Source organism: Mycobacterium sp. IS-1264 (assembly GCF_001954195.1).
Taxonomy (GTDB): Bacteria; Actinomycetota; Actinomycetes; order Mycobacteriales; family Mycobacteriaceae; genus Mycobacterium.
In genome coordinates this window covers 1-55,460 of sequence record NZ_MBES01000067.1, presented here as the reverse complement: position 1 = coordinate 55,460, position 55,460 = coordinate 1, and the positions used below count along the sequence as shown (strand labels likewise).

61 protein-coding genes and 1 pseudogene (1 of these 62 running past the window's edge) are annotated in these 55,460 nt (G+C 68.2%); 43 read left to right on the top strand and 19 right to left on the bottom strand.

The window, feature by feature from the left end; genetic code table 11:
* From mshA to regX, 5 genes are all read left to right on the top strand, one after another.
* Positions 1–44 carry the final stretch of a D-inositol-3-phosphate glycosyltransferase gene (mshA, locus tag A5744_RS15790; protein ID WP_076062542.1) on the top strand. 1,291 nt of this gene lie to the left of the window's left edge, so the window shows 44 of its 1,335 coding nt (coding positions 1,292–1,335); the start codon falls outside the window, past its left edge; it ends in the stop codon at positions 42–44.
* On the top strand, positions 41–550 hold the full coding sequence (locus A5744_RS15785) for a YbjN domain-containing protein (protein ID WP_076062540.1): 510 nt from the start codon (positions 41–43) through the stop codon (positions 548–550). Before mshA ends, A5744_RS15785 begins: the two co-directional genes overlap by 4 nt.
* A gap of 23 nt (positions 551–573) precedes the next feature.
* Entirely contained in the window at positions 574–1,323 is a 750-nt protein-coding gene (locus A5744_RS15780) for a phosphoglyceromutase (RefSeq protein ID WP_076062539.1), read from the top strand.
* A 175-nt stretch (positions 1,324–1,498) separates the two neighbouring features.
* On the top strand, positions 1,499–2,719 hold the full coding sequence (locus A5744_RS15775) for an ATP-binding protein (RefSeq protein ID WP_139331377.1): 1,221 nt from the start codon (positions 1,499–1,501) through the stop codon (positions 2,717–2,719).
* Positions 2,716–3,399 carry a two-component sensory transduction protein RegX gene (gene regX, locus A5744_RS15770; RefSeq protein ID WP_076062535.1) on the top strand — a complete coding sequence of 228 codons (684 nt, stop codon included), beginning with the start codon at positions 2,716–2,718 and terminating at the stop codon, positions 3,397–3,399. Before A5744_RS15775 ends, regX begins: the two co-directional genes overlap by 4 nt.
* Before the next feature lie 52 nt (positions 3,400–3,451).
* Here regX and A5744_RS15765 read toward each other — a convergent pair whose 3' ends face one another.
* Genes A5744_RS15765 through A5744_RS15755 form a run of 3 tightly spaced genes read right to left on the bottom strand, consistent with a single transcriptional unit; the run spans position 3,452 to position 6,593 of the window.
* Positions 3,452–5,314 carry a GMC family oxidoreductase N-terminal domain-containing protein gene (locus A5744_RS15765; RefSeq protein WP_076062534.1) on the bottom strand — a complete coding sequence of 621 codons (1,863 nt, stop codon included), beginning with the start codon at positions 5,312–5,314 and terminating at the stop codon, positions 3,452–3,454.
* Positions 5,311–5,640 carry a hypothetical protein gene (locus A5744_RS15760; protein WP_076062532.1) on the bottom strand — a complete coding sequence of 110 codons (330 nt, stop codon included), beginning with the start codon at positions 5,638–5,640 and terminating at the stop codon, positions 5,311–5,313. The genes A5744_RS15765 and A5744_RS15760 overlap by 4 nt, the downstream gene beginning before the upstream one ends.
* The gene (locus A5744_RS15755; RefSeq protein ID WP_076062530.1) at positions 5,637–6,593 is read right to left on the bottom strand and encodes a hypothetical protein; all 957 of its coding nucleotides are present in this window, start codon (positions 6,591–6,593) and stop codon (positions 5,637–5,639) included. Before A5744_RS15755 ends, A5744_RS15760 begins: the two co-directional genes overlap by 4 nt.
* A 38-nt stretch (positions 6,594–6,631) precedes the next feature.
* Between A5744_RS15755 and A5744_RS15750 the strand changes: the two genes are divergently transcribed.
* Entirely contained in the window at positions 6,632–7,354 is a 723-nt protein-coding gene (locus tag A5744_RS15750) for a GntR family transcriptional regulator (RefSeq protein WP_076062528.1), read from the top strand.
* Between the two features lie 3 nt (positions 7,355–7,357).
* On the opposite strand, the gene A5744_RS15745 is transcribed toward A5744_RS15750, so the two are convergent.
* Positions 7,358–8,143, bottom strand: coding sequence for a hypothetical protein (locus A5744_RS15745; RefSeq protein ID WP_076062527.1), 786 nt, complete (start codon positions 8,141–8,143; stop codon positions 7,358–7,360).
* A 119-nt stretch (positions 8,144–8,262) separates the two neighbouring features.
* Here A5744_RS15745 and A5744_RS15740 point away from each other — a divergent pair, with 119 nt between their 5' ends.
* The 9 genes from A5744_RS15740 to A5744_RS15700 all read left to right on the top strand — a co-directional run bounded on the left by A5744_RS15740 (position 8,263) and on the right by A5744_RS15700 (position 15,821).
* Complete coding sequence (locus A5744_RS15740; protein WP_076062525.1) at positions 8,263–9,279, top strand: Ppx/GppA phosphatase family protein; 1,017 nt, start codon at positions 8,263–8,265, stop codon at positions 9,277–9,279.
* Positions 9,276–10,250 carry a hypothetical protein gene (locus A5744_RS15735; RefSeq protein WP_076062523.1) on the top strand — a complete coding sequence of 325 codons (975 nt, stop codon included), beginning with the start codon at positions 9,276–9,278 and terminating at the stop codon, positions 10,248–10,250. The genes A5744_RS15740 and A5744_RS15735 overlap by 4 nt, the downstream gene beginning before the upstream one ends.
* Before the next feature lie 16 nt (positions 10,251–10,266).
* Positions 10,267–11,109: a sugar phosphate isomerase/epimerase gene (locus A5744_RS15730; RefSeq protein ID WP_076062522.1), complete on the top strand. Its 843-nt coding sequence runs from the start codon at positions 10,267–10,269 to the stop codon at positions 11,107–11,109.
* 23 nt (positions 11,110–11,132) lie between these two features.
* Positions 11,133–11,969, top strand: coding sequence for a thioesterase family protein (locus tag A5744_RS15725; RefSeq protein ID WP_076062788.1), 837 nt, complete (start codon positions 11,133–11,135; stop codon positions 11,967–11,969).
* Positions 11,970–11,993: 24 nt separating this feature from the next.
* Positions 11,994–12,869 (top strand): pyrroline-5-carboxylate reductase, encoded by an 876-nt coding sequence (gene proC, locus A5744_RS15720; protein WP_175879824.1) that lies wholly within the window; start codon positions 11,994–11,996, stop codon positions 12,867–12,869.
* 140 nt (positions 12,870–13,009) lie between these two features.
* Complete coding sequence (locus A5744_RS15715) at positions 13,010–13,264, top strand: cell division/environmental response transcriptional regulator (protein WP_076062519.1); 255 nt, start codon at positions 13,010–13,012, stop codon at positions 13,262–13,264.
* Between the two features lie 172 nt (positions 13,265–13,436).
* The gene (locus A5744_RS15710; protein WP_003402602.1) at positions 13,437–13,538 is read left to right on the top strand and encodes an AURKAIP1/COX24 domain-containing protein; all 102 of its coding nucleotides are present in this window, start codon (positions 13,437–13,439) and stop codon (positions 13,536–13,538) included.
* Positions 13,539–13,620: 82 nt separating this feature from the next.
* Entirely contained in the window at positions 13,621–14,748 is a 1,128-nt protein-coding gene (locus tag A5744_RS15705) for an SDR family oxidoreductase (protein ID WP_139331374.1), read from the top strand.
* The gene (locus A5744_RS15700; RefSeq protein ID WP_139329611.1) at positions 14,730–15,821 is read left to right on the top strand and encodes a lysophospholipid acyltransferase family protein; all 1,092 of its coding nucleotides are present in this window, start codon (positions 14,730–14,732) and stop codon (positions 15,819–15,821) included. The genes A5744_RS15705 and A5744_RS15700 overlap by 19 nt, the downstream gene beginning before the upstream one ends.
* Before the next feature lie 64 nt (positions 15,822–15,885).
* Here A5744_RS15700 and cmaA2 read toward each other — a convergent pair whose 3' ends face one another.
* Genes cmaA2 through A5744_RS15685 form a run of 3 tightly spaced genes read right to left on the bottom strand, consistent with a single transcriptional unit; the run spans position 15,886 to position 18,267 of the window.
* A complete protein-coding gene (gene cmaA2, locus A5744_RS15695; protein ID WP_076062517.1) occupies positions 15,886–16,794 on the bottom strand; it encodes a cyclopropane mycolic acid synthase CmaA2 in 909 nt (302 codons plus the stop codon).
* Between the two features lie 10 nt (positions 16,795–16,804).
* The gene (locus A5744_RS15690) at positions 16,805–17,317 is read right to left on the bottom strand and encodes a MaoC family dehydratase N-terminal domain-containing protein (protein ID WP_076062515.1); all 513 of its coding nucleotides are present in this window, start codon (positions 17,315–17,317) and stop codon (positions 16,805–16,807) included.
* Positions 17,318–17,361: 44 nt separating this feature from the next.
* On the bottom strand, positions 17,362–18,267 hold the full coding sequence (locus A5744_RS15685; RefSeq protein WP_076062513.1) for an HAD-IB family hydrolase: 906 nt from the start codon (positions 18,265–18,267) through the stop codon (positions 17,362–17,364).
* 306 nt (positions 18,268–18,573) lie between these two features.
* On the opposite strand from A5744_RS15685, the gene A5744_RS15680 reads away from it, so the two are divergent.
* Positions 18,574–19,284, top strand: a complete 711-nt coding sequence (locus A5744_RS15680) for a DUF4190 domain-containing protein (protein ID WP_076062512.1) — start codon at positions 18,574–18,576, stop codon at positions 19,282–19,284.
* Between the two features lie 217 nt (positions 19,285–19,501).
* Here the strand turns inward: A5744_RS15680 and A5744_RS15675 are convergent, their stop codons facing one another.
* The 4 genes from A5744_RS15675 to A5744_RS15660 all read right to left on the bottom strand — a co-directional run bounded on the left by A5744_RS15675 (position 19,502) and on the right by A5744_RS15660 (position 23,015).
* Positions 19,502–19,924 (bottom strand): hypothetical protein, encoded by a 423-nt coding sequence (locus A5744_RS15675; RefSeq protein WP_076062510.1) that lies wholly within the window; start codon positions 19,922–19,924, stop codon positions 19,502–19,504.
* Positions 19,921–22,293, bottom strand: a complete 2,373-nt coding sequence (locus A5744_RS25085) for an NAD(+)--arginine ADP-ribosyltransferase (RefSeq protein WP_240563061.1) — start codon at positions 22,291–22,293, stop codon at positions 19,921–19,923. Before A5744_RS25085 ends, A5744_RS15675 begins: the two co-directional genes overlap by 4 nt.
* A gap of 127 nt (positions 22,294–22,420) precedes the next feature.
* A complete protein-coding gene (locus A5744_RS15665; protein WP_076062506.1) occupies positions 22,421–22,711 on the bottom strand; it encodes a WXG100 family type VII secretion target in 291 nt (96 codons plus the stop codon).
* Positions 22,704–23,015 carry a WXG100 family type VII secretion target gene (locus A5744_RS15660; RefSeq protein ID WP_076062505.1) on the bottom strand — a complete coding sequence of 104 codons (312 nt, stop codon included), beginning with the start codon at positions 23,013–23,015 and terminating at the stop codon, positions 22,704–22,706. Before A5744_RS15660 ends, A5744_RS15665 begins: the two co-directional genes overlap by 8 nt.
* A gap of 68 nt (positions 23,016–23,083) precedes the next feature.
* On the opposite strand from A5744_RS15660, the gene A5744_RS15655 reads away from it, so the two are divergent.
* From A5744_RS15655 to A5744_RS15625, 7 genes are all read left to right on the top strand, one after another.
* On the top strand, positions 23,084–23,353 hold the full coding sequence (locus tag A5744_RS15655; protein WP_076062503.1) for a glutaredoxin family protein: 270 nt from the start codon (positions 23,084–23,086) through the stop codon (positions 23,351–23,353).
* Positions 23,354–23,475: 122 nt separating this feature from the next.
* On the top strand, positions 23,476–24,846 hold the full coding sequence (locus A5744_RS15650) for a glutamyl-tRNA reductase (RefSeq protein ID WP_076062501.1): 1,371 nt from the start codon (positions 23,476–23,478) through the stop codon (positions 24,844–24,846).
* Between the two features lie 13 nt (positions 24,847–24,859).
* Positions 24,860–25,798 (top strand): hydroxymethylbilane synthase, encoded by a 939-nt coding sequence (gene hemC / locus A5744_RS15645; protein ID WP_076062500.1) that lies wholly within the window; start codon positions 24,860–24,862, stop codon positions 25,796–25,798.
* Positions 25,799–25,813: 15 nt separating this feature from the next.
* A complete protein-coding gene (locus A5744_RS15640; RefSeq protein ID WP_076062498.1) occupies positions 25,814–27,478 on the top strand; it encodes a uroporphyrinogen-III synthase in 1,665 nt (554 codons plus the stop codon).
* A 3-nt stretch (positions 27,479–27,481) separates the two neighbouring features.
* The gene (gene hemB, locus A5744_RS15635) at positions 27,482–28,462 is read left to right on the top strand and encodes a porphobilinogen synthase (RefSeq protein WP_076062497.1); all 981 of its coding nucleotides are present in this window, start codon (positions 27,482–27,484) and stop codon (positions 28,460–28,462) included.
* Between the two features lie 65 nt (positions 28,463–28,527).
* A complete protein-coding gene (locus tag A5744_RS15630) occupies positions 28,528–29,046 on the top strand; it encodes a DUF3093 domain-containing protein (protein WP_076062495.1) in 519 nt (172 codons plus the stop codon).
* Entirely contained in the window at positions 29,043–29,300 is a 258-nt protein-coding gene (locus A5744_RS15625) for a hypothetical protein (protein ID WP_076062494.1), read from the top strand. Before A5744_RS15630 ends, A5744_RS15625 begins: the two co-directional genes overlap by 4 nt.
* Here A5744_RS15625 and A5744_RS15620 read toward each other — a convergent pair.
* Complete coding sequence (locus tag A5744_RS15620) at positions 29,284–29,703, bottom strand: STAS domain-containing protein (protein ID WP_076062492.1); 420 nt, start codon at positions 29,701–29,703, stop codon at positions 29,284–29,286. The genes A5744_RS15625 and A5744_RS15620 overlap by 17 nt on opposite strands.
* A gap of 362 nt (positions 29,704–30,065) precedes the next feature.
* Between A5744_RS15620 and A5744_RS15615 the strand changes: the two genes are divergently transcribed.
* Positions 30,066–31,304 carry an acyltransferase gene (locus A5744_RS15615; protein ID WP_076062490.1) on the top strand — a complete coding sequence of 413 codons (1,239 nt, stop codon included), beginning with the start codon at positions 30,066–30,068 and terminating at the stop codon, positions 31,302–31,304.
* Positions 31,305–31,503: 199 nt separating this feature from the next.
* On the top strand, positions 31,504–32,199 hold the full coding sequence (locus A5744_RS15610; RefSeq protein ID WP_076062489.1) for a GDSL lipase: 696 nt from the start codon (positions 31,504–31,506) through the stop codon (positions 32,197–32,199).
* 247 nt (positions 32,200–32,446) lie between these two features.
* On the opposite strand, the gene A5744_RS15605 is transcribed toward A5744_RS15610, so the two are convergent.
* Positions 32,447–34,573, bottom strand: coding sequence for an acyltransferase family protein (locus tag A5744_RS15605; RefSeq protein WP_076062487.1), 2,127 nt, complete (start codon positions 34,571–34,573; stop codon positions 32,447–32,449).
* A 45-nt stretch (positions 34,574–34,618) separates the two neighbouring features.
* Entirely contained in the window at positions 34,619–35,494 is an 876-nt protein-coding gene (locus A5744_RS15600; protein ID WP_083679309.1) for an alpha/beta hydrolase-fold protein, read from the bottom strand.
* 237 nt (positions 35,495–35,731) lie between these two features.
* On the opposite strand from A5744_RS15600, the gene A5744_RS15595 reads away from it, so the two are divergent.
* The 6 genes and pseudogenes from A5744_RS15595 to A5744_RS15565 all read left to right on the top strand — a co-directional run bounded on the left by A5744_RS15595 (position 35,732) and on the right by A5744_RS15565 (position 42,323).
* Positions 35,732–36,877 (top strand): LLM class flavin-dependent oxidoreductase, encoded by a 1,146-nt coding sequence (locus A5744_RS15595; protein WP_076062484.1) that lies wholly within the window; start codon positions 35,732–35,734, stop codon positions 36,875–36,877.
* 2 nt (positions 36,878–36,879) lie between these two features.
* Complete coding sequence (locus A5744_RS15590) at positions 36,880–38,220, top strand: MFS transporter (RefSeq protein WP_076062482.1); 1,341 nt, start codon at positions 36,880–36,882, stop codon at positions 38,218–38,220.
* A gap of 615 nt (positions 38,221–38,835) precedes the next feature.
* On the top strand, positions 38,836–39,744 hold the full coding sequence (locus A5744_RS15580; protein ID WP_076062481.1) for a hypothetical protein: 909 nt from the start codon (positions 38,836–38,838) through the stop codon (positions 39,742–39,744).
* A 121-nt stretch (positions 39,745–39,865) separates the two neighbouring features.
* Positions 39,866–40,375 carry a hypothetical protein gene (locus A5744_RS15575; RefSeq protein ID WP_139331373.1) on the top strand — a complete coding sequence of 170 codons (510 nt, stop codon included), beginning with the start codon at positions 39,866–39,868 and terminating at the stop codon, positions 40,373–40,375.
* Positions 40,376–40,414: 39 nt separating this feature from the next.
* Positions 40,415–40,909: pseudogene (locus A5744_RS15570) on the top strand (DUF222 domain-containing protein); the annotation flags it as partial.
* 55 nt (positions 40,910–40,964) lie between these two features.
* Positions 40,965–42,323 carry an amino acid permease gene (locus tag A5744_RS15565; protein WP_076062477.1) on the top strand — a complete coding sequence of 453 codons (1,359 nt, stop codon included), beginning with the start codon at positions 40,965–40,967 and terminating at the stop codon, positions 42,321–42,323.
* A 27-nt stretch (positions 42,324–42,350) separates the two neighbouring features.
* Here the strand turns inward: A5744_RS15565 and A5744_RS15560 are convergent, their stop codons facing one another.
* Both A5744_RS15560 and A5744_RS15555 read right to left on the bottom strand, forming a co-directional pair.
* Positions 42,351–42,746, bottom strand: coding sequence for a nitroreductase family deazaflavin-dependent oxidoreductase (locus tag A5744_RS15560; RefSeq protein ID WP_076062783.1), 396 nt, complete (start codon positions 42,744–42,746; stop codon positions 42,351–42,353).
* Between the two features lie 32 nt (positions 42,747–42,778).
* Entirely contained in the window at positions 42,779–43,654 is an 876-nt protein-coding gene (locus A5744_RS15555) for a hypothetical protein (RefSeq protein ID WP_240563059.1), read from the bottom strand.
* Between the two features lie 73 nt (positions 43,655–43,727).
* Between A5744_RS15555 and hemL the strand changes: the two genes are divergently transcribed.
* From hemL to A5744_RS15520, 7 genes are all read left to right on the top strand, one after another.
* On the top strand, positions 43,728–45,062 hold the full coding sequence (gene hemL / locus A5744_RS15550) for a glutamate-1-semialdehyde 2,1-aminomutase (RefSeq protein WP_076062475.1): 1,335 nt from the start codon (positions 43,728–43,730) through the stop codon (positions 45,060–45,062).
* Entirely contained in the window at positions 45,062–45,670 is a 609-nt protein-coding gene (locus tag A5744_RS15545) for a histidine phosphatase family protein (RefSeq protein WP_076062473.1), read from the top strand. Before hemL ends, A5744_RS15545 begins: the two co-directional genes overlap by 1 nt.
* A gap of 17 nt (positions 45,671–45,687) precedes the next feature.
* Positions 45,688–46,272: a TlpA disulfide reductase family protein gene (locus tag A5744_RS15540; protein ID WP_076062780.1), complete on the top strand. Its 585-nt coding sequence runs from the start codon at positions 45,688–45,690 to the stop codon at positions 46,270–46,272.
* Complete coding sequence (locus A5744_RS15535; RefSeq protein ID WP_076062472.1) at positions 46,269–47,057, top strand: cytochrome c biogenesis CcdA family protein; 789 nt, start codon at positions 46,269–46,271, stop codon at positions 47,055–47,057. The genes A5744_RS15540 and A5744_RS15535 overlap by 4 nt, the downstream gene beginning before the upstream one ends.
* Positions 47,058–47,104: 47 nt before the next feature.
* On the top strand, positions 47,105–48,667 hold the full coding sequence (locus A5744_RS15530) for a cytochrome c biogenesis protein ResB (protein WP_076062470.1): 1,563 nt from the start codon (positions 47,105–47,107) through the stop codon (positions 48,665–48,667).
* Positions 48,664–49,641 carry a c-type cytochrome biogenesis protein CcsB gene (gene ccsB, locus A5744_RS15525; RefSeq protein ID WP_076062468.1) on the top strand — a complete coding sequence of 326 codons (978 nt, stop codon included), beginning with the start codon at positions 48,664–48,666 and terminating at the stop codon, positions 49,639–49,641. Before A5744_RS15530 ends, ccsB begins: the two co-directional genes overlap by 4 nt.
* A 94-nt stretch (positions 49,642–49,735) precedes the next feature.
* Positions 49,736–50,974 carry a MinD/ParA family protein gene (locus A5744_RS15520; protein ID WP_240563064.1) on the top strand — a complete coding sequence of 413 codons (1,239 nt, stop codon included), beginning with the start codon at positions 49,736–49,738 and terminating at the stop codon, positions 50,972–50,974.
* Between the two features lie 8 nt (positions 50,975–50,982).
* Here A5744_RS15520 and A5744_RS24425 read toward each other — a convergent pair whose 3' ends face one another.
* The gene (locus A5744_RS24425; protein ID WP_139329607.1) at positions 50,983–51,144 is read right to left on the bottom strand and encodes a hypothetical protein; all 162 of its coding nucleotides are present in this window, start codon (positions 51,142–51,144) and stop codon (positions 50,983–50,985) included.
* A 46-nt stretch (positions 51,145–51,190) separates the two neighbouring features.
* On the opposite strand from A5744_RS24425, the gene A5744_RS15515 reads away from it, so the two are divergent.
* Positions 51,191–51,520 carry a DUF4229 domain-containing protein gene (locus A5744_RS15515; protein WP_076062465.1) on the top strand — a complete coding sequence of 110 codons (330 nt, stop codon included), beginning with the start codon at positions 51,191–51,193 and terminating at the stop codon, positions 51,518–51,520.
* A 9-nt stretch (positions 51,521–51,529) separates the two neighbouring features.
* On the opposite strand, the gene A5744_RS15510 is transcribed toward A5744_RS15515, so the two are convergent.
* Positions 51,530–52,537, bottom strand: a complete 1,008-nt coding sequence (locus A5744_RS15510; protein WP_076062463.1) for a beta-ketoacyl-ACP synthase III — start codon at positions 52,535–52,537, stop codon at positions 51,530–51,532.
* 121 nt (positions 52,538–52,658) lie between these two features.
* Here A5744_RS15510 and A5744_RS15505 point away from each other — a divergent pair, with 121 nt between their 5' ends.
* Complete coding sequence (locus tag A5744_RS15505) at positions 52,659–52,889, top strand: helix-turn-helix domain-containing protein (RefSeq protein WP_076062462.1); 231 nt, start codon at positions 52,659–52,661, stop codon at positions 52,887–52,889.
* 3 nt (positions 52,890–52,892) lie between these two features.
* Positions 52,893–53,459, top strand: coding sequence for a Clp protease N-terminal domain-containing protein (locus tag A5744_RS15500; RefSeq protein WP_076062460.1), 567 nt, complete (start codon positions 52,893–52,895; stop codon positions 53,457–53,459).
* A gap of 56 nt (positions 53,460–53,515) precedes the next feature.
* On the opposite strand, the gene A5744_RS15495 is transcribed toward A5744_RS15500, so the two are convergent.
* Positions 53,516–54,394, bottom strand: coding sequence for a 1,4-dihydroxy-2-naphthoate polyprenyltransferase (locus tag A5744_RS15495; protein ID WP_076062459.1), 879 nt, complete (start codon positions 54,392–54,394; stop codon positions 53,516–53,518).
* 34 nt (positions 54,395–54,428) lie between these two features.
* Here A5744_RS15495 and A5744_RS15490 point away from each other — a divergent pair, with 34 nt between their 5' ends.
* Positions 54,429–55,205: an S-methyl-5'-thioadenosine phosphorylase gene (locus A5744_RS15490; RefSeq protein ID WP_240563058.1), complete on the top strand. Its 777-nt coding sequence runs from the start codon at positions 54,429–54,431 to the stop codon at positions 55,203–55,205.
* Positions 55,202–55,460: NAD-dependent epimerase/dehydratase family protein (locus tag A5744_RS15485; RefSeq protein WP_139331371.1), on the top strand; the 259-nt coding region annotated here is incomplete at its 3' end. The genes A5744_RS15490 and A5744_RS15485, both read left to right, overlap by 4 nt.

Below are 55,460 nucleotides of genomic sequence, written 5' to 3'. Positions count from 1 at the left end.
GCAAGCCACGCCGCTGGAGCTCGCGGCGCGGGGTGGGCGCGTGAATTCCACTGTGCAGGCGGTGATTGAGCATGCCCTGCAGGCTAGCGGATTGACCTACTCGGAATTCCCTGGGGCGCATGGCGGATTGCCGGGGCTGGTGGTCGAGCTCCCCGGCGAGCGCAAGCTCAAGACCAACACCATCCTGAGCATCGGCGAGCACTCGGTGCGCGTCGAGGCGTTCGTGTGCCGCAAGCCCGACGAGAACCACGAGGGCGTCTACCGGTTCTTGCTCAAGCGCAACCGGCGGCTCTATGGGGTGGCCTACACGCTGGACAACGTCGGCGACATCTACCTGGTGGGCCGGATGTCGTTGGCGTCGGTGGACGCCGACGAGATCGACCGGGTGCTCGGTCAGGTGCTCGAGGCGGTGGATTCGGACTTTAATACGTTGTTGGAGTTGGGTTTTCGCTCGTCGATCCAAAAGGAGTGGGAATGGCGAGTGTCGCGCGGTGAGTCACTGAAGAACCTGCAGGCGTTCGCCCACCTGATCGATGACGAGGACGACTAAAGCCGCGTGAGAGACTAGCCGGCATGGGCGAAACTGCGACGCTGGTGCTGCTCCGCCACGGCGAAAGCGAATGGAATGCAAGCAACCAGTTCACCGGCTGGGTGGACGTCGACCTGACCGCCAAAGGCCGGGCCGAGGCGGTGCGCAGCGGCGAGCTGCTGGCCGAGCACGATCTGTTGCCCGACGTGCTCTACACGTCGCTGCTGCGGCGCGCGATCACCACCGCGCACCTGGCGTTGGACACCGCCGACCGGTTGTGGATTCCGGTGCGGCGCAGCTGGCGGCTCAACGAGCGCCACTACGGGGCGCTTCAGGGTCTGGACAAAGCCGAGACCCAGGCGCGCTACGGCGAGGAGCAGTTCATGGCCTGGCGGCGCAGCTACGACACGCCGCCGCCGCCGATCGAGCGGGGCAGCGAGTTCAGCCAGGACACCGACCCCCGCTACGCCGACATCGGGGGCGGCCCGCTCACCGAGTGCCTGGCCGACGTGGTGGCGCGTTTTTTGCCGTATTTCACCGACGTGATCGTCCCGGACCTGCGGACCGGCAAGACGGTGCTGATCGTCGCGCACGGCAACTCGCTGCGCGCCCTGGTCAAACACCTCGACGGGATGTCCGACGAGGAGATCGTCGGCCTCAACATCCCGACCGGCATCCCGCTGCGCTATGACCTGGATGATGCGCTGCGCCCGGCGGTGCCCGGCGGCACCTATCTGGACCCCGAAGCGGCCGCCGCCGGTGCCGCCGCGGTAGCCAGCCAAGGCAGTCGCTAGTTTTTGCCCGTTTCTTCGTTGCGCGCGGCTGACGTGCCGATAGTGTGCTTTACGGCCCCGTTTGCCAAACAGGGCGTAAACGGGAGCCGAACACCTGTAGCTCAGGATGTGACTTGTCCGATTTTGGCCTCGCTCCGCTAGGGCGGCGTTAAGGAAGATTTGTAGGATTTTCTATGTGACTGTGTTCTCGGCGCTGTTGCTGGCCGGGGTCTTGTCCGTGCTGGCGCTGGCCGCAGGTGTTGCGGTCGGCACCCGGCTGTCGCCTCGGGTGGTGCAACGCCGCCAGCGGGTGGCCACCGAATGGACAGGAATCACCGTCGCGCAGATGCTGCAGCGGATCGTGACGCTGATGCCGCTCGGCGTGGCGGTGGTGGATTCCCATCGCGACGTCGTCTATCTCAACGAGCGCGCCACGGAATTGGGCCTGGTGCGGGATCGTCAACTCGACGACCAGGCCTGGCAGGCCGCGCAGCAGGCGCTGAGCGGTCTCGACGCCGAGTTCGACATGCAGCCCAAACGCCAGAACAATGGCCGCTCCGGCCTCGCGGTGCACGGGCAGGCCCGGCTGCTCAGCAACGAGGACCGCCGGTTCGCGGTGGTCTTCGTCCACGACCAGTCCGACTACGCCCGCATGGAGGCGACGCGGCGCGACTTCGTCGCCAACGTCAGCCACGAGCTCAAGACCCCTGTCGGCGCCATGGCGGTGCTTGCCGAGGCCTTGCTGGCTTCGTCGGATGACTCCGACACCGTTCGCCGATTCGCCGAGAAGGTGCTCATCGAGGCCAACCGGCTGGGCGACATGGTCGCCGAGCTGATCGAGCTGTCCCGGCTGCAGGGCGCCGAGCGGTTACCCAACGTCACCGAAGTTGACGTCGATACCGTTGTCTCCGAAGCGATTTCACGCCACAAGGTGGCCGCTGACAATGCGCAGATCCAGGTCCGCACCGACGCGCCCAGCGGGTTGCGCGTGCTGGGCGACGAGACGCTGCTGGTGACCGCGCTGGCCAACCTGGTCTCCAACGCGATCGCGTATTCCGCGCCGGGCTCGCCGGTGTCGATCAGTCGCCGCCGCCGCGGGGACAACATCGAGATCGCCGTCACCGACCGGGGCATCGGCATCGCACTGGAAGACCAGGAACGCGTCTTCGAGCGTTTCTTCCGGGGCGACAAGGCGCGTTCGCGGGCCACCGGCGGCAGTGGGCTGGGGCTTGCCATCGTCAAACACGTCGCGGCCAATCACAACGGCAGCATCGGCGTGTGGAGCAAGCCGGGAACCGGATCGACGTTTACCTTGTCCATCCCGGCATTTCGGGACGACGACGAACCACCAGAGCAACCGCGGGGCCGTGAGGTGCGTCCCCATCGGTCCCAACGAGAGGAAGAGCTAAGTAGATGACCAGTGTGCTGATCGTCGAAGACGAGGAGTCGCTTGCCGATCCGCTGGCATTCCTCCTTCGCAAGGAGGGCTTCGAGGCCACGGTAGTGACCGACGGGCAGACGGCGCTCGCCGAGTTCGAGCGGGCCGGCGCCGACATCGTGCTGCTCGACTTGATGCTGCCGGGGATATCCGGCACCGATGTCTGCAAGCAGCTGCGTGCCCGTTCCAGCGTGCCCGTGATCATGGTGACGGCTCGCGACAGCGAGATCGACAAGGTCGTCGGCCTGGAACTGGGCGCGGACGACTACGTGACCAAGCCGTATTCGGCCCGCGAGTTGATCGCCCGGATCCGGGCGGTGCTGCGCCGCGGCGGTGACGACGACTCCGAAATCAGCGACGGCGTGCTGGAATCCGGGCCGGTGCGCATGGATGTCGAGCGGCACGTCGTGTCCGTCAACGGTGACACAATCACGTTGCCGCTCAAGGAATTCGACTTGCTGGAGTACCTGATGCGCAACAGCGGCCGGGTGCTGACCCGCGGGCAGCTCATCGACCGCGTGTGGGGCGCCGACTACGTCGGTGACACCAAGACGCTCGACGTCCACGTCAAGCGGCTGCGGTCGAAGATCGAGGCCGACCCGGCCAACCCGGTGCACCTGGTGACGGTGCGGGGATTGGGCTACAAGCTCGAGGGCTAGCGCGCGCGCGTCGAGTGTGCGCTGACGTCGCCCTGGACGCACACGCAACGCCCTAGGCGCACACTCGATCACCGACGACCTCGTCGGCGACTGCCAGCGCCAGCGCCATGATCGACACCTGCGGGTTCACTTCCGGACAGCTCGGCAGGATGGACGCGTCGGCGACCCAGACGCCGTCGACGCCGCGCAGCCGTCCGGCCTCGTCGACCGGACACCGCTGCGCGTCGGCGCCCGCGGCAGCGGTTCCCGTCGGATGGAACGCGGCGAGGTGCAGACTTCGAGGATTGCTGCGCCGCAACGCATCCTGTAGCGCGGACAGCGACGTCACCGTCGTCGCGCCGGGCAAACCGGTGAGCACCTCGACAGCGCCGGCGGCGAACAGCAGCCGCCCCATGGCCTCGACCGCGACGACCACTTTGGCGATGTCGGCCCGGGTGATGTTGTAGCGCACCAGCGTTTCGCCGCGCACCGAATGCACCGAGCCCACACCGCGATCGGCGATCATGGCGCCGAACGTGGCGACCTGAGGTGCCCGGTCCAGCCAGCCCAGTAGCTCTGCGCCGTAGCCGGGGTAAACCATCGAGCCCATGCCGGGCGGCGTGGACGTCGCTTCGATCAGCACGCCGTCCGATTCGTGCAACTCGTGCACGGCGGCACTCTGCAGCACGCCGTGCCACGCGACGACGTCATCCTCGAAGCGCCCGGCGAGCATCGTCGCCGGATGCAATGCAAGGTTACGTCCGAGGCGTGGATGTCCGCCAAGTCCACTGCGCCGCAACAGCATTGGTGTCTCCGTGGCCCCGGCGGCGACGATGACCGTGTCCGCGAGGATGTCGAGGGCGGTGCCGTCGGGACGGCGGGCACGCACCCCGCGGGCGCGCCCGTTGTGGTACAGCACGCGCTCGGCGCGGGCGTGCGAGATGATCCGTGCGCCCGCCGCGCAGGCCTGCGGCAGCGCGTTGAGGTGTACACCGAACTTGGCGTTGCGCGGACACCCGATCGCGCACTGGCAACAGCCTTCGCACCCCGGGGCGTTGCGAGGGATGGGCGCCGCCCGCCAGCCCAGCGACGAAGCGGCATCGAGCAGCAGCCGCCCATTGCGGCCCATGATCTGCAGCGGCACCGGCGCGACCCGCAGCGTGTGCTCGACGTCGTCGAGGTGGGCGCCCAGCCGGTCGGGGTCGGCCAGGCCCAGCCCGAATTCGTCGCGCCAGCGCCGCTGCACGGTCGAGGGCGGCCGGTAGCAGGTGCCGGAATTCACGACGGTGGTGCCGCCGACCGCCCGGCCGATCGGCAGCACCACCGACGGGCGTCCCAGCGCGACGGTGGCCCCGGCGCCGCGGTACAGCCCGGCGTAGCGATCGATCGGGTGGGTGGAGCGGAACTCCTCGACCGTCCAGCGGCGTCCCTCTTCGAGCACCACGGTGTCGAGGCCGGCCCGGGCCAGCGTGCGGGCCACCATCGCGCCGCCGGCGCCGGACCCGATGACCACGGCGTCGGTGCTGACGACCGAGCGGCTCTCGGTCGACGGGATGACCGTCAACGGCGCATCGGGGCGCGCAACGTCGTGCCTCTGGGCGCGGGTCAGCAATTCCGGCGCATAGGTGTCGGCGCCGTTGGCCAGCAACACGATTGCCTTCATGGCCTCCACGGCCGCCCCTGCGTCCGGGCCCAGAGCGGCGACCCGGCGCAGCACCCGATCCCGTTGGTCGGGACCAAGCCGCGCCAGCGAGCGGCCGGTGGTCAGGTAGCTCGCCGCCCCCACGGACGCCAGCCCGGCGCGCAGCGCCAGCCGTGACGTCGCCGGCAGCCGCGCCAGGTAGCGGTCGACGCGATCGGCCAGCTGCGCCGGCGGCGGCCCACCGCGCTCCTCGGGGAGCAACGCGGCGCCGAACGACGCGGCGAGACGGCTCATACCAAACGGCCGAGCCGTCGGCCGAGCTTGATGAAGAACGGGTACGTCGCGAAGATCGCCCCGGCCGCCGCGTGCAGCGGCCAGCGCGCCTCCTCCGTCCGAACGCCGAAAACGCCGCTGTTCCACATGAAGTCGCGGCCATTGCGGGCGCGGAACGGGCGCCACAGGATACCGAGGCCGGGCACGTTGTTGTAGAGCCCGAACGAGCCGCCGAAGAAGACGCCGAGCACGGCGGCCTCGGCGACGTCGCGGCGATCGCTCGGCACGGTGCGTTCGATCAGCACGCCGGAGGCGACCAGCAGCGGCGGGTCAAGCACGAAACTCATGTTGGTGTCCTTTCGTTGACGACGGGCGCCTCAGCGCCGCGCAAGCCGACCTCCGCGTGTCCGGTTCCGAGCACCGACCAGTGCCGGTCGTCGATTTCGACGTGCACGTCGGCCTGCTCGGTGTTGGTGCACACCGCGGTGCCGCCGTCGGGGTCGGTGTAATGCAGGCTCACGCACTTCTCCGGCGGCTGGTCGACGCGGATCAGCACCTTGCGACCGCCGATGCGACCCTCCAGCTGCCAGTGCCGAACGCCGAGCCTGGTCCGCATCCGCAGCGACGGCAAAGGACTTGCGGGCCAATCCTTTCCGTCAATCCGAAAGCGCACGAACGCCATCGGCGCAAGCCTGCGCAGCCCCGGCTTGTGCGAGACCGCGGTGACCACCTCGAGGACGTCGCCGCCGCCGAGATCGGCGTGGATCCATCCCCAGCGTTTGGCGTTGCCGTGCCCGTAGATGTGGGCGACGCCGCCGCGCCAGCCCTCGACGCTGTGCGCCGCATCGCCCACGGTCAGCGAGCCGGTGAAGTCGGCGGTGGGGGCGAGGACCACCTGGGCGCCCGGCAGCAGCTCGCGCTCCCACGCCGCGCGGGGAAACGTCCACAGCGGCGCGCCATCGTCGCGCCAGCGCAGGTCCCATCCGAGCGCTCCCGCGTGCCCGGTCAGCTCGTCGCGCCCCACACGCACGCCGGCGGCGGTGAACCAGGCCGTGTCGGTCCCGGGTTGGGCGGGCTCGGGACCGAACCGCTCCGTGCGCGGCGGGCCGTCGGGTGGGAACCAGGTCGCCCAGCCGTGCGCGTAGGGCGTCCGCGGGCCCGGCTGCGGCGCCACGGTCTCGCAGTGGATCCACAGACCCGCGCACGTGAGCGGATCCGACAGGGTGGCGTACCAGACTTCCAGGCGCCCGGGCCTGCCCCGCCAGCGCGGGAACGCGGCGGATCGCCAGTCGTCGGTCACCGCTCCACCTGCCCGTCGGTTGTATATTGGTTGAGCCAATGAACCAGTCTAGTGCGTTGCAGCCCCCCGACCGCCAGCGGGTCGACGAACAGATCGCGGCGTCGATCGCCGACGCGATCCTCGACGGCGTCTTTCCGCCCGGTTCGACGCTGCCGCCGGAGCGGGAGCTGGCCGAGCAGCTCGACGTCAACCGAACCTCGCTGCGCCAGGGTCTGGCGCGGCTGCAACAGATGGGGCTGATCGAGGCCCGGCACGGCAGCGGCAACGTGGTGCGCGACCCCGAGGGGTTGACCCATCCAGCGGTGGTCGAGGCGCTGGTCCGCAAACTGGGCCCCGAATTCCTGGTCGAGCTGCTGGAGATCCGTGCGGCGCTGGGGCCGTTGATCGGACGCCTGGCGGCACAACGGCGCGCTCCCGAGGACGCCGACGCGTTACGTGCCGCGCTGGCCGCGGTGGCCGAGGCCGATAGCGCCGCGGCGCGCCAGGCCGCGGACCTCGCCTACTTCCGGGTGCTCATCCATTCCACCGGCAACCGCGCGCTGGGGCTGTTGTACCGCTGGGTCGAGCACGCCTTCGGCGGCCGTGAGCACGAGCTCACCGGGGCTTACGACGACGCCGGGCCGGTGGTGGCCGACCTGCGGGCGATCACCGAGGCGGTGCTGGTGCGCGATGCGACGGCCGGCGGCGTGGCCGTCGAGGCGTACCTGCAAGCCAGCGCGATGCGAATGGTGTTGTCCTACAACAAGAAACGAGCGACCTGAACGCTACTCGGCGAGCCGGGTCGCCGGGTGCACCGCGATGAGGCCTAACTTGCTGCGGCGCTTGCACATCGCCGCCAGTTCCGCATAGGCCTTGGCGCCGAGCAGTTCGGTGAGCTCGTCGGCCAGGCTTTCCCAGACCTGTTTGGCGCCGATGTGGGTGGCCGGGTCGCCGGTGCAGTACCAATGCAAGTCGGCGCCACCGGATCCCCAGCCGCGACGATCGAATTCGGTGACGGTGGTCTTGAGGATCTCGCTGCCGTCGGGCCGGGTCACCCATTCCTGGCTGCGCCGTATCGGCAGCTGCCAACACACGTCGGGCTTCATCGTCAGCGGCGGCACGCCCAGCTTGAGGGCCTTGCTGTGCAGCGCGCAGCCGGGGCCGCCGGCGAAGCCGGGCCGGTTCAGGAAAATGCACGCGTCCTTGTGCTTGCGGGTGCGGTATTGCGGTTGGCCCTCATGCTCGTCGAGTTCCAGGTAGCCCTTGCGGCCCAATCCCTTTTCGCGGAATTGCCAGTCGTCGGCGGTGAGCTTTTTCACCGCGTCGTCCAAGCGGGCGCGGTCGTCGTCGTCGCACAGGAACGCGCCGTGCGAACAGCAGCCGTCGTCCGGACGGCCCTCCACCGTGCCGCGGCAGGCCGGCGTGCCGAATACGCACGTCCAGCGGGACAGTAGCCATGTGAGATCGGCCGCAATCAGGTGCTCGGGGTTATCCGGGTCATAGAACTCCACCCATTCCCGGGCGAAATCCAATTCAACCTCTTGCCCCGGCTCGAGATGCGAATTCGCCACGCACTCAACGTTAGACCACAATTGGCATTCGCTGACCGGTTGACACTCGGGCGGCCCGCTGCCCCGGACACAACGGGGCGCGAGAGCACCAATGCCGCCGCAACGATTAGGTTGTTTGTGTGCGATTGGGCGTGCTCGACGTGGGTAGCAACACGGTCCATCTGCTGGTGGTCGATGCCCACCGCGGTGGACATCCCACGCCCATGAGTTCAACCAAGGCCACACTGCGGCTTTCGGAATCCCTCGACAGCTCCGGCAAGATCACCAAACGCGGCGCCGAGAAACTGATTTCCACCATCGACGAATTCGCCAAGATCGCCGACAGCTCCGGCTGCGAGGAGCTGATGGCGTTTGCCACCTCCGCGGTGCGCGACGCCGAGAATTCCGACGACGTACTGGCCCGGGTGCGCAAGGAGACCGGAGTCGAGCTGGAGGTGCTGCGCGGCGTCGACGAGTCGCGGCTGACCTTCCTGGCGGTGCGCCGGTGGTACGGGTGGAGCGCGGGGCGGATCGTCAACCTCGACATCGGCGGCGGCTCGCTGGAACTGTCCAGCGGCGTCGACGAGGAGCCCGAGATCGCGTTGTCGCTGCCGCTGGGCGCCGGACGGCTGACCCGCGAGTGGCTGGCCGAGGATCCGCCCGGCCGGCGCCGGGTCGCGATGCTGCGCGATTGGCTGGACGCCGAGCTGGCCGACGCCAGTGCCACCGTCCTGGACGCCGGCAACCCGGACCTGGCCGTCGCAACTTCGAAGACGTTCCGCTCGCTGGCGCGGCTGACCGGCGCGGCGCCGTCGGCGGCCGGACCGCGGGTGAAGCGGACGCTGACGTCCAACGGCCTCAGGCAACTCATATCTTTCATCTCTAGGATGACCACCGCTGACCGAGCTGAACTGGAAGGAGTCAGCGCCGAACGGGCGCCGCAGATCGTGGCGGGCGCCCTGGTGGCGGAGGCAAGCATGCGAGCGCTGTCGATAGAAACCGTGGATATCTGCCCGTGGGCATTACGGGAAGGTCTCATCTTGCGCAAACTCGACAGCGAAGCTGACGGAACGGCCCTCGTCGAGACCTCGGTGCGCGATGCTGGAGGCCAGAAGGTTGATCGGAATGCGAACCGATCGAGAGGCGACAAATCATGACCGGACCACACTCCGAGACTGAGAGCCCCGGCACTCGGCCCATCTCGGTGGCCGAATTGCTGGCCAGGAACGGAACCATTGGCGCCCCGGAGCTCACCCGGCGGCGCCGCCGTCGGCGCGGCGATAGCGACGCCGTCACCGTTGCCGAGCTGACCGGCGAGATCCCCGTCATCCAAGACGACGACGAGACCGACCACGGGACCAACGGGACGACCCAGGTTGCCGAGCCCGCCGAACCGGTGGCGGACGTGGCCGTTGCTCAGGAGGTCACCGACGAGCGGCCCGCATCGGCCTACTGGTCCGAACCCGAGCCGCGCTGGCCCAAGTCCCCACCACAGCCGCAACGCGCGACGGGGCCCGAGCGCAGCGAATATCCGCGGCCGGTGCGCCATGTCGACGCAGGCGACGCCGAGCAATCCGGCGCCGAGGACATGAGCCCGGATCCGCTGGACCAATACGCCGACATCCCGGTCGACGTGATGGATTCCGAAGTGCGCGAAGCCGAACCCGCGACCGAGGACTCCGCCTACGTGAGGTCCTACCTGCAGTCCTCGGACTCGACGCTGTTCGGCGGGCAGACCCTCGCCGACGAGCTGGCGCGGCGGCGCAGCGGCGAGCGGGCTTCGGCGGACTCGCTGGCGGACGAAGAGGACCATGTCGACATCGACCATGCCGATGAGGGCGCCCACCCCGCGCACGAACGACTCGAGAACCTGTGGCGCGGTGGCCTGATCGTCTTGCAGTGCATCTTCGCCGTGGCGTTCGGCGGCCTGCTGTTCATCGCCTTCGACCAACTGTGGCGGTGGAACAGCCTGGTCGCGCTGGTGCTGTCGGTGCTGGTCATCCTGGGCCTGGTGGCCGGGGTGCGGGTGGTGCGCAAGACCGAGGACATCGGCAGCACGCTGATCGCGGTCGCGGTGGGTGCCTTGATCACCCTGGGACCGCTGGCACTTTCCCTGCAATCGGGCTAGGCGCCATCCACAGATAGTGCGCCCAGCAATCAAAGTCGGCCTGTCCACGGCCTCGGTCTACCCGTTGAGGGCCGAGGCCGCGTTCGAGTATGCGGCCCGCCTCGGCTACGACGGCGTCGAGCTGATGGTGTGGAGCGAATCGGTCAGCCAGGACATCGATGCCGTCAAGAAGCTTTCCAAGCGCTATCGCGTGCCGGTGCTGTCGGTGCACGCGCCCTGCTTGCTGATCTCGCAGCGGGTGTGGGGCTCCAACCCGATTCACAAGCTGGAACGCAGCGTGAAGGCCGCCGAGCAGTTGGGCGCGCAGACCGTCGTCGTGCATCCGCCGTTTCGCTGGCAACGGCGCTACGCCGAGGGGTTCAGCGACCAGGTCGCGGAGCTGGAGGCGTCCAGCGACGTGATGGTCGCCGTGGAAAACATGTTCCCGTTCCGAGCGGACCGGTTCTTCGGGGCCGACCAGTCGCGCGAGCGGATGCGCAGGCGCGGCGGCGGCCCCGGCCCGGCGATTTCGGCGTTCGCGCCGTCCTACGACCCGCTGGACGGCGACCACGCGCACTACACGCTGGACCTGTCGCACACCTCGACCGCGGGCACCGACTCGCTGGAGATGGCGCGGCGCATGGGTGCGGGGCTGGTGCATCTGCATCTGTGCGACGGCAGTGGCCTGCCCGCCGACGAACACCTGGTGCCGGGCCGCGGAACGCAACCCACCGCCGAGGTCTGCAAGACGCTGGCCGGCGGGCGTTTCGCGGGCCATGTCATCCTCGAGGTGTCCACCTCCGCGGCGCGTTCGGCCTACGAGCGCGAGGCCATGCTGGCCGAATCGTTGCAGTTCGCGCGCACGCATCTGTTGCGGTGACCGACGAGACACTTCGGGAGACCATGAACGCGCTGTTCACCGACGCCATGACGCTGCGGGAGATCGACCCGGGTGTCTACGAAGGCGAGCTCAACAAGCACTGGACCATCGGGCCCAAGGTGCACGGCGGCGCCATGCTGGCGCTGTGCGCCAACGCCGCCCGCACCGTCTGCGGCGGCCAACCGGATGGACCGGTCTTGCAACCGGTCGCCGTGGCCGCGAGCTTCCTGTCGGCCCCCGATCCCGGGGTGATGCAGCTGGTGACGTCCATCCGCAAGCGCGGACGCCGGATCAGCGTGGTCGATGTGGAGCTGGTCCAGGGCAGCCGGACCGCGGTGCACGCCGTGGTCAACCTGGGGGAGCCGGAGCATTTCCCGCCCGGCGGCCAGGCTGCGCCGCTGCTGTCGGCGAATCCGGTGGTGGACCTGATGGCGCCGGAGCCGCCCGACGACGTCGCGCCGATCGGACCGGGCCATCCCCTGGCCGGCCTAGTCCATCTCGGAGAGGGCTGCGACGTGCGGCCGGTGCTGTCGACGCTGGCGCCCAGCGCTGATGGCCGCCCTCCGGTGATTCAGATGTGGGCGCGCCCCCGCGGTGTGGCCCCCGATGCGCTGTTTGCGCTCATGTGCGGGGATCTGTCTGCACCGGTGACCTTCGCCGTGGAGCGCACCGGCTGGGCCCCCACGGTTCAGCTCACCGCGTTCCTGCGGAGCCTGCCCGCCGACGGCTGGCTGCGAATCATCGCGACGTGCACGGAGATCGGGCATGACTGGTTCGACGAGGACCACACCGTGGTCGACAGCCTGGGCCGGATCGTCGTGCAAGCGCGCCAACTCGCGATGGTGCCCGCCGCTGGGTAGCCGGTGTCTGCGATGCTTTTCGGCATGGCAAGAATCGCGATCATCGGTGGCGGCAGTATCGGCGAGGCCTTGCTGTCGGGTCTGCTGCGCGCGGGACGCCGGGTCAAAGACCTGGTGGTCGCGGAGCGAGTGCCCGAACGCGCCAAGTACCTCGCGGACACCTATTCGGTGCTGGTGACGTCGCCGACCGAGGCGGTGGAGAATGCGGACTTCGTGGTCGTCGCGGTGAAGCCCGCCGACGTCGAGCCGGTGATGGGGGAGTTGGGCCGGGCGGCCGCCGCGGCCGAGAACGACAGCGCGGAGCAGGTATTCGTGACCGTCGCGGCGGGGATCACGATCGGCTACTTCGAGTCGAAGCTGCCGGCCGGGGCGCCGGTGGTGCGGGCGATGCCGAACGCGGCGGCCCTGGTGGGTGCCGGGGTGACCGCGCTGGCCAGCGGTCGTTTCGTTTCCCCACCGCAGCTCGAGGAGGTTTCGGCGCTGTTCGACTCGGTCGGCGGTGTACTGACCGTTCCCGAGTCGCAGATGGACGCGGTCACCGCGCTGTCCGGCTCGGGCCCGGCCTACTTCTTCTTGATGGTCGAGGCCCTGGTCGACGCCGGGGTCGCGGCGGGCCTGAGTCGCCAGGTGGCAACCGACCTGACCGCGCAGACCATGGCGGGGTCGGCGGCGATGCTGCTGGAACGGATGGATCAAGACCGCCGGCCTGGCGAAGGCGAGGCCCTGGGGGCCGGCTCGGACGCCACCGCGGCGCAGCTGCGCGCGACCATCACCTCGCCCGGCGGAACGACCGCCGCTGCGCTGCGCGAACTCGAGCGAGGCGGATTGCGGGCGGCTGTCGACGCGGCCGTTCAGGCCGCCAAAAAGCGCTCTGAGCAGCTAAGAATTACATCAGAATAATTCAAGAATTTTGTACTGATTGTCCCCCACCAGTACCAGTAACCCCACTAGTCCCGCTATTCTCCTTTGTGTATGCACGTGTGGGTGCCAGCGGAGGGGAAGCCGCTGGCATTGCGCGGGCCTGACACGATTGGGTTGCGATGACGTCTACGAACGGGCCATCGGCGCGAGATTCCGCTGGCAAGCGGGATACCGGTGCAGTCGATGGCCAGCAGGCCAGGACACAATTTCTGACCGTCGCCGAGGTGGCGGCCCTGATGCGGGTCTCCAAAATGACGGTTTACCGGCTGGTGCACAACGGCGAGCTGCCAGCGGTTCGGGTTGGGCGGTCCTTCCGGGTCCATGCGAAGGCCGTCCACGACATGCTGGAGACTTCGTACTTCGACGCGGGCTGACCTGAAACCTGCCGCAACACCGAGGTTTTCGGCGCGCGGTCGGATCCGCACCATGGCAAGGGGCGTGATTTGGCGTGCGGTCACGCGGGCGCCCGTTTGGTGTTCCATGCCGGCGGCCGGGTAAAGTGGCCGGGTCCTTTCCAAGCCGGTCACGGGTCAGATAGCGGAGTTCATGGGTTCAGTAATCAAGAAGCGGCGCAAGCGCATGTCGAAGAAAAAGCACCGCAAGCTGCTGCGCCGCACCCGGGTGCAGCGCAGAAAACTTGGCAAGTAAGCCCCGACCGGTTCAGTCCCACCCGCGCCGACCGTCATGCGGCCGTAACGCCGCTGTCTCTCTTGGCCGTTAGGCTGTTCTGGTGGATTCGCCGAGCGGGGATGGTGGCGCGACGGGCGGCACCGCGACCGACACCATGCATTACCCCAAGGTTGTGCTGGTTACCGGTGCATGCCGGTTTCTTGGCGGCTACCTGACCGCTCGCCTGGCGCAGAACCCGCTGATCAAAGGGGTGATCGCGGTGGACGCGATCGCGCCGAGCAAGGACATGCTGCGCCGGATGGGCCGCGCCGAGTTCGTCCGCGCAGACATTCGTAATCCCTTTATCGCCAAGGTGATTCGAAACGGCGACGTCGATACGGTGGTGCACGCGGCGGCCGCGTCGTACGCGCCCCGCTCCGGCGGTAGCGCTGCGCTCAAGGAACTCAACGTGATGGGCGCGATGCAGCTCTTCGCGGCCTGCCAGAAGGCTCCCTCGGTGCGCCGCGTCGTGCTGAAGTCGACGTCGGAGGTGTACGGGTCGAGCCCGCACGATCCGGTGATGTTCACCGAGGACAGCAGCAGCCGTCGACCCATCCGCGGCGGTTTCGCCAAGGACAGCCTCGACATCGAGGGCTACGCGCGCGGCCTGGGCCGGCGCCGTCCCGATATCGCGGTGACCATCCTGCGGCTGGCCAACATGATCGGCCCCGCGATGGACACCACGCTGTCGCGGTATCTAGCTGGGCCTTTGGTGCCGACGATGTTCGGCCGCGACGCCCGATTGCAGTTGCTGCACGAGCAGGACGCCCTGGGCGCGCTGGAGCGTGCGGCGATGGCCGGCAAGGCCGGCACGTTCAACGTCGGCGCCGACGGCATCCTCATGCTGTCGCAGGCGATCCGGCGGGCCGGGCGAATTCCGTTCCCCGTACCCGGCTTCGGGGTCTGGGCGCTGGATTCGCTGAGACGGGCTAATCGCTACACGGAGATCAACCGCGAGCAATTCAACTACTTGAGTTACGGCCGCGTCATGGACACCACGAGGATGCGCTCGGAGCTCGGCTACCAGCCCAAATGGTCGACGGCCGAGGCGTTCGACGACTACGTTCGCGGCCGCGCGCTCACTCCCATAATCGATCCAGATCGGGTACGCTCCTTGGAGGGTCGCGCCATTGCCCTAGCGCAGCGCTGGGGTAGCCGAAATCCAATTCCATGGGGTGGGGTCAGGTAGATATCGTGGCGGGTGAAACCAGAGCGAATGTCATTCCACTGCACACCAATCGGGGTCGGGTAGCGGCGCGGCGGAGAGCCGATCAGCGCGCGGAGTCGTCTCGACAGCATCCCTCGTTGCTTACCGATCCGCGGGGCCGGGCATCGGCCGAGCAGATCGCCGCCGTCGTCCGGGAAATCGATGAGCACCGCCGCGTCGCGGGCGCGCCATCGGCAGCCGAGGCACCGCTCAACGAGCTCGCGCAGCGCGTCGCCGCCGTCGCCGGATTCCTCCGGCAGCGGTTGACGGGTGACTACACGGTCGACGAATTCGGCTTCGATCCCCACTTCAACAGCGCGGTCGTCCGGCCTTTGCTGAGGTTCTTCTTCCGGTCCTGGTTCCGGGTCGAAGTCAGCGGCATCGAGAACCTGCCCAGCGAGGGCGCGGCGCTGGTGGTCGCCAATCACGCCGGGGTACTGCCGTTCGACGGGCTGATGCTGTCGGTGGCCGTTCACGACGAGCATCCGGCGGAGCGGGACCTGCGGCTGCTAGCGGCCGACATGGTCTTCGATCTGCCGGTGATCGGCGAAACCGCCCGCAAGGCGGGCCACACCATGGCCTGCACGAGCGATGCGCACCGGTTGCTCGCCGCGGGCGAGCTCACCGCCGTGTTCCCGGAGGGCTACAAGGGCCTGGGCAAGCGATTCGAGGACCGCTACCGGTTGCAGCGGTTCGGGCGCGGCGGCTTCGTGACGGCCGCCTTGCGCACCAAGGCGCCGATCATTCCCTGCTCGATCATCGGTTCCGAAGAGATCTACCCGATGCTCACCGACGTCAAGCTGCTGGCGCGGCTGTTCGGCCTGCCCTACTTCCCGATCACTCCGCTGTTTCCGTTGGCCGGGCCCGCAGGTCTGGTGCCACTGCCGTCCAAGTGGCGCATCGCGTTCGGTGAGCCGATCTACACCAACGACTACGCCGCGTCCGACGCCGAGGACCCGATGGTCACCTTCGAGCTGACCGACCAGGTGCGCGAGACGATCCAGCAGACGCTGTACCGGCTGCTCGCCGGCCGCCGCAACATCTTCCTGGGCTGAGATCCGGCCTGCTACGCGAAAACGCCCCGGCGCCAATGGCACCGGGGCGCTTTGCTCTCGACGGCTACTTGACCAGAGTGAACTGGCAGACGTCGGTGTAGTGGTCGCGGAAGAGGTCCGAGCACCCACGCAGGTAGTGCATGTAGATGTCGTAGGTCTCCTGCCCCTTGAGCTCGATCGCCTTGTCCTTGTTCGCTTCCAGCGCGTCGGCCCAGGCGTTCAGGGTCGGCACATAGTTGTGGCCGATCCGGTGGTAGCGCTCGACCTTCCAGCCGGCGTTGGACGAGTAGTGGTCGACCTGCGAGATCCGGGGCAGCCTGCCGCCCGGGAAGATCTCGGTCAGGATGAATTTGATGAAGCGCAGCAGGCTCATCGGCGCCCCCAGGCCGCGCTCCTCGGCTTCGTCTTTGTCCGGAATGATGATCGTGTGCAACAGCATTCGGCCGTCGTCGGGCGTCAAACTGTAGAACTTCTTGAAGAAGGCGTCGTAGCGCTCGAAGCCGGCATCACCGGCGCCGTCGGCGAAGTGCTCGAAGGCGCCGAGTGACACGATCCGGTCGACCGGCTCGTCGAACTCTTCCCAGCCCTGGATCCGCACCTCTTTGCGGCGGGGGGTATCGATCTCCTCGAACTTCGCCTTGTCGTGGGCGTACTGATTCTCGCTCAGCGTCAGGCCGATCACGTTGACGTCGTACTCCTGCAACGCGTGCCGCATGGTGGAGCCCCAGCCGCACCCGATGTCGAGAAGCGTCATGCCGGGCTCAAGGTTGAGCTTGTCCAGCGAGAGTTTGCGCTTGGCGTACTGAGCCTCTTCCAGCGTCATGTTCGGGCGCTCATCGAAGTAGGCGCAGCTGTAAGTCATCGACGGGTCGAGCCAAAGCTTGAAGAACTCGTTCGATTTGTCGTAATGAGATCGGACATCTTCGACCGGGGGCTTCAGCTGGGTGCCACCCGTTTCACCCTGTGACGTCATTGAATTGACCCTACTTTCCAGCAGATATGGATGCAATTGCCGCGGCGGTTGTCGCGGCGTCGGCATCTTGGTGTGCGGCTTCTCCCAACATTGTGACAACGCTGGTGACCACCGGTTTGCCCTCGGCGTCTGTGACTTCGCTGCGGATTTCACTGATCACCGCGCCGTGGGACTCGATTACCGAGTCTAGATAGGTGTCGAAATACAGCTTGTCCTGGGCCAGGATCGGCCGGTGGAACACGAACTTCTGGTCGCGGTGGAGGACGCGGGCGATGTTGATCGGGATGCTGAACTTGGTGAAGATCTCCAGCTGTACACGCCGTCCCGCGATCGCCAGGAACGTCAAGGGCGCGACCAACCCCGGATAGCCGGCCTCGGCGGCGTCGGACTCGTTGAAGTGCGTGGGGTGGTCGTCTTTCACCGCGAGCGCGAACTCGCGGATCTTCTCGCGTCCGACCTGGAAGTAGTCCGGTGCCCGGTAGTGGCTGCCGATGATGCCTTCGGCCTCTTTGGGGACTGTCATGCCGTTTGCTCTCTGTTCGAATAGCTGCTCAGCGGCGCAGCTTATCAGCGTGATTGGCGTCGCGACGCCAACGCGGCCAGCGCACCGCCCGCCGCACCCAGCGCCAGAGCCGACGGCACCCCGATCCGGGCCGCCTTGCGGGCGGTGCGGAAGTCGCGAATCTCCCAGCCCCGCTCGCGCGCCAGCGCGCGTAGCCGGGCATCGGGGTTGATGGCCACCGCGGTCCCTACCAACGACAGCATGGGGACGTCGTTGTAGCTGTCGGAATAGGCGGTGCAGCGTTTGAGGTTGAGCCCTTCCCGGATCGCCAGCGACCGCACCGCGTGCGCCTTGCCGGTGCCGTGCAGGATCTCGCCGACCAGCCGGCCGGTGAACACCCCGTCGACCGATTCGGCGACGGTCCCCAGCGCGCCGGTCAAGCCGAGTCGCCGCGCGATGGTCGCGGCGAGTTCGTAGGGCGTGGCGGTGATCAGCCAGACCTGCTGGCCGGCATCGAGATGCATTTGGGTGAGCTCGCGGGTGCCCGCCCAGATCTTGTCGGCGATGATTTCGTCGTAGATCTCCTCGCCGAGACGCTCCAGCTCCGAAACCGACCGGCCCTCGATGAAGGCGAGCGCCTTGCGGCGTCCCGCGGCGACGTCGTCGCTGTTCTCCTTGCCGAGCAACTGAAACTTGGCCTGGGCGTAGATGAATCCGAGCACATCGCGATAAGTGAAGTACTTGCGAGCGGCCAGCCCGCGACCGAAGTGCACGGCCGACGAACCCTGTACCAACGTGTTGTCGACGTCGAAGAATGCGGCGGCGGTCAGGTCGATCGGCGGCTGCGGCTGCCCCTCCTCGGCCGCCTCCTCCAGTCCCTCGAGCGCACGCGCGGCGCTCGCGTTGGCGGCCAGCGTCTGCAAGTCGACGGGCGCGGTTGGTTCCGCGCCGCCCGACTCAGGGGAAGTCATCGCCAAGCCTCCTAAATCGCTGGCAGATCTCAACCCTATCCGGCAGATGCGTGGAGGTTGTGTGGGTTGCGTCGCCGAACGTGACGCTAGCGTCACGTTCGGGCTCCAGCGTGACGCCAGCGTCACGCTCGTCGTTGCTGCGGCGGTCGCGTTTGGCGGTGGGGATGTTGGGACGACGTGGTGTCGCGGGGCCTGGCCGGGCGATGCCGGTTGGCGAGATGCCAGTGCCAGGAGTGCCTCGCGGGCAGCGCGGAGAACGTGGTTCAACGGCCTACGGCGCCGCATCACCGCCGTTACGCTTGCCGGATGACGCAGCCCCCGGGGTGGATTCCGCCCTATCAACCACCCCCGGGCGGTTATCAGCCACCCCCGGGCGCTTATGCCCCGCCGCCGCCTTACCCGCAACCGTGGGGCCAGCCGATGCCCCAGCCTGGTTACCCGGGCCCTCAGCGCAGAACGAACGGCTTCGCCATCGCATCGCTGGTGATGGGACTCCTGGGCGGCGTCTTGCTGAGCGTCATCTTCGGGATCATCGCGCTATCCCAGATCAAGAGTCGCGGCCAAAGCGGTCGCGGCTTGGCCATCGCGGGACTGGTGGCCTCGGCGGTGTACGTGGTGCTCTTCAGTGTCGCCATCGTTTTCGCTGTGCTGTCGCCCGGTACTAGTGAGGCGATAACAGACGTGAAGGTCGGTGAGTGCCTGGTCAACACTCCGCAAGGCAAAAATGTCTCATCGGTGGACACCATTAGCTGCGACCAGCCCCACACCGCGGAGGTCTATGCGGTGTTCACCATTCCCGACGGGCCTTACCCTGGCCAATCGGTCATCGATGAGTACGCGAACAAGTGCCCGGATGCGTTGCCGAATTACTCGCGGACAGCACAACAGGATTTGAACGTACAGATAAAGGTCGCGTATCCGACATCGGAAACATGGGATCGGTCTCACGACCGTGGCGTCGCGTGCGTCGCCTACACTCCTGACAAACGTAGGGGCTCGCTGAAAGGGCAGCCCTGACGGCCGGGGTGCCGGGCACGACTTGGGCCGATTGCGTCGCCGAACGTGACGCCAGCGTCACATTCGGACTCGAGGGGCACGCCAGCGTCACGCTCGTCGGGCACGCACCGGATTGTGGACGCACCGGCATCCGCGGGTGGGCGCATGAAAACTGCAGCAACGCCCGAATCACTTTGCAACAGTTTTCTTCCTTTCGCCTCAAGCGAAGTCCAGCCTTCTAGGTCTTTGATGGGCCCCAGTACTTTTCCGCATTTGCATTTTCTAGCGCAGCGAGTGCCGCACAAGCCTCAGAGGCCGATGCATCGGAGAACAACTCGTCGATGCGGGCGAGGTTCTGGCGAGCCCACTCCACTGCCTCCGTAGGAGGCACATGGTTCATCTCGTCATAGTCGTCGAGATACTGCCGAATAATTGATAGCCGGAACCAATTTCGCGCGTCGGCCGCTAGCTTGGTGGGGGCAAGGAAAAACAGGATCTGCCCTCGGTCGTTAGATATCTGCCAGCTAGTTACAGGACTGGTGACGGTTAGAGACGCATTGTTGGTTGCTACACCCGTGGTACTGGAATCCGTGATGCGATAGCGTGGGTCTAAATAGATGAAATCCATGTATTTTAAAAAGAATTCCAGTAATGTGGTCATTTGGTTAATCCTTTGATTGGTGGAATCAAAGTGTGGTCGCCCATTCGTTGGTAGCCATGGGCTTCAAGGTATCTCAGTTCTGCGCCAGTAAAACTATTGGGATCGATTTTTCCAAAGGGTACTGACAGGGTGATCTTGTCACTGTTCGCGATCGCCACGTCGAGTACATGCTGGTTCGCAGCGAGACGTTCCGTGGGGGTTGCCGCATACCATGCGTCGCCGATATCAAAGTAGCTCGCTCCATGTTGCAGTGCGACTTGGATATAGGACAGACCGCCCCCTGGTGGTTTAAACGGTCCGAGGACGGTTTCGCCGCTTCCCGTCAGGTGTTGCTCGGATAGCGCTCGGAGGTGATCGCTCATGTGGTCGAGCGGGTTGTCCAGCGTGAATTCAGGCCGGCCTGGATCTGCGTCGCCAGGCGCAGAGCTGTCATCTCCCGCTGGCGGGCGATCATCGCCAGGCGGGCCTTCGCCATCGCCAGGCTGATGCGGCCCGCCGTCGCCGGGCGGATGTTGTCCATCGCCATCGCGCGGTTTCCCGCCCGGTTCCCCGCTGCCCGGGTGACCGCCCGGTTCCCCGCCGCCCGGCGTTCCTCCGCCCGGCGTCGCGCCCGGTTCACCACCGTGGGGAGCCCCTCCGAACGGTGGCGGTCCTTCACCGGCGGCGCCGGGCGTGCCGACAGACGACGGCGATGACAGATGCGGCTCGGGCACCGAAGGCGCCGAGGCCCCGGGCGCGGATGCCGACGCGGCACTCGGAACCGATTCGGCCGGAGCTCCGGCTGCCGGGGCTGACACTGCGGCAGGGACGCGCTCGTGCGGCGGTGGGTGGGGTGGCGTGCGTTCTGCCGGCGCGGCCGCCGGCGCCGCGCCGGACCCGTGGGGCGGTGGCTTGCCTTCTGCGGGTGCGGACACCTGCGTGGGTGACTCGTGCGGCGGCGCAGTCGATTTCGGCGGCTCGCCCGCATGGGGCCGCTCGATGGGCGGCCGGGATTCTGTCGGGCCGTGCGGCGGCGGAGCTCCGGCGGGAGGCTGTGTCGGCTTGCCCGGCGGCGCGGGGGCGGGACGGCCGGGTTCCGGCGGCTTCGGGCCCGGCTCTGGCGGCTTTGGGGTTGGCGGCTCAACCCGTGGCGGCTCAACCGCGGGCGGTTTGACGGACGGGGGGTGGGGAATCTCGGGCGGCCTCAAGCGTCCTAACACACCGCGGCCAAACTTGCCCAGCTTCGAGAGCGGCCCGCCGGGGAGAGCCAACATCGCAAGATCGAGCGCGCTCCGGCCAGCGGCGGAGGCCGGATTGGTATCCCACTCGTCCCAGTGGCTGAGGCTCTTGCCGACCTCTTTCCATGACTCCAAGACGCCGGGCGCACCGTCAGGGCCCAAGCCGAAGAGGGGCAGAGCGCCCTCGGCCATCTCGCCCATGTTTTTGGCATAGCCCACCGGGTCGAACAGCAGCCGCAGTTGACTGATGTCGTAGAGCCCCGCGAGGGTGTCGCCGGCCTCCGCATACACGCCTTTGGCGTACTGCCCCACCTGGTTGATGGCTCGGCCTACTTCGGTGCCGTGCAGGAACTGATCCCACTCCCGCGAGGCGTAGTCGCCCATCGTCGTAAGGATCGTTTCTGCCTCACGCACGGTGGCCGCGATCTCGGCGCGCAGTGCATCGACCTCCGCGGTGAACCGGTCCACCACCGTCCGGATGTCGTCGGCGATCCGTTTGATCTCGTCTTCGTCTTCGTCGGTGAGAATGTCCCAGACCTCTTTGATCCCGGTCATCGGATCGCAGATGCGGGCCAGCAGATCCAGGATCGCCGCGTGCACCTGATCGACCTTCGCCGCATAATCGCTGAGTTGACCGGCGATCTTCTGGGACTGCTGCACGATGCCGGTGGTGCTGCTGTACGCCTCGGTGAACGCGCGATCGATGGCCGGGCCCTCCGGGATCTGTTGGCCGCGAATGGCTCCCATGGGCCCGCCGGTCCCGAGGATTTCGGCGACCGCGAACTGCGTGCCCGCCGCACTCCACGCTGCGGCTGCGGCGCGCAACTTCCCCGAATCCGCGCTCGGCCAGATCATCCCGATGAACGGGGCCACCCATCCCCAGCCCGCCGGGGGGCCGTCGCCGGTTCCGACCGACGAGGGCGGGGAGCCCGCCGAGATCGGCCCCGTCGGTCGCGGCGCCGGAAGCGGGCTGCTATGGCCGGAAACGTCGGACTGCGCTTCGGCCAGCGAGTAATTGTGCGCCGACATCCGCACGCCAACACCCAGACCGCACAAGCCGTTTCGCGTGACCACCATGGCTTGGACGAGCTTGGCGGCCGAACTGTCGTAGCTGCGGCCGAGCGCCGCGCCGGCGGGATCGTCGCCGGCCATCCCGGCGCACCCGGACAGCGCAGCCGTCAACGTCGAGATCACCGCGCCCAAACCCTCGGCTGCCGTCACCACCTCGGCGCCCGCGCTATCGAGGGCCGCGGTGTCAACCGCCAGCGGCGCCATTAGCTCACGACCACATGCTCAAATTCTTGGCCATGGCGCCGGTGTAGTTGCCGTGCGCGGTATGCGCGGCCGCTCGCAGTTGAGCCAGCGCCTCGCGCATCACCGCCTCGCCATGCGCCCAGTGCCGGTGTGCCTCGGCGTGAGCCGTCGCGCCTTCACCCGTCCAGGTCGCGTGCAAATTGCCTACCAGAGAATCGATTTCGGACAGCATGCTTTCGGCGTAACGCTGAAACTCGGCCATCCGCTCGACCGCGTCGGCCAGCGCATCGGGGTCCACCTGAAACGCGTCAGCCATTGCGCACCGCCCGCAATGCCTGCGCCGAGCCGGCCTCGTTCTGCGCATAGCCCGCGCCGGCCTCACCAACCGCCTTGGCCAGCATCGACAAGCCCAGCTCCACCTCGGTGGCGCCGCGGTGCCACATCTGCCACGCCGAGCCGTAGGCGTCGCCGGACCCGCCGCGCCAGCCCCCCAGCATCTCGCCGACCTGACCGTCGAGTTCGGCCAGCCGGCTCCGCAGATCCTCGGCGGCACCGCTCAGGCTTTGCGCGAATCCCTGCATCACCTGGGGATCTACGCGCAGATTGTCGTTACCGGCCACAGCCGAAACCTAATCACCAGGCGCCGTGTCCACAATTCACCGCCGGGGCCGGTGCCACACTGGTGTCCATGTCCCAGCCCGCGCCTCGACCGCAGGTGGAACTGCTGACCCGCCCCGGGTGCAGCATCTGCGCGCGGGTACACGCCCGGCTCGCCGAACTGGCGCTTGAGCTGGGCTTCGACCTCTCGACGACCGATGTCGACGCCGCCGCCGAAGCCGGCGACCCACAGCTGCGTGCCGAGTTCGGGGATCGTTTGCCGGTGGTCTTGCTGGACGGCCGCGAACACAGTTACTGGGAGACCGACGAGCCCAGACTTCGTGCCGATCTGGCCCGGTGAGGATGCGGGCCGCTCGCCCGTAGGCGCCGGGCGATTATTTGGTAGCCCACCTGATAAACGTTTACCGTGGACAGCAGTTCAGTTACTGGAGCAAGCAAGGGAGCTGGCCAGGTGATGCTGCCGTGAGCATCCTGCTTTTCGGAGTTTCGCACCGCAGTGCGCCGGTTTCCGTCCTGGAACAACTCAGCATCGACGATTCCGACCAGATCAAGATCGTCGATCGGGTGTTGCAGTCCCCCCTGGTGACCGAGGCCATGGTGCTGTCGACATGCAACCGGGTCGAGGTCTACGCGGTGGTGGACGCGTTCCACGGCGGGTTGGCGGTCATCGGGCAGGTGCTGTCCGAATACTCCGGCATGTCGATGGGCGACCTGACCAAGTACGCCTACGTGCGCTACAGCGAGGCCGCCGTCGAGCACCTGTTCGCCGTTGCCAGCGGCCTCGATTCCGCCGTCGTCGGCGAGCAACAGGTGCTCGGCCAGGTCCGCCGCGCCTACGCCACCGCCGAGACCAACCGCACCGTCGGGCGGGTGCTGCACGAGCTGGCGCAGCGGGCCCTATCCGTCGGCAAGCGGGTGCATTCCGAAACCGCCATCGATGCGGCCGGCGCCTCGGTGGTCTCGGTCGCGCTCGGCATGGCCGAACGCAACCTGGGCGGGCTGACCGGCAAGACCGCCGTCGTGATCGGCGCCGGGGCGATGGGTGCCCTGTCGTCCGCGCATCTGGCCCGCGCCGGCATCGGGAACATCCTGGTGGTCAACAGGTCGTTGTCCCGGGCGCAGCGGCTGGTCCGCAAGATCCGCGAATCCGGCGCCAAGGCCGAGGCGTTGCCCCTCGACCGGTTGCCCGGCGCACTCGCGGAGGCCGACGTCGTCGTCAGCTGTACCGGGGCGGTGAGCCCCGTGGTTTCGCTGGCCGACGTGCACCACGCGCTCGCCGCCGCCCGCCGCGACGAAGCGACCCACCCGTTGGTGATCTGCGACCTCGGCATGCCCCGCGACGTCGATCCCGCGGTGGCCGGACTGCCCGGCGTCTGGGTCGTCGACGTCGAGCGCGTCCAGCACGAACCTTCCGCCCACGCCGCGGCGGCCGACGTCGACGCCGCCCGTCACATCGTGGCGGCCGAAGTCGCCGCCTACCTGGCGGGCCAGCGGATGGCGGAGGTCACCCCGACGGTGACCGCACTGCGCCAGCGAGCAGCCGACGTCGTCGAAGCCGAGCTGCTGCGGCTGGAAAACCGGCTGCCCGGTCTGGAAAGCGCCCAGCGCGAGGAGGTCGCCCGCACCGTGCGCCGGGTGGTCGACAAGCTGCTGCACGCGCCGACCGTGCGCATCAAACAACTCGCCAGCGCCCCCGGCGGTGACAGCTATGCCGAGGCGCTGCGCGAGCTGTTCGAACTCGACCAGACCGCTGTCGACGCCGTCGCAGCGGGCGAATTACCAGTGGTGTCAACCGGATTCGATGCCGGCACCCCGCAACAGCCTGCCGAGTAGCCGATTGGCACACGTGATCCGGATCGGCACGCGGGGAAGTCTGCTGGCCACCACTCAGGCCACCGGCGTCCGGGACGCCCTGATCGCCAACGGCCACCCCGCGGAGTTGGTGACGATCAGCACCGCGGGCGACCGGTCGTCGGCACCGATCGAAAGTCTCGGCGTGGGCGCCTTCACCACCGCGCTGCGTGAGGCCATCGACGACGGGCGCGTCGATGCTGCCGTGCACTCGCACAAGGATTTGCCGACGGCCGCGGATCCCAGGTTCCTGGTGGCCGCAATACCCCCACGGAACGACCCCCGCGACGCGGTGGTGGCCCGCGACGGACTGGTGCTCGCGGAGTTGCCGGCCGGTTCGCTGGTGGGCACGTCCTCCCCGCGGCGGGCGGCACAGCTTAGAGCATTGGGTCTCGGTTTGGAAATCCGCCCCCTACGAGGCAACCTAGATACCAGGTTGAACAGGGTAAGCAGTGGTGATCTTGACGCCGTCGTCGTGGCCCGGGCCGGTCTGGCCCGGTTGGGCCGCCTCGGCGATGTCACCGAGACGCTCGAGCCGGTGCAAATGTTGCCAGCACCGGCTCAGGGCGCGCTCGCCGTCGAGTGCCGCGCCGATGACGAATTAGCGGCGGTGCTGGCGGAATTGGACGACGCCGACACACGCGCGGCGGTCACCGCGGAGCGAGCCCTGCTGGCCGAACTGGAAGCCGGGTGCTCGGCACCGGTGGGAGCGATCGCGGAAGTGGTCGAGTCCATCGACGACGAAAACCACGTCTTCGAAGAGCTGTCGCTGCGCGGCTGTGTGGCGGCGCTGGACGGGTCCGACGTGATCCGCGCGTCCGGCATCGGCACCTCCGGTCGGGCACGAGAGCTGGGGCTCTCGGTGGCCGCGGAGCTGTTCGAGCTGGGCGCCCGTGAGCTGATGAGGGGAGCGCGGCAAGACCCCGCGCGATGAAGAGTGGGAGCGACAATGACGACGCGAGGGCGTAAGCCAAGGCCGGGGCACATCACGTTCGTGGGCTCCGGTCCGGGCGACCCCGGACTGCTGACCACGCGGGCCGCCACGGTACTAGCGAACGCGGCACTGGTGTTCACCGATCCAGACGTGCCCGAGGCGGTGCTGGCGCTGATCGGCCAGGACCTGCCGCCGGTCTCCGGCCCGGCGCCCGCCGACCCGGCCCCCGGTAAGGCCGACGAAGCCTCCGGCGCTGACCCGGGCCAGGGCGCGCCGACGGTGCTGCCGGGCGGCCCCGACATCCGCCCGGCCCTGGGCGAGCCCGCCGAAGTGGCCAAGATGCTTACCGCCGAGGCCCGTTCGGGCGTCGACGTGGTGCGGCTGGTGGCCGGTGACCCGCTGACCGTCGACGCGGTCATCACGGAGGTGAACGCCGTCGCGCGCAGCCACCTGCACCTCGAGATCGTGCCGGGCCTGGCCGCGACTAGCGCGGTCCCGACGTACGCCGGCCTGCCGCTCGGCTCGGCGCACACCGTGGCCGACGTGCGCGGCGACGTCGACTGGGAGGCCCTGGCCGCGGCTCCCGGGCCGCTGATCCTGCAGGCCACCGCCTCGCATCTGGCCGACGCGGCGCGCACCCTGATCGAGCACGAGCTCGCCGAGACCACGCCGTGCGTGGTCACCGCCCAGGGCACCACCTGCCAGCAGCGCTCGGTGGAAACGACGCTGCACGGGTTGACCGACTCGGCCGTGCTGGGCGCCACCGACCCCGCGGGTCCGCTGACCGGACCGCTGGTGGTGACCATCGGCAAGACGGTGAGCAGCCGGGCCAAGCTGAACTGGTGGGAGAGCCGCGCCCTGTATGGCTGGACCGTCCTGGTGCCGCGCACCAAGGACCAGGCCGGCGAGATGAGCGAGCGGCTCACGTCGTACGGCGCGCTGCCGATGGAGGTGCCGACCATCGCCGTGGAGCCGCCGCGCAGCCCGGCGCAGATGGAGCGCGCCGTCAAGGGTCTGGTCGACGGCCGCTTCCAGTGGGTCGTGTTCACCTCCACCAACGCGGTGCGCGCGGTGTGGGAGAAGTTCGGTGAGTTCGGTCTGGACGCCCGCGCGTTCTCCGGGGTCAAGATCGCCTGCGTCGGCGAGTCGACGGCCGACCGGGTCCGGGCCTTCGGGATCAGCCCCGAGTTGGTGCCGGCCGGGGAGCAATCGTCGCTCGGCCTGCTCGATGATTTCCCGCCCTACGACAGCGTTTTCGACCCGGTGAACCGTGTTCTGCTGCCGCGTGCCGACATCGCCACGGAGACGCTGGCCGAGGGACTGCGCGAGCGCGGGTGGGAGATCGAGGACGTCACCGCCTACCGGACGGTGCGCGCCGCGCCGCCTCCCGCGGCCACCCGCGAAATGATCAAGACCGGCGGCTTTGACGCGGTGTGCTTCACGTCCAGCTCCACCGTGCGAAACCTGGTCGGCATCGCGGGTAAGCCGCACGCGCGCACCATCATCGCCTGCATCGGCCCCAAAACCGCCGAGACCGCAGCCGAATTCGGCTTGCGGGTGGATGTCCAGCCCGACACCGCCGCGATCGGCCCGTTGGTCGACGCGCTGGCCGAACACGCCGCGCGGTTGCGCGCCGAGGGCGCGCTGCCACCGCCGCGCAAGAAGAGCCGCAGGCGCTAGCCAATGGCCTTCCCGCGGCAGCGCCCGCGCCGGCTCCGCTCCACCCCCGCGTTGCGACGCTTGGTGGCGCAAACATCCTTGGAGCCAAGGCATTTGGTGCTGCCGATGTTCGTCGCAGACGGTATTGACGAACCGCACGGCATCGCATCCATGCCGAAAGTGGTTCAACACAGCCGGGATTCGCTGCGCAGGGCCGCCGAAGAAGCCGTCGCGGCCGGGGTGGGCGGGCTGATGCTGTTCGGTGTTCCCCGCGAACAGGACAAGGACGCGGCCGGCTCGGCCGGCACCGACCCCGACGGCATCCTCAACGTGGCGCTGCGCGACCTCGCCAAAGATCTCGGTGACTCCACTGTGTTGATGGCCGACACCTGCCTGGACGAGTTCACCGATCACGGACACTGCGGCGTCCTCGACGAGCGCGGCCGGGTCGACAACGATGCCACCCTGGTCCGCTACGTGGAACTGGCTGTGGCACAAGCGGAATCGGGTGCCCACGTGGTGGGGCCGAGCGGGATGATGGACGGACAGGTGGGCGCCATTCGCGACGGCCTGGACGCCGCGGGCCACACCGACGTGGTGATCCTGGCCTACGCCGCGAAGTTCGCCTCGGCGTTCTACGGGCCGTTCCGCGAGGCGGTCAGCTCCAGCCTGTCCGGCGACCGGCGCACCTACCAGCAGGAGCCGGGCAACCTGCGCGAAGCGCTACGCGAGATCGAGCTGGACCTCGACGAGGGCGCCGACATTGTGATGGTCAAGCCCGCGATGGGCTATCTCGACGTGCTGGCCGCCGCGGCCGACGTTTCGCCGGTGCCGGTGGCCGCGTATCAAGTGTCGGGGGAGTACGCGATGATTTGCGCTGCGGCCGCCAACAACTGGATCGACGAGCGCGCCGCCGCGCTGGAGTCACTGATCAGCATCCGGCGCGCCGGAGCGGATATCGTGCTGACGTACTGGGCCGCGGACGCCGCCGGTTGGCTTTCGTGAAGTGGGAACGGGATGGGTTTGCTTTGACATCACAGACACCAGCGAGGGGTAGCGACCCGAAGAGGTTGTTCTACGAACCCGGTGCCAGCTGGTGGTGGGTGGCGTGGGGCCCGGCGGCGGCGGGCGCCATGCTCCTGATCGAAATGTGGAGCGGTGCCCCGGTGTCGTTCGTCGTCCCGGCGATCTTCTTGGTGCTGGTGTCGGCATTCGTTGCGTTGCAGGTGAAGGCGGCGCGCATCCACGTCTCGGTCGAACTGACCGAAGACGCCCTGCGCCAGGGCACCGAAACCATCCTGGTCCGCGAAATCGTCAAGGTGTATCCCGAACCCGAGCACCACGAAGCGTCCGGCAAGGAGCTGGCGAAGTGGCAGTCTTCGCGGGCGCTCGGCGAATTGGTCGGGGTGCCGCGGCGGCGGGTGGGCATCGGCCTCAAGCTCACCGGGGGGCGCACCGCGCAGGCGTGGGCGCGGCGTCATCGTCACCTCCGGGCCGCGCTCACCCCGCTGGTCCAGGAGCGCGTGGAGCCCGCCCGATCGGACGTCAGCGACATCGATCGTGACGACGACCCCGGCTCGGCGCTGTGATGAGCCGCTACCGAGCGTCGGTGGAACTGGTGCTGGCTATCGCCGCGCTGGTGGGCGCGGCGGTGACCTGGTTGCATGCGCGCCACACCGTGGCCGTCGCGCCCATCGCGGAGGGGCAGCCGTTCACCACGTCGTTGGTTTACGACCCTCAGGCGCTCCTGCTGACCCTTGTCCTGCTGACCACCGCAGGCGTGCTGGCGGTGGTCGGACTGGCCAGGCTGCGGCGTGAGCGGGGCGCTAGGCCGTCTTCTTGATCAGCGGCAGCACTAGCTGACGCCGCTTGGTGATGGCGTCGGCCAGGTTGTGCAGCGCCTCGTGCAGCGAGCGCGTCGCATCCCAGTCGTCGCCCAGCAGTTCGATGACCGCCGGGCTCGCGACCAACGTCCACTCCGTCCCGGCCGCGTCGCAATCCTCGTCGAGCATCTGCAACAGCGTGATGCCGGCCGGAGCAAAATGCGTCACGTCACTGAGATCGAGCACCACGGGATTTTGCCCGACGACGAATCGCCGGATGTACTTGCTGGCCCGATCGGCATTGACGGCGTCGATTTCGCCCCGGATGGTCACCACCGTCGCGAGGGAGCGACAGTGAGCCCGAATCTGGGCGCCACCGCAGTCAAACGTGCAGCTTTCCTGTGGAGTCATGAGCGGCCCCATTCCCCGTGGCGTTGCGAAGGACGCAGCGCGACTATCCCTGTTCCCCAACCAAACCAGCAGAATCTAAGGAGACCGAAAGCCGCGTCTAACTCTTTGCTAAATAACGGGCCCGGCGGGGCGGTTTCGGAGAACCGGGCAACGCCGAAAACGGCGATTTCCGGCAGTTGGCACGCGGCTCGGCCCCAATTCGATACCGTTCCGCCGCCAGCCACACCACGTCCTGTCCCGCCATCGCGGCGATCCCGCTGCTACGCTGCCATAGCTGCCGGTTGCCAGTCGGGGGGCTAATAAAAGGGCGAAATCGCCCGGTCAGCCGCAGTAGCAGGCGAACGAAACAGCAGACTCGCAACGGAAAGAGCATCGTGCGCGGCGCAGAGATCAGGGGCGAGATCAGGGCCCTGACGGGACTCCGCATCGTCGCAGCGGTATGGGTGGTGCTGTTTCACTTTCGCCCGATGCTCAGCGACGCCTCGCAAGATTTCCGCGACGCTCTCGCCCCGGTGCTCAACTGCGGCGCGCAGGGCGTCGACCTCTTCTTCATCCTCAGTGGGTTCGTTCTGACGTGGAACTACCTCGACCGCATGGGCCGATCGTTTTCGCCGCGCGCCACCCTGCACTTCCTGTGGCTGCGGCTGGCCAGGGTTTGGCCGGTGTATCTGGTCACCCTGCACCTGGCCGCGCTGTGGGTGATCTTCACCCTGCACGTCGGGCACGTCCCGTCGCCGGACGCGGCTCAGCTCACCGCGATCAGCTACGTGCGCCAGGTCCTGCTGGTGCAGCTGTGGTTCGTGCCGTTCTTCGACGACTCCAGTTGGGACGGTCCGGCCTGGTCGATCAGCGCGGAATGGCTGGCCTACCTGCTGTTCGGTGTCCTCGTGTTGGTGATTTTGCGGATGAAGCAGGCGACGAGGGCGCGCAGCCTGATGCTGCTGGCGTTCGCGGCGTCGTTGCCGCCGGTGGTGATGTTGCTGACGAGTGGTCACTTCTACACGCCGTGGAGCTGGTTGCCCCGCATCGTGACTCAGTTCACCGCCGGTGCCCTGGCGTGCGCGGCCGTGCGCCGTTTGCGGCTGACCGATCGTGGTCGGCGGGTGGCGGGGTATGTTTCGCTGCTTCTCCTGGCCGCGATGGTGGGCGTCCTGTACTGGTTTTCCGCGCACCCGATCAGCGGGGTCGTGGAGAACGACAGCGGTGGGGTGGTCGACGTGCTGTTCGTGCCGCTGGTGATCACGCTGGCAATCGGCCTGGGCAGCCTGCCGAAGCTGCTGTCGACGCGGGTGATGGTGTACGGCGGGCAGATCTCGTTCTGCCTGTACATGGTGCATGAGCTGGTGCACACGTCGTGGGGTTGGACGGTCGAGCAGTTCGCTCTCGTGCCGCAGGACAATCCGTGGAAATGGAACGTCATCGCCCTGTTCGCGATCGCCGTGGGCATTTCGGCCCTGATGTATCACTTCGTCGAAGAACCCGCCCGCCGATGGATGCGCAAGATGGTCGACGTCCGGGTCGTGGACACCAAACCCGAGCCGGCCGAGCAGCCGACCGCCAAACTCCATCAGATCGACGGTGGGCTGGAAGCGGTGCCGGCCCGCGCCGTGTGACAATTGCCACGATGCGCCAATGGTGCTGTGCCCCATACTCTCTCGAATACGGCTGCGGTAGCGGCCAGCCGGGATTCTAGGGGCCCCTGCCCGACTCGCGACCGCTAACCAGCGGGTTGGCGCCGCTTCGCGTCGGTTTCCTCGTACGATTCCGTTGCTGAATACGGCGCACGAGGATGCCGTTCACGGGGAGGTAGTAGTGAGTCGTCTGACGACGTTCGTCATTAGTCTGGCTCTGCTGGCCGGGGTGGGTTTCGCGGACGTGGCGTGCCCGCCCCGCGTGCGCGCCTACGGCGTGCTGAGCGTCGATTCACGGCTCAATCATGTCGCGGTGATCGGTGACTCCTATACCACCGGCACCGACGAGGGCGGCCTGGGCCCGAATTCATGGACCGCTCACGCGTGGCAGGCGCTCGGCGCGCGCGGACTGCGGATCGCCGCCGACGTCGCGGCCGAGGGGAAAGCCGGCTACGCCGTCCCCGGCGACCATGGCAGCGTCTTCGAGGACCTGACCGCCAGGGCGGTCAAGCCCGACGACACGCTGGTCGTGTTCTTCGGCTCCCGCAACGACCAGGACGTCGATCCCGGCCTGCTGACCGAGCGGGCGCGCAATGCGTTCGTTCTGGCGCGCCGCTTTGCGCCGCATGCGCGGTTACTGGTGATCGGGCCGCCGTGGCCGACCGCCGACGTGCCTGGCTCGATGCTGATGATCCGCGACGTGCTCAACGGCGTGGCCCGCGCGGCGGGTGCGGCGTTCGTCGATCCGCTCGGCGACCGCTGGTTCGTCGACAGGCCCGACCTGATCGGGCCCGACGGCGTGCACCCCAACGACGCGGGACACCAGTACCTGGCGGACAAGATCGCGCCGCTCATTCGCATGCAGTTGTCGAGGTAGATGATGGGGTCGGCGGCCGAAATTGCCTGCCGCACAAGGTGTTCGGGATACGGCAGCGCGGACTTCAGTCCTCTGCGTGCCGGTCGTAGTCCCATTGCTCCAGACGCGATTGCAGGTGCGTCAGGCCGATTCCCACGACCGGTGTGGCAACGGCTATGCAGATCAGCAGCAGCGGAGTCATCTCCCCAAACCTCCAAAACCCTTCATTGATACGACGTTCGACTGCGATGAGAAGTTCATCGGCGGCTCATCCATTCGCCACCGCCCGGTCGGCCAGCGCGCCCATCAGAGGTGCCAGCAGCTGCGCGTACTCGGTCGTCACGTGGTTGTCGTCGCGGAACACCAGCGTGTTGCCGACGATCATCGGGCAGCGGGCCGGGGTGCAGAACAGGTCGCTCAGATCGGCGTAGTGGCCACCGGCGCCCGTCGTCGCCTTCCGCTCGGCGGCGATTCCGTCGCCGTTGACCGCGACCAATCGCGGTGGCGCGCAGGCGGTGGCGTCATCGAGATGCGCGGACAGGCAGGCGGGCACCGAGGAACGCGGATCCGCCACCGGCCCCAGGACCAGGACGGTCGAACCGGCGTTGCGCAACTCGTTGACGGTGCGGCCCAACGTGTCGACCCACCCCGCGTCATATGACGTGAAACCGAAGTCCGCGCCGTAGCGCCGGCTCATGCTCAGCACCACCAGGCGCGGGTGTTCGGCCCGCAATCGCGCCATGATCTCGCCGCGCCACTGCTCGCACTCGGTGTATTCGCGGCCCAGATACGGGCTGACGATGCGCAGGTCCTGCAGCGGACACGTCACCTTCGCCAGCGTCTCGAGCCGCCAGTGCCGTTGCTCGGCGACCTGTTGGAACGCCGGATACCACATGGCGGCATGCGAATCCCCGACCAGCGTCACCGTCGTCGCCGCGGCCGCATCCCCGCCCGCGCACTCGGCTTGCCCGACGTCACGCCAGGATCGCGTGCAGCCGTTGACGAACACCGCGGCCTTGTCGGCCGGCGCGTCGGCGAGCGACGGGTCCAGGTTGGACGGGACGGCGCGCAGGTCCGCGGACGCCGCCACCGCGTCGCGGGCCTGCGCGAAGGCCTGGCGCACCGCGGCTTCCTGCGGGCTGACGTCGGGCGCCGGCGCCGGGGGCAGCGCGACGATGTTGGCCTTCGGGGCGGCCGTGCCGTGACCCACCGGCACCGGTATGACATTCAACAGCAGCAGGCACGCGCACGCCGTGACGGCGCTGGCGCCGCCCGCTACCAGCAGGCTCGTCCGCGCCGATCGGCGCAGGGCGGCCGCGAACCTGCCGGGATTTTCGACCAGGTGCAGGGTGATCACGGCGAGCCCGGCCGAGACGAAGGTCGCGCTCAGCCTGGCCGGCAGTCCCGCGGGCATGCCGAGCAGCGGCGGCATCAGCAACAGCACCGGCCAGTGCCACAGGTACCACGAGTACGAAATCCGGCCGATCGCCCGCATCGCCGGCCGGCACAGCAGGCGGCCCGGCCCCAGGCTGCCGGTGACGCAACCGCCGCCGATCACCAGGGCGGTGCCCAGGACGGGCAGCAGCGCCGCGGTGCCCGGGTACGGGGTGTGAGGGCCCAGCTGGGTGCAGGTCAGCACGATCAGGGCCAGGCCGCCGCAGCCGACGATCGTCGCGGGCAGCAGCGGCAGCCGCCGCCATTGCCCGACCGTCAATGCCACCAGCCCGCCGACGGCCAGCTCCCAGGCTCGGGTGGGCAGCGAGAAGAACGCCCACGCGGGTGACGTCCGGGTCCACAGCACGGCCGCCGCCAGCGACGCCGCCGCCACCACCGCGAGGACCAGCCCGTAGGGCGTGGCTTCAGAGGCGCGGCGGCGCAACAGTGGTACCCGCCGGACCAGCCACGCGGTGCCGATCAGCAGCATCGGCCACACCAGGTAGAACTGCTCCTCGACGCCCAGCGACCAGTAATGCTCGAACGGCGAGGGCGGCAGGTTCGAGGCCAGGTAGTCGGTGCCCTGCCGGGCGAACCGGTAGTTGCCGACGTAGAGGGCGCTCGCGACGCCGTCGACGAAGACGCTTCGTGCCTGCAACGGCGGCAGCACGATGGCCGCGCCGATGGCGGTGGCGATGCCGGCGGTGGCCGCGGCGGGCAGCAGCCGCCGCGCGCGTGCACCGTAGAAGCGGCCGAGCCGGATGGTGCTGTCGGTCGTTACCTCGCGCCAGAGGATCCCGGTGATGAGGAATCCGGAGATGACGAAGAAGACGTCCACACCGATGTAGCCGCCGGTGACACCGGGTATCTCGGCGTGGTACAGCACGACGGCTAGCACCGCAACGGCGCGCAGGCCCTCGATGTCCGGGCGAAATCCGGTCCGCTTCACCGCCCGCTCCACTTGGCGGGGTGGGGGTGGGTTCCGCGGGATCGTCATCGGTCTCGGCTAGGTCGCCATCCAGGCTAGTTCGCCGGGCAATTGCGCGCGCCAGTAGTCCATGTCATGCCCGCCATCCGAAAAGCCGCCCGCCGGAGGCTTTTTCAGCTGGTTGACGAATTGACGAGTGGCGAAGTAGAAGCGGTCGCCGGTGCCGCAGTCGACGCGCAGCGGGATCTGCGACAGCGCCGGCAGCCCCACCACGTTGTTTTGCACCCAGTCGTCGTAACTGTCGAACGCCCCCGGCGCGCTGCCGGTGTACGAGGTGTACAGCGCGGGGCTGATCGCGCAGATCCCGGCAGTCCGCGCCGGCCCCAGCTTGGCGCCCAGGTGCAGCGCGCCGTAGCCGCCCATCGACCAGCCCATAAAGCCCACCCGGGAGATGTCGAAACCCATCGAGGACAGCATCGGCAGCAGCTCGTCGAGCACCATCGCGCCGGCGTCGGTGCCGTCGGCCCTGCGGTGCCAATAGCTGTTGCTGCCGCCGTCGACACCCACTACGGCGAACGGGGGCTTGCCCTCCTTGACCAATTGCGCGAGCGCTTTCTCGGCACCGCAGTCCAGCACCATGTTCGCGTTGCCGTCCTTGCCGTGCAGGGCGATCACCGGGCGCAGGGATCCGCTCTGGGAGTTCTGGCCGGGTGGCAGGGCGATCACCCAATTCGTCTTGACGCCGCCGCGGGCCGCAGAGATGAACGAGCCGGTGAGCTTGTTCGACAGAGTGCTGCCCGCCGCCGAGGGCTCGAACGGCGCGGGAGCTTGCGGCAACATCGCGGCTTGCGACTCGAGCGGATCCAGCAGGGCGCTCAAAGCCCACACTCCGGCGGCTCCCGCGCTGGCTCCGACGCCCATTCGCAAGATGGCGCGACGGGTCAGGTGAGGCATGGTCGCAATGATGCCGCGCTGAGCGGGTATTACCGGCCGAGCCACGCCGTATTGGAAGCATTGTGTGATCTCGTGTGATCACTCGGACACGAAGCGGTTACCTTCCCTGCCGACTTTGTGCGGACTTGCGCCACCGCCACTTGCGATCTCCGCGGTTTCAACCCTCGCATGGCCCGCCGAGGTTTTACACGATGAAGCTTTCGCGCATTGGCCGACGGCTGACCGAAAGAGGATTGAATGAGCCTGGCATTTCATTGGTTTCTGCCGACCTACGGCGATTCCCGAAATCTGGTCGCGGGCGGGCATGGCACCGCGATGCACGGCGACAGGCCTGCGACGTTGCGTTACCTGCACCAGATTTGCGCGGCCGCCGAGGACAACGGCTTCGAGGCGGTGCTCACGCCCACCGGATTGTGGTGTGAGGACGCCTGGTTGACGACGGCGACGTTGATCGAGGGCACCGACACGCTGAAGTTCCTGGTGGCGTTCCGTCCCGGGCTGCTCAGCCCGACCCTGGCCGCGCAGATGGCCGGGACCTTCCAGCGGCACTCGGATGGGCGGCTGCTGCTCAACGTCGTCACCGGTGGCGAACCGCACGAACAACGCGCCTACGGGGATTTCCTGGACAAGCAGTCGCGGTATGCCCGCACCGCCGAGTTCCTGCATGTGGTGCGCCAGCTGTGGACCTCGACCGAGCCGGTGAGCTTCGCCGGCGACCACATCCGCGTCGAGGGCGCGCAGCTGAACAACCCACCCGACCCGATCCCCGCGGTGTTCTTCGGCGGGTCGTCCGGATCCGCCGGGCCGGTGGCGGCCAAGTACTCCGACGTCTACCTCACCTGGGGTGAGCCGCCCGCGGCGGTCGCGCAGAAGCTGGACTGGATTCGGGGGCTGGCCGTCGACGCCGGCCGGGTTCTGCGGTATGGCTTGCGAATTCACGTGATTAGCCGTCCCACCGCCGAGGAAGCGTGGGCGGAGGCCGACCGGCTGCTGGCGGCCGTCGACCCGGCGGACGTCGAACGGGTCCAGGCCAGCCTGGCGCGCAGCGAATCCGAGGGCCAGCGCCGGATGCTGGACTTGCACGGCGGCAGCACCAACCGGCTACTTGTCGGGCCCAACCTGTGGGCCGGGGTGGGGCTGGTCCGCGGGGGAGCGGGTACCGCCCTGGTCGGCTCGCACGCCGAGGTCGCCGAACGGCTGGCCGAGTATGCGCAGCTGGGCATCAGCCACTTCATCCTGTCGGGGTATCCGCACCTGGAGGAGGCCTACTGGTTCGGCGAGGGCGTGCTGCCGCTGCTGGAGCGGTTGGGCCTGTGGAAGCATCCCAGCCGCCAGTCGCAGCCGGCCCCGTCGACGCCGTTCGCGATCGCATCGGCGCACTAGTCATGGCAACGACGTTGCCCGACGCGGGGATCGCCGCGCCGGTAGGTCACGACGAATCCGACGTCCAGCGACGACGGCGGCTGCGCATCGTCATCGCGGCTAGCCTGTTGGGCACCACCGTCGAGTGGTACGACTTCTTCCTGTACGCCACCGCGGCCGGCCTGGTGTTCAACAAGGTCTTCTTTCCCGACGCCAGCTCCCTGGTCGGCACGCTGCTGGCGTTCGCGACGTTCGCCGTCGGGTTCGTCATGCGCCCGATCGGCGGGCTGGTGTTCGGCCACATCGGCGACCGGATCGGCCGCAAGCGCAGCCTGGCGTTGACCATGCTGATCATGGGCGGCGCGACGGCGTTGATCGGGGCGCTGCCCACCGCGGCGCAGATCGGTGCCTGGGCGCCGATCCTGCTGTTGGTGCTGCGCATCCTGCAGGGTTTCGCGCTCGGCGGCGAGTGGGCCGGCGCGGTGCTGCTGGCCGTCGAACACAGCCCGGGACACCGGCGCGGCCGCTTCGGAGCGGTTCCCCAGGTCGGCCTGGCGCTCGGATTGGCTTTGGGCACAGGCATATTCGCGTACCTGCAGATCGTGTTGGGTTCAGCCCGGTTCCTCGCCTACGGGTGGCGGATCGGGTTCCTGCTGAGCATCGTGCTGGTCGTGATCGGGATCGTGGTGCGGTTGCGCGTCGAGGAAACCCCGGCTTTCCGCGAGCTGGCCGAGGCCGAGGCCGCATCCAGCGTGCCGATCCGCGAGATCGTCCGCGAACCGCGGTCTCGGCGCAACACCGTGCTCGGGTTGTTGTCGCGCTGGGCGGAGGGTTCGGCATTCAACACCTGGGGCGTTTTCGCGATCAGCTACGCCACCGGCGCCTTGGGATTGCACCGCGTGTCGGTCCTGGTGGTGGTGACCATCGCGGCCCTGCTGATGGCGGTGCTGCTACCCGTATCGGGGGTCCTGACCGACCGCTACGGCGCGCGGCGGGTGTATCTGACCGGCGTGATCTGCTACGGCCTGGCGGCCTTTCCCGCGTTCGCCTTGTTCGGCACCAAGAACCTGCTCTGGTTTGGGCTCGCGATGGTCGTGGTGTTCGGTGTGGTGCACGCGCTGTTCTACGGCGCGCAGGGCACGCTGTACTCCGCGCTGTATCCGACGCGCACCCGCTACACCGGCTTGTCGTTCGTCTACCAGGTGTCCGGCATCTACGCCTCCGGGGTCACCCCGATGATCCTCACCGCGCTGATCGCGGCGGCCGGGGGCAAGCCGTGGTGGGCATGCGGGTATCTCGTTGCGACGGCGGCGATCAGCGTGGTTGCCACGGCGCTGATACGCGAGCGCGACTTGCATTTCTGAGCCTGGCCGGGGGCGCTTGATTTGTTGTAATCCCTTGTGTCACTTTGGTTTCAGTGGTCCCAGGGCGCGGATTTTTGTCGGTGAGCGTTTCTAGGATGCCGGTATCGGTTCGAGCACGCGCGAGGAAGTCCTAGAGGATTTGGACGCACTGCGCGCGACGGTTTCGCGCATTCTCGAGCATTCTTACGACACGTTGACGACTCCCGAGCGGTTGGCGTTGTTGGAGTGCATCGAACAGGAGACTCGGCGGCTGCGCGTGCCAGGACACCAATTGATCAATCAGCTTGGCGCCCAAGCCGGCCCGGAAGAATTGGGTGGCCCGCTGCCTCTGCCCGCCCGGTGGTGCGCGGGCGGGGTCGAGCGTCGGTCCGCCCGGTCACCCCGGCGGCGACTCCTTTCTCCCGCCGAGGGTGGCCGGGTCACATACCCGCTGGTCCGTCTCGCCAGGTGGAACATTTGGTCCACCTGACTCGCGGTTCACCCCGTGCGATGGCCGAGTCCGGTTGCGGCCCGGCGACTTTGCGCTGGTCCGGTTTTCGAGGTGCGTCCTTTGACGCACCTGCCTCGCGGCGCGCCACGCGTTTCCCGTCGGTTCAAGGTGAGAAGGTCATTCGTATGCAATTCCTCGCCTCCGCACTTCCGGGATTCCGCGACCTGCGCGCACCGTTGATCGCCGGCTACCTGTGGTTGTTCTTCGGATGGATTCTCATCAAGCCCGACATCCACAAGAGGCCCAACAATGTGGCCGCAGCCGCCGTGTACGACCTCGCGAAGGACGCCGGGCCCATTTGGATCGGGCTCGGCGTCGGTGTGGCCGCATACCTGATCGGATCGGTCTCCCAAGCACTGTCGCCTGTGATCGGCCACAAGGCGCTACCCAAGATTGCCAAGGCGATCGCCGAGATTGCCGATGGTGTGTGGGATCGCGTCCCAAAACCGGGTAACAAACCGCGCAGGAAGTGGACTGTTCCCATCGCTGAGTTCGACCTCATGCAGCAATACCTGGCCGAGGCGGAACGGAGGGTAGGTGGGGCCTACGCAACGCCGAGGATGAAGGTTCCCAATCCCGAGTATCTGCGGGTTTTGGAGTATGCGGAGGCCATCAGTCGCCGGCTCAACGCAGAACTGGATTTACCCGCAACGTTGCTGTTAACCGAGCGGGGCCGAGAGCCCGACCCGCAGCTATTTTCGGAGGCGGACCGCCTCAAGGCGGAACGCGAACTGCGGCTGGCGGTTGTACCCCCACTGTGTGCTCTGGCGATCTTTCTTGGCTGGAATCAGTCCTCGTGGTGGTGGTTTGCGCTGATCCCGGTGGCAGTCCTGCTGTGGCAAGCGCATAGCCGAAGCCTGGCCTTCCGCTCGGTGATGTTCAGCGCGCTGGAGCGCGGTCTCGCGCGCTCATCGAGCATCGACGAATTCAAGCGTTGGGTCGAGGCCCTTCCTGAAAAGCCCGCATCGGCATCCGAGCAACAGGCTGACGCCGACGACCCCGATGACGGCGGCCGGAACGACGGCGCTAAGTAACGCCCGCTAGCACCAGCCAATCGGTGCCATTTTCTACCGCCTCTCAAAGAATGTTGGTGTCACGACACGCGCATTGCACAGGGTTCATCAGGTAGCGGCAATGCGCGGTTAGTGTCCCGATGTGCCCCCTCCATCACCCCCGCCGCCTGTCTGGACCGGCCCGGTGATCTTGACGCTGTGCATCTCGAGCTTGGCGCTTGCTGTGTCCATCGGAGTGCTGATCTGGCAGATCATCTCGTGGCGGCGCAGCGGCCCAAGGCTCCGCGTTGTCAGGATCCAGGGAATCGGTGGCACCGCTCGCGGTGTGTGGTTCATCGGGGTGCAGGCCGAAAACTCCGGTCGGCTCGGAACCCAGGTCCAGACTTTCGGGTTTCAGTTGCCCAACGGTGACACCATCCAGGCAGGCGAGGACTTCCTCGGTCAAGCGATACAACTTCCGATGGATCTGCCGCCGGGGGGCAAAGCCAGCGTCACGTACAACATTGCCGGGATACGACGCGCCCTCGATCAGAGCGGTCACGATGGGAGAGGTGCTCGGCCATTCGTGACAACTGGTCACGGTCGTTTTGCAGGAAAACCGATCAACCTCGGTGACGAGATCGACCTGCTGCTCCGAGCTACCGACGGCTAATCACCGGGTGTGGACCAACAACGCATTATCTGGACGACGACGATCGTCGTGACCACTACGCTCAAGGAACTGGAGACCGCCGCCGGTAAGGCGCTGACCGGTGGCGGCACCCTGGTGCCGATGTCGGATGTGATCCGCTGGGCCGGCCACGCCCACCATTATCTGGCGATTTTCGACCGGGCCAGGCCGCTGGCGCTGCATCACAGCAAACGGTTGGCCTCCCCGGCGCAGCGAATCATGCTCTACGCCAGGGATCGTGGGTGCACGAGGCCGGGCTGCGACGCTCCCGCTTATCACAGCCAGGTGCATCACGTGCGCGGGTGGGCCAGAACGCGCCGCACCGACATCGATGACCTCACCTTGGCGTGCGGACCGGATAACCGGCTCGTCGAAAAGGGCTGGACCACCCGCACCAACGCACGAGGCCACACCGAATGGATACCGCCGCCGCACTTAGATCGCGGCCAGCCCAGAACCAATGGGTTCCACCACCCCGAAAGATTCCTCCGCGACGACGACGACGAACCCGTTTGACGCGCCGCCGGCCAGCCCGATTGCCGCCTTGCCCGCCGATGTGCTGTGGTTAACCATGGCCAGCACAACGCAACTGCGCCAAGGGTTGTCGCAACGGCAACTCAGCATGATCGCGCTCGGCGGCGTGATCGGCGCCGGACTGTTCGTCGGGTCCGGCGTGGTGATCCGCGATACCGGCCCCGCCGCGTTCCTGACGTACGCGTTGTGCGGTCTGCTGATCGTTCTGGTGATGCGCATGCTGGGGGAGATGGCCGCCGCGAACCCATCGACCGGATCGTTCGCCGACTACGCGGGGCGGGCGCTGGGCGGCTGGGCGGGGTTTTCGGTGGCCTGGCTGTATTGGTACTTCTGGGTGATCGTCGTCGGCTTCGAGGCGGTCGCCGGCGGAAAGGTGCTGGGCTACTGGTTTCACGCGCCGCTGTGGCTGCTGTCGTTGTGCCTGATGCTGCTGATGACCGCGACCAACTTGTTCTCGGTGACGTCCTTCGGCGAATTCGAATTCTGGTTCGCCGGAATCAAAGTCGCGACGATCGCGGTGTTCCTCGCCGTCGGCGGGGTGTTCGTGCTGGGGCTCCTGCCCGGCCACCACGCCGACGTCTCCAACCTCACGTCGCACGGCGGATTCTTCCCAAAGGGTGTCGGCGCGGTCTTCGCGGCCATCGTGGTGGTGATCTTCTCGATGGTCGGCGCCGAGATCGTCACCGTCGCCGCCGCCGAGAGCCGCGATCCCGAGCTCGCGGTCCAGCGCGCCACGCGATCGGTCGTCGCGCGCATCGCGGTCTTCTTCGTCGGCTCGGTGTTTCTGCTTGTCGTGATCCTGCCGTGGAATTCGGTCGAGGTGGGAGCCTCGCCGTATGTCGCGGCGCTCAAACGCATGGGTCTGCCCGGCGCGGGTCAGGTGATGAACGCGGTGGTGCTCACCGCGGTGCTGTCGTGCCTGAACTCCGGGCTCTACACGGCGTCGCGGATGCTGTTCGTCCTCGCCGACCGGCGTGAAGCGCCGGCTCGGCTGGTCAAGCTCAGCCGGCGTGGCGTCCCCCATCTCGCCATCCTTTTTTCGTCGGCCATCGGATTCGGCTGCGTCGTGATGGCGTGGCTGGCGCCCGGCACCGTGTTTCTATTCCTGCTCAACTCGTCGGGTGCCGTCATCTTGTTCGTCTACTGGCTGATCGCGCTGTCGCAGATCATCCTGCGTCGCCGGACACCGCCGGAAAAGCTGCGGGTGAAGATGTGGCTCTTCCCGGTGCTGTCGGTTTTCACCCTCGCCGGAATCACCGCGGTGCTGGTGCAGATGGCGTTCGACCGCTCGGCGCGCAGTCAGCTCTGGCTGTCGCTGCTGTCGTGGGCGGTGGTCATCGGCCTGTACCTGGCCGCCCGGGCCCGCGGCCGAATCGCCGCGCGCGCAGCGCAATAGCTCGGTCGGTCCCGTCAGTCGGTCTGGTCAGTCAGTCTTGGTGAGAAGCACCGCCTGCTCGAACGGCAGCCTGGCGAAAGCAGCCCGCCACGCGCCCTCCACGTGCGGGGCCGCCTCGGCCTTGCTGACGACTCGCGGGTCGGTGATGCCGAAAGTCTTGGCGTTGCGGCGCATCCGGCCACCTCCGGCCGCGTCGAGGTTCTTCAGCCAGTCGCGGTCCGGGCCGTAGGTCAGCACGATCGCCACCCCGGGTTTGCCGTCGACGCTGGTGTAGAACGCATTCACCGGTGTGCGGTAAGGCTTTCCGGAGCGCCGTCCGACATGCTCGACGATCGCGAACGGCGGCAGCCAGCCGGCCCACATCCGCTGAATGGGGTTGGTCACGTGACGGTTGAAGCGGGCGAGCCGCTGTGGCAATTGCATGCCACCATCCAACCCGCCCCCGACGGCCGACTTCAACCCGTGCGGCGCGGCGCGGGCACCAGCGTGCGCGCCAGCCGGGCCGGCCGCGACGGCGGCGGATGCCACGGCTGCCGGTCGTTCGCTGGCCACGCGTAGCACGGCGTCCCCTCGGCCAGCAGCAGTCGCAGGCCGGGAACGGCGAGGGCGCCGGCGGACCAGTCGTAGAGGGCCTCGACGCGCGGCTGGATGACGCCGACATCGAGCAGATGCGCCACCCCGTGTTCCGCCCGCAGATAAGGCGCCAGGTCGTCGCCCAGCGGGTAGCGGTCGGGGAGCACCCGGGACAGCGACAGAAAGATGCCGGTCATGCCCAATCGCGGATCCCCGAGGGGCCGACCCGCGAACGCCAGCCAGCCGAGCGCCAGCCGGGGCGCGGCGACCAGCGCGTGGGCATAGAGCACCCGCATCAGCACCAGGTTGATGAAGAAGCGTTCGACGCGGGACTCGCGCGATGCGAGATCCAGGTGGTCGAGGTAGGCGCTGACGACGCTGATGTTGTGTGCTCGGTACCACCGCCGCGCGGACGGGCGCCGGATGAACTCGAGTGTTGCGGCGACCGCGGGGGAGCTGGGATCGCCGGGATGCCCGAACGCCAGCGCGCGGGCTTCCCAGCCGTCGCACAGCAGGCGTTCGTTCATCGCGCGCCACCAGGGGCTGCCCGGGGCTGGCCCGTCGGGCGGGTTGAGCAGCCCGCGTCGCAGCTGCCAGCCCATAAAGGCCGATGCCGCCAGCCGATACGGCAGGTGGCCCCGGTCCACCCGCCGCGGGACTTCGTAGAGCTCGCGCATCAGTGCCAGCCGGGCCTCGGGGTCCTCGCGGACCGCGGCAACCCTGCCGCGGGCGATCTCGACGGCCGTTTCCCGAGTCACCAGTCGATTGTGGCGGAGCCATCTCTTACACCCTGTAGTTGATCGGCGCGGGGAGGCTGGAACACTGGTGGCCATGGGCAGCACTGACCAGGCCGCCCCTCAGACTGGAGGGGCTGTGAGGACCTCGGCGGCTCTGTTCGACGATGCGTGCGCGGTCATTCCCGGTGGGGTGAACTCGCCGGTGCGCGCGTTCACGGCGGTGGGCGGCACCCCGCGCTTCATCACTGAGGCGCACGGATGCTGGCTTACCGACGCCGACGGCAACCGCTACGTGGACCTGGTGTGCTCGTGGGGTCCGATGATCCTGGGCCATGCCCACCCGGCCGTCGTCGACGCCGTCGCCAAGGCCGCCGCCAACGGCCTGTCCTTCGGGGCGCCGACTCCGGCCGAGACCGAACTGGCCGCCGAGATCATCGGTCGGGTGGCGCCGGTCGAGCGGATCCGGCTGGTGAACTCCGGCACCGAGGCCACCATGAGCGCGGTCCGGCTGGCCCGCGGCTTCACCGGCAGGGCCAAGATCGTCAAGTTCTCCGGCTGCTACCACGGGCACGTCGACGCGTTGCTCGCCGACGCGGGTTCCGGGGTGGCGACGCTGGGCCTGCCGTCCTCGCCCGGGGTCACCGGTGCCGCCGCGGCCGACACAATTGTGTTGCCCTACAACGACATTGATGTCGTGCGCGACACGTTCACGCGACACGGCGACCAGATCGCCGCGGTGATTACCGAGGCCAGTCCCGGCAACATGGGAGTCGTGCCGCCCGCGCCGGGCTACAACGCGGCGCTGCGTGCGATCACCGCCCAGCACGGCGCGTTGCTGATCGTCGACGAGGTGATGACGGGTTTCCGGGTCAGCCGAAGTGGTTGGTACGGAATCGATCCCGTGGACGCCGACCTGTTCACCTTCGGCAAGGTGATGAGCGGCGGGTTGCCGGCCGCGGCGTTCGGCGGGCGGGCCGAGGTGATGGAGCGACTGGCGCCGCTGGGCCCGGTGTATCAGGCCGGCACGCTGTCGGGCAACCCGGTAGCCATGGCCGCCGGGCTGGCCACGCTGCGCTCCGCCGACGACGCCGTCTACGCCACGCTGGACGCCAATGCCGACCGCCTGGCCGGTCTGCTCGCCGAGGCGTTGACGGAAGCCGGTGTCCCGCACCAGATTCCGCGGGCCGGCAACATGCTCAGCGTGTTCTTCTCCGATACCCCGGTGACCGATTTCGCGTCCGCCCGCGCCAGCCAGACCTGGCGGTTTCCACCGTTCTTCCACGCCCTGCTGGACGCCGGCGTCTACCCGCCGTGCAGTGCCTTCGAGGCGTGGTTCGTTTCGGCGGCTCTGGACGACGCCGCATTCGACCGCATCGCCGCCGCGCTGCCCGTCGCCGCGCAAGCGGCCGCCCAGAAGGACGGACCCTGATGGCCGAGCACACCCGCGTCAATGTGGTGCGGCACGGCGAGGTGTACAACCCCAGCGGGGTTCTCTACGGCCGGCTGCCCGGATTCCACCTGTCCGAGGCGGGCCGGGCGCAAGCGCAGGCGGTCGCCGACGCGCTGGCCGACCGTGACGTTGTCGCGGTGATCTCCTCCCCGTTGCAGCGGGCCCAGGAAACGGCCGCACCCATCGCCGCGAAGCACAACCTGCCCGTCGACACCGACCCCGACCTGATCGAATCGGCCAACTTCTTCGAAGGCCGCCGCGTCGGCCCGGGCGACGGCGCCTGGCGCGATCCTCGGTTTTGGTGGCAGCTGCGCAACCCGTTCACCCCGTCCTGGGGTGAGCCGTACACCGAGATCGCGGCCCGGATGACGACCGCGGTGGACAAGGCGCGCGCCCGCGGCGCCGGCCACGAGGTGGTGTGCGTCAGCCATCAACTGCCCGTGTGGACGCTGCGGCTGCACCTGACCGGCAAGCGGCTCTGGCACGACCCGCGCCGGCGGGAATGCGCGCTGGCCTCGGTGACCACGCTGGTCTACGACGGCGACCGGCTGGTCGACGTCGAATACTTCCAGCCGGAGAGCTCTTGAGCGTGCGGTGGCTGGCGATGGCCGGGGCGGTGGTGGCTGGCTTGGTCGCCATGGTGCTGGCCGGCTGCTCGGGCCGCGACGCGGTAGCCCAGGGCGGCACCTTCGAATTCGTGTCGCCCGGCGGCAAGACCGACATCTTTTACGACCCGCCCGCAAGCCGCGGCCGTCCGGGCCCGCTGGCCGGGCCGGACCTCGCGGATCCGGCGCACGCGATCTCGCTGGCCGACCAAACCTTCGCCGGCAACGTCGTCGTCGTCAACGTCTGGGGGCAGTGGTGCGGGCCGTGCCGGGCCGAGGTCGATCAACTGCAGCGGGTGTACGACGCCACCCGGGGCTCCGGGGTGTCCTTTCTCGGCATCGACGCGCGCGACAACAACCGCCAGGCGGCCCTTGACTTCGTCGACGACCGGCACGTGAGCTACCCGTCGATCTACGACCCGGCGATGCGTACCCTGATCGCCTTCGGGGGCAAGTACCCCACCACCGTCATCCCGTCCACCCTGGTGCTGGACCGCCAGCACCGGGTCGCTGCGGTGTTCCTGCGTGAGCTGCTGGCCGACGACCTGCGGCCGGTGGTCCAGCGCGTGGCGCAGGAACGATGACCGGGTTCACCCAGATCGCCGCCGCCGGGCCGCTGCTGGTGGCGATGGGGGTGTGCCTGCTGGCGGGGCTGGTGTCGTTCGCCTCGCCGTGCGTGGTCCCGCTGGTGCCGGGCTATTTGTCGTACCTGGCCGCCCTGGTGGGCGAGGCCGGGGTGGACGAAGAGCCGGGGCCTGGCGGCGTCAAAGCCCCGCCGGCCGCCCGGTGGCGGGTCGCCGGGTCGGCGGCCCTGTTCGTGGCCGGGTTCACCACCGTCTTCGTGCTCGGCACCGTCGCGGTCCTCGGCATGACCACCACGCTGATCACCAATCAGCTTGCGCTGCAACGGGTTGGGGGCGTACTCACCATCGTCATGGGGCTGGTGTTCGTCGGCCTCGTCCCGGTCCTGCAGCGCGAGGCCCGGTTCAGCCCGCGCCGGTTCACGACGGTGGCCGGGGCGCCGGTGCTGGGCGCGGTGTTCGCGCTCGGGTGGACGCCGTGCCTCGGGCCGACGCTGACCGGCGTGATCACCGTCGCCTCGGCCACCGAGGGTGCGAACGTGGCGCGCGGCATCGCCTTGGTGATCGCCTACTGCCTGGGACTCGGGATTCCGTTCGTCTTGCTGGCGTTCGGCTCGGCGCGGGCGGTGGCCGGCCTGGGCTGGCTGCGCCGGCACACCAGGGCCATCCAGATCTTCGGCGGGGCGCTGCTGATCGCGGTCGGCGCCCTCCTGGTCACCGGGGTGTGGAATGACTTCATCTCCTGGCTGCGCGACGCGTTCGTGTCCGACGTGAGGCTGCCGATTTGAGGCAACTCCTCGCCTGGACACGCAACACCTGGCGCGCGCTGACGTCGATGGGCACCGCGCTGGTGCTGCTGTGCCTGCTCGCGCTCGGCGCGATACCCGGGGCGCTGTTGCCGCAGCGAAACCTCAACGCCGGCAAGGTCGACGAGTATCTGGCCACGCACAAGGTGATCGGTCCGTGGCTCGATCGGCTGCAGGCCTTCGACGTGTTCTCCAGCTTCTGGTTCACCGCCATCTACGTGCTGCTGTTCGTGTCGCTGGTCGGCTGCCTCACCCCCCGGACGATCGAGCACGCCCGCAGCCTGCGCGCCACCCCCGTCGCGGCGCCACGCAACCTGGCCCGGCTGCCCAAGCACGCCGAAACCCGGATCGTCGCCGGGCCCGCGGAGCTGAACAGGCTGGCGAACACCATCGCCCGCCGGCTGCGCGGCTGGCGCACGGCTATCCGCCATGAAGGCGAAGTCGTCGAGGTGTCGGCCGAGAAGGGGTATCTGCGCGAATTCGGCAACCTGGTCTTCCACTTCTCGCTGCTGGGCCTGCTGGTCGCCGTGGCAGTCGGCAAGTTGTTCGGCTACGAGGGCAACGTGATCGTCATCGCCGACGGCGGACCCGGCTTCTGCTCGGCGTCGCCCGCGGCGTTCGACTCGTTCCGCGCCGGCAACACCGTCGACGGCACGTCGCTGCACCCAATGTGCATCCGGGTCAACGACTTTCAGGCGCACTACCTGCAATCGGGGCAGGCCACCTCGTTCGCCGCCGACATCGACTATCAGGCCGGCCGCGACCTGGCGGCCAACAGCTGGCGGCCCTACCGGCTGGAGGTCAACCACCCGCTGCGGGTCGGCGGTGACCGGGTGTACCTGCAGGGCCACGGCTACGCGCCCACCTTCACGGTTACCTTCCCGGACGGGCAGACGCGCACGTCGACCGTGCAATGGCGACCCGACAACCCGCTGACCCTGCTCTCGTCGGGCGTGGTGCGCATCGACCCGCCCGCCGGCAGCTACCCCAACGCCGGCGAGCGCCGGCAACACGAGATCGCGATCCAGGGCCTGCTGGCGCCGACCGAGCAACTGGACGGCACGCTGTTGTCGTCGCGGTTCCCGGCGCTGAACGCCCCCGCGGTCGCCGTCGACATCTACCGCGGCGACACGGGCCTGGACACCGGCCGGCCCCAATCGTTGTTCACCCTCGACCCCCGGCTGATTCAACAGGGCCGGCTGACCAAGGAAGCCAGGGTCAACCTGCGCGCCGGGCAAGAGGTCAGGATCGACCACGGCCCGGCGGCGGGCACCGTCGTCCGATTCGACGGCGCCGTGCCATTCGTCAACCTGCAGGTCTCCCACGACCCCGGCCAGCGATGGGTGCTGATTTTCGCCATCGCGATGATGGCCGGACTGTTGGTGTCGCTGCTGGTGCGCCGCCGCCGGGTCTGGGTCAGGCTCACTGATGGCGGCGACGACGCGGCCGGTACCGTGAACGTCGAATTGGGCGGGCTGGCACGAACCGACAACTCCGGGTGGGGCGACGAGTTCGAGCGATTGACCCAGCGGTTGCTTGACGGACTGGGCGAGCCAGCGTCCAGAAGGAGCTCTCAGGTGGACGTCACATGAACACCCTGCACGTCGACGTCGGCCTGGCGCGCTACTCGGACTGGGCGTTCACCTCGGCGGTGGTTGCCCTGGTCGTCGCGTTGCTGCTGCTGGCCGTCGAGCTTGCGTACGTCGGCGGCCGCCGTGCGGACCACCGCGCGCAGGTTTTGGCCGGTTCGGTCGCCGCAGACAGCGCGAGCCCCGGCATCGTGGACGACGCCCCGCGACGGCCATTCGACGAACGCGTCGGGCGGGCCGGGCTGGCGGTGCTCTATCTCGGCATCGGACTGCTGCTGGCGTGCATCGTGCTGCGCGGCCTGGCCACCGTGCGGGTGCCGTGGGGCAACATGTACGAGTTCATCAACCTGACCTGCTTCTGCGGCCTGGTGGCCGGCGCGGTGGTGCTGCGCCGCCCGCAGTACCGCCCCCTGTGGGTTTTCCTGCTGCTGCCGGTGTTGATCCTGCTGACCGTTTCCGGGCGCTGGCTCTACACCAACGCCGCCCCGGTGATGCCGGCGCTGCAGTCCTACTGGCTGCCCATCCACGTGTCGGTGGTCAGCCTCGGTTCCGGGGTGTTCCTGGTCGCCGGCATCGCCAGCATCCTGTTCCTGCTGCGCACGTCGCGGCTGGGTGACCCGGAGACCGAGGGCACGCTGGCACGCGTGGTGCGGCGATTCCCCGACGCCCAGACCCTGGACCGCATCGCCTACCGCACCACGATCTTCGCGTTCCCGGTATTCGGTTTCGGGGTCATCTTCGGCGCGATCTGGGCCGAGCAAGCCTGGGGCAGGTATTGGGGCTGGGATCCCAAGGAGACGGTCTCGTTCGTCGCGTGGGTGATCTACGCGGCTTATCTGCACGCCAGGTCGACCGCCGGCTGGCGGGACAGAAAAGCGGCGTGGATCAACGTGGTGGGCTTCGTGGCCATGGTCTTCAATTTGTTCTTCGTTAACCTGGTGACCGTGGGCCTGCATTCTTATGCCGGGGTGGGCTGACAGTTAGCGACCGACCCAAATAAAACTGCAGCAAGGGGGATTGCACGTGTCCGACCAGCCAGGCGTGGGGGCGCCCGAACATCCGACGACCGAGTTGCGGTCCCCGGACTCGACCGAACGACCCGCCGTTGAACCGTCGGCCGATTCCGGTGAAGCACCGACCCGGGCCTTCGCCGGATTCCGCACCGAGCGGCGGGTGCCCGCACCCGAGCGGCAGGAGCCGGCACCGCCCACGGTGGCGGCCCCCGCGGGCATGCCGCCCTGGGATCCCACGCCCGTTACCGGTATTCCGCGGGTCGACCCGACGGCATTCGGCGCCTACTACAACGGCGCGTCCGACGCGCCGCCCTTGAAAGGCCAGGAAACCCCTTACCGCCCAGAGCATGTCCCGCACACGCCCTATCCGGAACTGTCCACCGGCATGCTGCTGCGGCCCGTCAAACCGCCGCCGTCGGAGGGCTGGCGCAGGCTGCTCTACGTGCTGTCCGGTCAGCTGATCAACCTGGGGGAGAGCCCGCGTGCCGCCCGCTACAACAACCTGGTGGCGCAGGTCAACCGGCCGTTGCGCGGTTCCTACCGGGTGGCGCTGCTGTCCTTGAAGGGCGGGGTGGGCAAAACCACGGTCACCGCGACGCTGGGGTCTATCTTCGCCTCGATCCGCGGCGACCGGGTGGTGGCCGTTGACGCCAACCCCGACCACGGCACGCTGAGCCAGAAGATTCCGCTGGAGACGTCGGCCACGGTGCGCCAGCTGCTGCACGACGCCGGAACAATCGAGCGCTACAGCGACGTCCGCCGGTACACGTCGAAGGGCCCCAGCGGGCTGGAAATCCTTGCGTCGGACAGCGACCCGTCGATCTCCGATGCGTTCAGCGCCGACGACTACACCCGCACCCTGGACATCCTGGATCGGTTCTACGGCCTGGTGCTCACCGACTGCGGCCCGGGGCTGTTGCATTCCGTGATGTCGTCGGTGCTGGAGAAGGCCGACCTGCTGATCGTCGTCAGCTCGGGATCCATCGACGGCGCGCGCACCGCCTCGGCGACGCTGGACTGGCTGGACGCCCACGGTCACGAGGAGAAGGTCCGCAATTCGATCGCGGTCATCAATGCGGTGCGCTCACGCACCGGCAAGGTCGACATGAACAAGGTGGTCGACCACTTCTCCCGGCGCTGTCGTGCGGTGCGCCTGATACCGTTCGACCCCCATCTGGAGGAGGGCGCGGAGATCGCTCTGGATCAGCTGCGGCGCCCCACCCGCGAAGCGCTGACCGAGCTGGCCGCCGTCGTCGCCGATGGCTTCCCCGGCGAGCGCAACCCGGGCATCGCCTAGGCAGGGTGCTACAGAGGGTTGTTGTCGTCGTTTCCCAAGCGCCGCAAGAACTCTGGATCGTCGTCGGGTCCGATGACGCGGCTCTTCGGGCGGTGGGTCTGGGACCGCGCCGCGCGCCAGCCAATGTAGATCAGCGTCCCCAAAACCAGGACGAGCAGCAGGTAGAGCACTCAACACCTCCTTTGAGCGAATATACCCGCGCCGTAGGCTCGCACTGTGTCAGAAGAGCCTAGGCCCGGTGCGGGCGAGCGCACCGGAAATCGCGTCGTCGTCGACGTCCTGGTCTACGCGGCCGCGCGGTTGCTGTTGGTGGTCGCGCTCGCCGCGGGGATCTATGGAATTGCCCATCTGCTCGGGGTCACCCAGTTCCCCGTCGTCGTGGCGGCGTTGTTCGCGTTGATCATCGCGATGCCGTTGGGCATCTGGCTGTTCGCCCCGCTGCGCCGGCGCGCCACGGCCGCGCTCGCTATAGCCGGCGAGCGGCGCCGCCGCGAGCGGGAACAGCTGCAGGCCCGGCTGCGCGGTGAGGCGGACGAGGACGAGTGACCCGGGCGGTCAGCCGTTGGGCATCACGACGACCTGCGCGGCATAGCTCAGCCCCGCGCCGTAGCCGATCAGCAGCGCCAGGTCGCCGGCCTTGGCCGCCCCGGTCGCCAGGAGTTCGGCCATTGCCAACGGGATGGACGCCGCGGACGTGTTCCCGGTGTGCTCGATGTCGTTGGCGATCACGGCGTCCGGGCGCAACCCCAGATTCTTGGCGAGCACCTCGTTGATTCGGCTGTTGGCCTGGTGCGGGATGAACACGTCGATCTCGTCAGGCCGGATTCCCGCCGCGTCCATCGCCTGCCGGCCGACCTTGCCCATCTCGAATGCCGCCCAGCGGAATACCGCGCTGCCCTCGAGCCGCAAGAAGGGGCGCGGGCCGGTCGGTTCGTCCATGTAGTCGATCCAGTCGATGTCCTGGCGGATGGCTTTGACCTGTTCACCGTCGCTACCCGAGATGGTCGGTCCAATGCCTTGAACGGGCGTCTCGCCCACCACCACGCCGGCCGCGCCGTCGGCGAAGATGAAGCAGTTGCTGCGGTCCTGCATGTCGATCGTGGGGGACAGCTTCTCCGAGCCGATGACGAGCATCTTGGCGGCGCTGCCACCCCGGATCATGTCGGCCGCAACGCCAATCGCGTAGCCGAAGCCTGCGCACCCCGCCCCGATGTCGAATGCGGGCACACCGGCAGCGCCCAAGCCCGTCGCGACCTCCGGGGCGCAGGGCGGGGTCTGTAGGAAATGGGTGCTGGTCGCGACGATCACGCCGTCGATGTCGCTGGCCGCCAGTCCGGCGTTGGCAATCGCCAGCCGGCCCGCTTCGATCGCCATGGACGCGGCCGATTCGTCGCGGGCGGCGAATCGGCGCGTCTTGATTCCCGTTCGCGATTGGATCCACTCGTCGGAGGAGTCGATGTTGCGGCACAGCTCGTCGTTGGTGACGACGCGCTCGGGCCGGTATGCCCCGACGCTGAGCAAGCCGATGCTCTTGGGCCCACTGGTCGTGGTGATCTGGTTCATGGGAGTCCTCGATCCGACGCCGGTCCTTCATTGTTATCGGATCGCTGGAATCGATGAGCGCCGGGATCGGTTTTGTCAAGCTTTGTTGACGTCCGCGCTCTGTCAAGTTACATTGACGTCTATGACGGAACTGTCCGACCTGCCCGACCTGGGGCCGGCCGCCGATGCGGCAAGCAACGCCGACCCCGCGGTAGGCCTGCGCGCGGTGCGCGCGCTGCAGCGATTGCAGGAGCGCCTGGAGGCGATCCACGTCGCCAACGCCCGCGAGCGGGGCTGGAGCTGGCAGGCCATCGCCGAGGCGCTCGGGGTGAGCCGGCAGGCCGTGCACCAGAAGTACAACCGGAGGAGATGACGCATGTTCGAGCGCTTCACCCGTCAAGCCCGGGTCGCCGTCGTGCTCGCCCAGGAGGAAGCCCGTGAACTGCGGACCCGCGAAATCACCCCGCAGCACCTGCTGCTCGGCGTCCTGCAGGCGGCGGGCAACGACCTGTCCGCGGTGCTGACCGGCTACGGCCTGACCGCCGACGGGGTTCGGGCCCGGCTGCTCGAGGCCGCCCCCACCACCGACGATTCCTTCGACGAGGATGCGGAGGCGCTGCGCGCCATCGGCATCGACCTGCGAGCGGTGCGCGACAGTGTGGCGCGCACGTTCGGCGCCGACGCGTTCGACAACGCGCTACCCCGCTCGGGTCGCCGACGCCGTCGTCGCGGGCACATCCCGTTCAGCCGCGCCGCCAAGAAATGCGTCGAGCTGGCCGTGCGAGAAGCGTTGCACCACAAGGACAATGAGATCGCTTGCGCGCATCTCCTACTGGGCATCATGCGCAGCGGCGACAAGCCGGCCGTCGGCCTGATCACCGAACACGTCTACACCGCGCAGCTGCGTGCCGCCATCCTGGAGCTGCTGGACAAGGCCGCCTAGGCCTAGGGCGGCTCGCTTCGCCTCGAGTGTGCATCCACGCCGCCCGGGGCGCACACTCAAAGCCCTGAGTGCACAGCCAACGCCGCGGCCACCGCGATCGCCCACACGATCATCGCCAGCCCGGTGTCGCGCAGCACCGGGATCAGCTCGGGCCCGCCGCGGCCGGATCGGACCGGCCGCGCGGCGCGCACGGCCAGCGGCGTGGCCACCAATCCCGTTGCGCACCACGGCGTCGCGAGCATCAGCACCAGGGTCATAACCCCGGCGGTCGCCAGCAATGCCTGATACAGGACCCGGGTGCGGGCATCGCCCAGCCGTACCGCCAGGGTGATCTTGCCGGACTGCGCATCGGTCGGAATGTCCCGCAGATTGTTCGCCACCAACACCGACGACGACAGCGCCCCGATCGACACCGCCAGCACCAGGCCCACCCAGTCCACCCGCAACGCCTGGGTGTACTGGGTGCCGAGCACGGCGACCAGGCCGAAGAACACGAACACCGCGATCTCGCCAAAACCCGAGTACCCGTAGGGTTTTGACCCGCCGGTGTACAGCCACGCCCCGGCGATGCATCCCGCGCCGACCACGATCAGCCACGGCGCGACCATCAGCGCCAGCACCAACCCGGCCGCCGCGCCGACCGTCAGGCCCGCCACCGCGGCCGTCAGCACCGCGCGCGGGCTGGCCAGCCGCGAGCCGACCAGCCGCACCGGGCCGGCCCGCTCGTCGTCGGTGCCGCGGATGCCGTCGGAGTAGTCGTTGGCGTAGTTGACGCCGATGATCAGCGCGACCGCGACGGTCAGCGCCAGCAGCGCTTTCCACCACACGGCCGAGTGCAGCCACGCCGCCGCGCCGGTGCCCGCGACCACCGGTGCCACCGCGTTGGGCAGCGTCCGCGGCCGGGCCCCCGAGATCCACTGCGCGAAACTGGCCACCAGGGCATCCTGCCCTATGCACCACAATGGTCGGATGCTCGGAGTGATCGGCGGCAGCGGCTTCTACACGTTCTTCGAGTCCGGCGTCCGCGACATCGATGTGGACACCCCGTACGGCGAGCCCAGCGCCCCGGTCACGGTCGGTGCCGTCGCGGGGCACGAGGTCGCTTTCCTGCCACGCCACGGCGCCAAACACGAATACTCGGCGCACACCGTGCCCTACCGGGCCAACATGTGGGCGCTGCGCAAGCTCGGGGTGCGGCGGGTCTTCGCGCCGTGCGCGGTCGGCAGCCTGAACCCCGACTACGGGCCCGGCAGCGTGGTGGTGCCCGACCAGCTGGTGGACCGCACCACCGGGCGCCCCGACACCTACTTCGACTCCGGTGCCGTCCATGTCGACTTCGCCGACCCCTACTGCCCGACGTTGCGCTCGGCGGTCACCGGCCTGCCCGGTGTGGTCGACGGCGGCACCATGGTGGTGATCCAGGGACCGCGATTTTCCACCCGCGCGGAAAGTCGGTGGTTCGCCTCCGCCGGTTTCGGTCTGGTCAACATGACCGGATATCCGGAGGCGGTGCTGGCTCGGGAACTCGAAATGTGCTATGCGGCAATCGCTTTGGTGACCGATCTGGATGCCGGTGTCACGGCCGGCGAAGGCGTGAAGGCCACCGATGTGTTCGACCAGTTCGAAAAGAACATGGGGCCGTTCAAGAAGCTGGTGGCCTCGGCGATCGGCAATGTCGACGCCGAACGCGGTTGCACGCACTGCCTGGCGCACACCGGGGTGACGTTGCCGGTGGAGCTGCCGTGAGGGTGTTGCTCACCGGGGCGGCTGGGTTCATCGGATCGCGGGTGGACGCTGCGCTGCGCGCGGCCGGCCACGAAGTGATCGCCGTCGACGCGCTGCTGCCCGCCGCCCACGGGCCGAACCCGGTGTTACCGCCGGGATGCCGAAGGGTCGACGTCCGCGATGCCGACGCGCTGGCCCCGCTCCTGCGCGGTGTCGACCTGGTCTGCCACCAGGCCGCGATGGTGGGCGCGGGCGTGGATGCCGCCGACGCGCCCG

Coding starts and splice junctions, on each gene's coding strand:
- A5744_RS15500 (WP_076062460.1), top strand. CDS start 52,893: ATGTTCGAGCGCTTCACCCGTCAAGCCCGGGTCGCCGTCGTGCTCGCC.
- A5744_RS15685 (WP_076062513.1), bottom strand. CDS start 18,267: ATGACTTCCCCTGAGTCGGGCGGCGCGGAACCAACCGCGCCCGTCGAC.
- hemB (WP_076062497.1), top strand. CDS start 27,482: ATGGCCTTCCCGCGGCAGCGCCCGCGCCGGCTCCGCTCCACCCCCGCG.
- A5744_RS15760 (WP_076062532.1), bottom strand. CDS start 5,640: ATGAGTTTCGTGCTTGACCCGCCGCTGCTGGTCGCCTCCGGCGTGCTG.
- A5744_RS15715 (WP_076062519.1), top strand. CDS start 13,010: ATGACGTCTACGAACGGGCCATCGGCGCGAGATTCCGCTGGCAAGCGG.
- A5744_RS15675 (WP_076062510.1), bottom strand. CDS start 19,924: ATGACCACATTACTGGAATTCTTTTTAAAATACATGGATTTCATCTAT.
- A5744_RS15600 (WP_083679309.1), bottom strand. CDS start 35,494: ATGCCTCACCTGACCCGTCGCGCCATCTTGCGAATGGGCGTCGGAGCC.
- A5744_RS15780 (WP_076062539.1), top strand. CDS start 574: ATGGGCGAAACTGCGACGCTGGTGCTGCTCCGCCACGGCGAAAGCGAA.
- A5744_RS15655 (WP_076062503.1), top strand. CDS start 23,084: ATGTCCCAGCCCGCGCCTCGACCGCAGGTGGAACTGCTGACCCGCCCC.
- A5744_RS15540 (WP_076062780.1), top strand. CDS start 45,688: ATGGCCGGGGCGGTGGTGGCTGGCTTGGTCGCCATGGTGCTGGCCGGC.
- A5744_RS15665 (WP_076062506.1), bottom strand. CDS start 22,711: ATGGCTGACGCGTTTCAGGTGGACCCCGATGCGCTGGCCGACGCGGTC.
- A5744_RS15595 (WP_076062484.1), top strand. CDS start 35,732: ATGAGCCTGGCATTTCATTGGTTTCTGCCGACCTACGGCGATTCCCGA.
- hemL (WP_076062475.1), top strand. CDS start 43,728: ATGGGCAGCACTGACCAGGCCGCCCCTCAGACTGGAGGGGCTGTGAGG.
- A5744_RS15565 (WP_076062477.1), top strand. CDS start 40,965: ATGGCCAGCACAACGCAACTGCGCCAAGGGTTGTCGCAACGGCAACTC.
- proC (WP_175879824.1), top strand. CDS start 11,994: ATGGCAAGAATCGCGATCATCGGTGGCGGCAGTATCGGCGAGGCCTTG.
- A5744_RS15535 (WP_076062472.1), top strand. CDS start 46,269: ATGACCGGGTTCACCCAGATCGCCGCCGCCGGGCCGCTGCTGGTGGCG.
- A5744_RS15710 (WP_003402602.1), top strand. CDS start 13,437: ATGGGTTCAGTAATCAAGAAGCGGCGCAAGCGCATGTCGAAGAAAAAG.
- A5744_RS15765 (WP_076062534.1), bottom strand. CDS start 5,314: ATGAGCCGTCTCGCCGCGTCGTTCGGCGCCGCGTTGCTCCCCGAGGAG.
- A5744_RS15680 (WP_076062512.1), top strand. CDS start 18,574: ATGACGCAGCCCCCGGGGTGGATTCCGCCCTATCAACCACCCCCGGGC.
- A5744_RS15620 (WP_076062492.1), bottom strand. CDS start 29,703: ATGGGGCCGCTCATGACTCCACAGGAAAGCTGCACGTTTGACTGCGGT.
- A5744_RS15750 (WP_076062528.1), top strand. CDS start 6,632: ATGAACCAGTCTAGTGCGTTGCAGCCCCCCGACCGCCAGCGGGTCGAC.
- A5744_RS15530 (WP_076062470.1), top strand. CDS start 47,105: ATGGGCACCGCGCTGGTGCTGCTGTGCCTGCTCGCGCTCGGCGCGATA.
- A5744_RS15580 (WP_076062481.1), top strand. CDS start 38,836: ATGCAATTCCTCGCCTCCGCACTTCCGGGATTCCGCGACCTGCGCGCA.
- A5744_RS15505 (WP_076062462.1), top strand. CDS start 52,659: ATGACGGAACTGTCCGACCTGCCCGACCTGGGGCCGGCCGCCGATGCG.
- ccsB (WP_076062468.1), top strand. CDS start 48,664: ATGAACACCCTGCACGTCGACGTCGGCCTGGCGCGCTACTCGGACTGG.
- A5744_RS15735 (WP_076062523.1), top strand. CDS start 9,276: ATGACCGGACCACACTCCGAGACTGAGAGCCCCGGCACTCGGCCCATC.
- A5744_RS15640 (WP_076062498.1), top strand. CDS start 25,814: ATGACGACGCGAGGGCGTAAGCCAAGGCCGGGGCACATCACGTTCGTG.
- A5744_RS15490 (WP_240563058.1), top strand. CDS start 54,429: ATGCTCGGAGTGATCGGCGGCAGCGGCTTCTACACGTTCTTCGAGTCC.
- cmaA2 (WP_076062517.1), bottom strand. CDS start 16,794: ATGACGTCACAGGGTGAAACGGGTGGCACCCAGCTGAAGCCCCCGGTC.
- regX (WP_076062535.1), top strand. CDS start 2,716: ATGACCAGTGTGCTGATCGTCGAAGACGAGGAGTCGCTTGCCGATCCG.
- A5744_RS15700 (WP_139329611.1), top strand. CDS start 14,730: ATGGGGTGGGGTCAGGTAGATATCGTGGCGGGTGAAACCAGAGCGAAT.
- A5744_RS25085 (WP_240563061.1), bottom strand. CDS start 22,293: ATGGCCGGCGACGATCCCGCCGGCGCGGCGCTCGGCCGCAGCTACGAC.
- A5744_RS15725 (WP_076062788.1), top strand. CDS start 11,133: ATGAACGCGCTGTTCACCGACGCCATGACGCTGCGGGAGATCGACCCG.
- A5744_RS15510 (WP_076062463.1), bottom strand. CDS start 52,537: ATGAACCAGATCACCACGACCAGTGGGCCCAAGAGCATCGGCTTGCTC.
- A5744_RS15590 (WP_076062482.1), top strand. CDS start 36,880: ATGGCAACGACGTTGCCCGACGCGGGGATCGCCGCGCCGGTAGGTCAC.
- A5744_RS15690 (WP_076062515.1), bottom strand. CDS start 17,317: ATGACAGTCCCCAAAGAGGCCGAAGGCATCATCGGCAGCCACTACCGG.
- A5744_RS15560 (WP_076062783.1), bottom strand. CDS start 42,746: ATGCAATTGCCACAGCGGCTCGCCCGCTTCAACCGTCACGTGACCAAC.
- A5744_RS15545 (WP_076062473.1), top strand. CDS start 45,062: ATGGCCGAGCACACCCGCGTCAATGTGGTGCGGCACGGCGAGGTGTAC.